Origin of the sequence: Xanthomonas cissicola (assembly GCF_008801575.1) — a bacterium.
Lineage (GTDB): Bacteria > Pseudomonadota > Gammaproteobacteria > Xanthomonadales > Xanthomonadaceae > Xanthomonas > Xanthomonas cissicola.
This window is the reverse complement of the sequence record NZ_VZPL01000034.1, coordinates 1-48892: the sequence shown is the minus strand read 5'-3', so window position 1 is coordinate 48892 and position 48892 is coordinate 1. Positions and strand designations below refer to the sequence as shown.

The following is a 48892-nucleotide window of genomic DNA, read 5'->3' as shown; positions in this document are numbered from 1 at the left end:
AACGGTTCATGCGTGTGTAGACCGTATGCCAGTTGCCAAAGCGCTTGGGTAGGCCGCGCCATTTGCAGCCATGCTCGGCAACGTAAAGGATGGCGTTGACCACTTGCAGGTTGGTCATGCTGACATTGCCGCGCTGCGCCGGCAGGCAGTGTTCGATCAGAGAAAATTGTGCTGGCGTGATCTCCATGCCCAATAGTTTAATCGCTCGGGCCATTAGTGTTAACAGGCCCTAGATAGGGCATCGCCCTGTGGTTCTCGGCAACGCACGCATTCTCGTGCCCACATCGCAACAGCATCACGGTAGAGAACACCACCTGATTGCACGCCGTTGGCGGCAGCTCAATCGAGCTCCACCATTTCGAAGTCTTCCTTGGTCACGCCGCAATCGGGGCAGGTCCAGGTGTCGGGCACGTCTTGCCAGCGGGTACCCGGGGCGATGCCTTCTTCGGGGATGCCGTCGGCCTCGTGGTAGAGAAACCCGCAGACGACGCACATCCAGGTGCGATAGGTGGTCGTGGATGTCTCGCTCATCGGATAATCGCGGCCATGCAACAGTGGGCCTGCATTGTCCCATCCCATCCACCGCTTTCGGAAGCGTTGCCATGCCCAACCGTCTTAACGTTCGCGGCGTCTACCTGATCACCCCCGACGAGCCCAACACGCAGCGCTTGCTCCTGCGCACGGCCCCGTTGCTGGGGTCGATCACCTGGCTGCAATACCGCAACAAGCAGGCGGATGCGGCGCTGCGGCTGCGCCAGGCCGGCGCCTTGCGCGAGGCATGCGCGGCCCATGGCGTGCCGTTGATCATCAACGACGATGCGCAGCTTGCGGCGCAGGTCGGTGCGCAAGGCGTGCATCTGGGCGAAGACGATGGCGACGTGGCGGCAGCGCGCGCGCTGCTGGGCGAGCAGGCCATCATCGGGGTGTCGTGCTACGACGATATCGAGCGCGCGCACGCAGCGGCGGCGTCCGGGGCGAGCTATGTCGCGTTCGGTGCGTTCTTCCCCACCACCACCAAGCAGACCACGCGGCGCGCAACGCCTGCGCTGCTACAGCAAGCGGCCGAGCTTGACGTGCCGCGCGTGGCGATCGGCGGCATCGCACCAGCGCAGGTGCCTGCGCTGGTGACTGCGGGTGCCGATCTCATTGCGGTGGTCAGTGGCGTGTACGCGGCGCCGGATCCGGTCGCAGCGGTACAGGGGTATCGCGCAGGGTTTGCGGCTCAGCGCGGCAAGCTTTGAAAGTTGTTCATCCAAGCGCTTCAATCGATTTAAAGACAGCGTGTTTTTCATTTCGCTGCATCGCTTGGGTGAACAGCCGGGTGCGTCGCGCGCGCGGTGCCGTCGCCGCTCGCGGGTCACGCCGTAAATCCGTCCTTAGGCTCGATGGCGGCATCCATGCCGCCAACGGTCCCGCAAGTGGCGAGGACACCGCACCAGAAAGTTGGCTGGCGGCCAACCGAGAGCGGGTCATTGCATGGGCGGCCACGCTGCTGCCGATTGCTTCGTTATGGCACTTGCCAGGCACGACGAGAGAATGACAAGAGAAGCTGGTGATTGACCGATGTGGAAAGCGCCTCAAGCGCTGCTCTCACATGCACACCAACCAACGCGACAGGCCCTTGCCCGCCTACCGGCGCGGGACCTTACGCGGCATGGATGCCGCGTAAGAGCTTACAGGGACGTATTTGCAGCGTGTCCCGCGATGGTAGGCGGGCAAGGGCCCTGCAGCCAAGAAGCAGATCTAAGGCTCCTAGGCTTGGTCATACAAACCGTCCAATCCACTTCAAGACCGCGACATGTATTTCACTGCATCGCGTCGCCTCGAACGTCGCGTGCGCGGTGCCTTCGCCAGACAGTTTGCTGGCAGTTTTATTGAAAGCGATGCATACAGGCGATCATGACGTACCCCTGCTAGCCGAACGCCGAGATCAAGTGCACTGCGCTCAGCAAGCCGGCTGTCTGTCTTCACTCAGCAGAGCCGCCCCAATTCGACCGCCATCCCCGAAACAAAAAACAGCGACGCGTGCCACCACGCGTCGCTGCCGGGACTGCAGTATCAAATGACGCGATTAGAAATCGTAGCTCAACGTCACCCGGCCCGAGCGCGGCGCCTGATAGGCGACGACCTGGTCCCATAGCGGGTTGGTGGTGTTGTCGGGCAGCTGCGAGAACGGGTAGATGTTGGTCGCGGTCTGCTCGTTGGTGATGTTGAACACGTCAAAGCGCACTGCAAGCTTGCCGTCGGCAAAGGCCGGCTTGTAGGTCACGCCCATATCCAGCTGCGCGATCCAGCCCAGGCGCCCCTGCGAACCGGGAGGCGATGCCACGCCGGTGCCGGTCTGCGGGTTGTAGCAGTAGTGGTAAGGGCCGCCGGTAATTGCACTGCCGCCATAGCCGGCCGGATCGCGGCCGCTGTATTCGGTTCCGTAGTAGTTGCCCAGGCAGTTGTGCGGAGCGCCGGAGATCAGGCTGAAATTGGCCGAGGCGCCCCATTGCGGGGTGAACTGGTAGAAGCCGAACAACTTGAGCTGATGGCGATGATCGTTGGATTGATCGCCGTTGAAGTGTTCCATCAACGCCGCGTGGTCCCAGCTCTGCGTGGTCGAGACCGAGGCCTGGCCCTGATAGCTACCGAGCGCGCCGCCGGTGCGCCATAGATCCGAACGCACCTGGCCTTCGGTGGTGCCGTAGCTATGCGACCAGACGTAGTTGACCTTGGCATACCACTTGCCGTCGAACGGACGCTCCAGATTGAATTCCACCGCCGAATAATTGCGCTTGAACTTCGGAAAACCTGCCGCCTCACGGCTCACCGATACTTCGTGGAACTGGCCATCGGTGCCAATCACCCCCCAGGTATTGGTCTGGCCCGGATTGATCAACGATGCGCCCGCCACCTTGGAAAAATCGATGGTCACGCCTTGCGCCGCTGCCGCATCGATCAACGCGGTATTGGAGACATCGTAGTTCTGGTCGTCGATGCCGGCATTGAGGCGGCGATGCGTGCCGCGCACGCCCAGCACCCAGCCGCTATCGAGTTGCTTGGTAAACCCGAGGATGAGTTCGTCCTGGTTTTCGCCTTCGATGTCCTTGGCCACCGCGGTGCGTACGTCGGCAATGCGACCGAAGCGCGAATTGGCCGACACCGCCGAACCCAGCTGCTGCGCCAGGATCGGCGTGCCGTCGGCATTGATGCCGCTGTAGGTGTAGTAGGTATCGGTGGTGGTGGCCGGGGTGAACAGACTCACCGCCGATAGCGGCAGACCGAGGTAGTAACGGCCAAGGTTACCGAACACCTTCAAGCTGGAATCGCCATTGACGTCCCAGCTAAAGCCCAGGCGCGGCGCCCACGCGTTGTCGATTTCGATGTAGGGATCGCCGAACGGGGTGTAGTTGGTGAACTCATCCTTGCGCAAGCCCAGGCTCAGCAGCAGATTGTCGGTGACCTGCCACTTGTCTTCGATGTAGTAGGCGCGTTGCTTGGCCTCGTACGAATACAGGCTGGTGTTGATGTTGCGCACCACGTAGTAGCCACTGGATCCGTTGACCGGATCCACCAAACCCGGGCTTGGCGCACCGATGCCGCCGGCTTCATTGGCCGATTGGCTGACCAGACCGCCGGTGGCCAGCCCGTACGGGTCGTTGGTCTGTCCGTAGGTCCAGGCAAAGCCGGGGCCAGAGAGGATCGAGCCGACATCGATACCTTCGGACTTCTGGTTATCGATACCGAAGTTGAGCGTGTGGTGGCCGATGCGCCATTCCAGATTCAGGCGCTGGTTGTCTTTTTTGTACTCGCGGTCCGGCGAGCTGACCGAAGTGACCAGCTGGTTGCCGATGCGCGGTGTGCCGCCGGTGTAGGCAGGATTCTGCAATGCGGCGCTATTGATCACCGGGCCATTGGCGGCGTTGTAGTTGAACGGCGTCAGTTCGTCCGGCGTTCTCATCTTGCCGTACAGGGCGGTCACGGTGAGGTTGTCGCCCAGATAGCCGGTGTACTTGCCGGTGAACAGCGTCGGCCCGGTTTTCCAGGTGGATTCGTCGGTGAAGTAGGCGCCACGCTCACGCGCAACATAGTCGTAGCGATAGATCGAGCCATTGGTTTCGGCGACGTCGCTGGCACCGGTCACCTCGATCAGATGGTTGTCGGTGATGTTCCAGTCCACCTTGGCGTACCAGCGTTTCTGCTTGTAGTCGTAGTCGGTGAGGCCGCCGGTGCGGCCGTTGTCGGTGTCCGATTGGTGCCTACGCGCACGCCGTCAGAATTCACCTGCTCGGCGGCCAGGAAGAAGAACAGCTTGTCCTGGATGATGGGTCCGCCGACATAGGCGCTGTAGGTGGTCTGGTTGGCTTCGGCCTCACTGGCAGGCTGATACAGGCCATTGGCCGCACGCGCATAGCGATAGGCAGCGTTGTTGATGGTGCTGCCCTGGCTGTCCGGGCGCCAATAGATGTCGCGCTGATTGGCCCTGAGGCCGTTCGGCTCCCAGATCACTGCAGCGCCGAACTTCCACTCATTGGTGCCGCGCTTGCCGATCTGGTTGATCACGCCGCCGTTGGCGCGGCCGTACTGCGCGCCGTAGCCGCCGGTAAAGATTTCCTGCTGGTCGATGGCGCCGTACGGCAGGGTGAGGCCGCCCAGGTTGTTGCTGATGGTGGTGGTGTTGAAACCGTTCAGGTAGTACGCGTTCTCGCTGGCGGCCGAGCCGCCGAAGCTGGGGAGCGAGCCGCCAAGCGGGCCGTTGTCGAAACCGCCGCTGTTGACCACCACCCCCGGTGCCAGCAGCGCAATCGCTTCGGCGGTACGGCCCAGCGGCAGTTGCTGCAACTGTTCGGCGGTGACGACGGTGCGCGTATCCACGCTGCTGACATCGATGGTGGTGAGGCTGGCGGCGCTGACGGTGACGCTGTCCAGGGTCTGCACGCCGCTCCCCGCGGCGCTGGCAGCAAACGACACGTCGGTATTGGCCCCGACGGTGATGGCGACGTTCTCGCGCGTTTCCACCACCGCGCCTTCGCGCTTGACCGTCACTTTGTAGGTGCCCAGCGGCAGATTGCCGGCGGTGTAGCGACCGCGCGCGTCCACCGGCACCTCGCGGCTGAAGCCGCTGTTGTTTTCCACCAGCACGCTCGTGCCACTGCCCTGCCCCACGCTACCGACGATGCTGCCGGTGGTGGACTGCGCGTGGACGCTGCCCATGGCCACGACCAAGGCCAATGCCAAGGCACGCTTCTGGATACTACGGTTCATGCTCTCTCCCCAGGTCTTGAACTGTCGGCAAGCGACAAATGAACGGTGCCATCGGCTACCGAAATCACACTTTCTGAACATCTACAGCCGGATGCCAATGACTGGGCGCCATCAGCTCATTCCAAACTGTCGATCCCGTCGCGTTCGATCATAGGCAGCCGAGTTCCCCCACCCGCCCACTCCGACGGGTAGGCGGGCTCCCTGCGGGTAGGCGCGCGAGGCCGCAGGCCTGACAATGGCGGACGCGATGCCAGCTGCCGGGCGTCGATGCCCCCAATCGGTACTCCTCAAGGATCTGCGCATGAACCATTCCCGCTCCCACGCCCTGTTCGCCCAGGCGCAGACCTTGCTACCCGGCGGCGTCAACTCGCCGGTACGGGCGTTCAAGTCGGTCGGCGGCGAGCCATTCTTCGTGGCGCGCGCCGATGGCCCATATCTGTTCGATGTCGACGACAACCGCTACATCGACTACGTGGGCTCGTGGGGGCCGATGATTGCCGGGCACAACCACCCCGCCGTGCGCGAAGCGGTCGAGCAGTCGATCCGCAACGGGCTCTCGTTCGGTGCACCGTGCGCAGCCGAAGTGGCGATGGCGCAGACCATCACCCGGCTGGTGCCCTCCTGCGAGATGGTGCGCATGGTCAACTCCGGCACCGAAGCGACGCTGTCGGCGGTACGCCTGGCGCGTGGCGCCACCGGGCGCAATCGCATCATCAAGTTCGAAGGCTGTTATCACGGCCATGGCGACTCGTTTCTGGTCAAGGCCGGCAGCGGCATGCTGACCCTGGGCGTACCGACCTCGCCCGGCGTACCCGCAGGGCTGAGCGAGCTGACCGCCACGCTGAGCTTCAACGACTTCGAGGGCGCCACCGCGCTGTTCGACGAGATCGGTGCGGAGGTGGCGGCGGTGATCATCGAGCCGGTGGTCGGCAACGCCAACTGCATTCCGCCGCAGGCCGGCTATCTGCAGCATCTGCGCACGCTGTGCACGCGGCACGGCGCGTTGCTGATCTTCGACGAAGTGATGACCGGCTTCCGCGTCGCGCTCGGTGGTGCGCAGGCGCATTACGGCGTCACCCCGGACCTGACCACCTTCGGCAAGATCATCGGCGGCGGCATGCCGGTGGGCGCCTACGGCGGCCGCCGCGACTTGATGGAGCAGGTTGCTCCGGCCGGGCCGATCTACCAGGCCGGCACCTTGTCGGGCAACCCGGTGGCCATGGCTGCAGGCCTGGCGATGCTGGAGCTGGTGCAGGAGCCGGGCTTCCACACGCGCTTGAGCGAGGCCACCAGCATGCTATGCGAAGGCCTGGAAGATGCTGCGCGCGCAGCCGGCATCGCCGTCACCACCAACCAGGTTGGCGGCATGTTCGGGCTGTTCTTCACCGACGACATCGTGGAGAGCTACGCACAGGCCACGGCGTGCGACATCACCACCTTCAACCGATTCTTTCACGCGATGCTGCAGCGGGGCGTGTACCTGGCGCCCTCGGCGTACGAAGCCGGCTTCATGTCCAGTGCGCACGACGAGGCGGTGATCGACGCCACGCTGGCGGCAGCGCGCGAGGCATTTGCGGAAGTGGCGCGCTGATCGGCTGGGAATCGGGAATGGGGAGTTGGGAATCGGTGAGCAGTTAGCGCGCGGCTTCGAGGGTTTGCGGTGCGCGTGATCGTGCCGCACTCGCGGTTGCTCAGAATGTTGGCGAGGTATGCTTCACCGGAGTTGCATGTAAGTCTGGCTGTGCGGTTAGCGTATTTCGTTTGCGCCAGCAGCACCTGCAAGGCGGTGCGCGTGACCGCGTGCCCCTAAGGCTGTGTGGCGGTGCCTCCGAACGCGCACCACCGGCACCAGGCGACCTCTAGCGTTCCTTCACCTCGCACAAGCAGGCGCATCTGCCGCGGTGAAGTCCTCAACTCGGCGCAGCACACTTTGCTTTTGTCCTGTCGCTGTCATATGTTTCTGAAAGGTGCTCAGGGACGGGCATGGGTGGGGACTCTCGAAGCAGCCGCTGCACCGTCGTCGCCGAATCAGGTGATTACGCTGCATTGCCGCTGTTTCACCCCGATCTGCAGCGTGCCGAGCCGGCACGCTGTCGACGCTCGATACGGCCGCTCTCGCCTCATGCTCAAGCCTGTTGCGCTGCTCACCCCGCGCCCGTCACCCTCGCGCGACCCCGCGATTCCCGATTGGCTGCTTGCCGGCAAGCTGGAGCCTGCGTTGCCGCGCCCCGCCGCGGTGGTGCGCGGCGCGCTACTGGCTGCGCTGGATCAGGCGCAGGCACGCCCGCTGACGCTATTGCTCGCCCCACCCGGATTCGGCAAGACGACGCTGCTGGCGCAGTGGCATGCGCACCTGAGTACGCGCGAGCAGGGCCCGGTGGCATGGCTGTCGCTGGACGAAGAAGATGCCGACGCTGCGCGTTTTCTCGGCCATCTTGCGCTGGCGCTGCAGAACGCAGGCGCCGACCACGCGCTGTGCGCCACCGTGCTGAACAACCGCGATCACGACCCGCGCGACGCGACGGCATTGCTGATCCGCGCGCTGCGCGCGGCGCCCCGCCGCATCAGCGTGATTCTCGACGACTACGACCGACTCGGCAGCAGCCCTGTCGATGAACTGGTGCTACGCCTGATCGAACACAGTGGTGGGCGTCTGCATCTGGTGCTTGCGACCCGCCGCGTGCCCAATCTGCCGCTGGCGCGGCTGGATCTGCACGCGCAGCTCAGCCGCATCGGCAGCACGCAGCTGGCGCTCGACAACACCGAAGCGCAGGCGTTGCTAGGCCCGCACGTGCCAACACCGGTGGTGGACGAACTACGCAACTACACAGAGGGCTGGCCAGTGGCGCTGCAACTGGCGCGGCTGTGGCTGCAAGGCGATACCCAACGTCAGCAGGAAGTCGCCGCACGTTTCTCAGGGCGCAGCGCGCATATTGCCGCGTATCTGGCCGAACAGGTGGTCAACGATCTGGACCCGGACACCCGCGAGCTCCTGCTACGCACCAGCCCGCTGGAACGCTTCAACGCCGCGCTCGCCGATGCAGTGCGCCAGCGCGAGGACAGCGGCCGCTTGCTGGCACGGCTGGAGCATTTTCATGGCCTGCTGGTGCCGCTGGATGGCGAGCGCGAATGGTTCCGCTATCACCCGCTGTTTGCCGACTTCTTGCAGCAACTGCTCGACCGCGAACATCCAGGGCAGAGCGTGCAGCTGCATCAACGCGCAGCGCGCTGGTTCGGTGATCACCAGCATCTTGCCGAAGCGGTGCGGCATGCGTGGCGCGGCAACTGCGGCGATCTTGCCGCCAGCTACATCGCACGCGCCGGCACCTGGCAGCTGCTGCTGACTCACGGCACGCATGAAGTGCGCGCACTACTGCGCCATTTCGACCACCGCACCATTCGCGACACGCCCGCGCTCAATCTCACCCAGGCGCATCTGCACATCAGGCTTGGCGAGTTCAGCCACGCACGCCTGTTGCTGGAGCGCTTCCGCGATTTTCCGGCTGCGCTACGCGAGCCGCTCCAGCGCGATTACACCGTGGTTGTGGCGCTGTTGCGCGACCGTCTGGATGAAATCTGCGGCAACCCGCATGGCCTGACCCAGATCGCCGCCCAGGCCGGCGCACTGGATGAAGACGACCATCTCGGCCGCGGCATGTTGCTCTGCATCTGCGCCACCACCGCGATTGCGCAAGGCGCGTTCGCGGTTGCCGAGCGCTACGCGCGCAACGCGCGCGACACCATGCAGCGCGGCGGTAGCGACGTCGGTGCCAGCCAGGCAATGTTGTCGCTGGGGCAGAGCCTGTTCTATCGCGGCCGGCTCAGCGATGCGGAAGCCTGCTATCAGCAGGCACTGAGCTGGTGCGCACGTACCCCGCAGCCGGATCGGGTGCTGGAAGCCGCCGCTCAGTGCCTGCTTGCGCAGTTGCACTACGAACGCGGCCATCACGACGACGCAGCCGACCTGCTGCATCCGGCGCTGGAATTGCTGGAGCAACACGATGGCGGCGTGGACGTGCTGGCCGCCGGATACGGCACTGCGCTGGGGCTGGAACGCGTGCGCGACCATAGCGGACGCAGCGCGTTGCTGTTGCTGGAGCATATCGAACAGATCGCACACGGACGCAAATTGGCGCGCTTGTCGGAACTGGCTGCAGCATGGCGGCTGATGCTGTTGCTGGAACATCCAGGCAACGCCGCCATCGATGTGCTGATCGCACGTACCGGCGGCGAATCCGGTCTGGCGCACACCTTGCGCTCGCCACACCGCTGGCACGATCGCGCGGCGATGGGCTTCGCACTGGCCCGCTGGCATCGCCTGGCCGGGCGCAGCAGCGCCGCGCTGAGCATCCTCGGGCAGATCGAGCAAGCCTGCCTGGCCAACGACAATGTCTGCCATCTGGCGCGCGCCCGTGTACGCATCGCGCTGGTACTGCAGCAACGTGGCGAACTGGTTGCCGCCCTGCCGTATCTGTACAGCGCATTGGACCATGTCGCGCTCACGCAAAGCTGGCAGGCGATCGTGGAACTGGGCTTGCCGGCCAAGGCGATGCTGCGCTCGCTACGCCAGCACGACCCGCAGACCGTGGGCGGCACCACGCGTGCCTTGACCATCCAGGCCTTGCTCGAACGCCTTAGCGGCGACGACGACCCGGCCGGTGACATCTTCAGCGAGCGTGAACTGGAAGTGCTGGCGCAACTGGCGCGTGGCTATTCCAACAAGCAGATCGCACGCTGCCTGCACCTGTCGGAAAACACGGTCAAATTCCATCTGAAAAACCTGTACCGCAAGCTCGACGCGCGCAGCCGCGAAAGCGCGCTTGCGCAAGCATTGCAGCGCGGGTTGTTGCGTGGAAGCGGCCCGCATGCAGATCAGCCGCTGCGACCTGGCTGACCCAGGTCGCATGCATCTTGCGTTCAACGCAGGTTTGCACGTGTGGCGGCCAGGCCTGACAGCATTGGCCGCCCGCACGCATCACCCGAACGTCAGCGTGCCCTTCATCATCGCCCAATGGCCGGGGAACGAGCAGAAGAACGTGTAGTCGGCGCCCTTGCTCAGTTTGCTGGTGGGAAAACTCACCGTGGTGCTGTCGCCGCCGCCAATGACCTTGGTGTGCGCAATCACGCGCGCGTCGGCCTTGGGCAGATAGCTGTCGGCGAGGGTCGAACGTACGCCGGCATTGGCCACCGCCTGGAAATCGGCAGACTTGGTCAACACCCAGTTGTGCCCCATCACGGTGGCAGCCATCTTGCCGGAATGCTTGAGCGTAAGCTCCACCTGCGTGCACTCGGGCGCTAGCTTGATCGCGCTCTGGTCGAACTTCATCTGATCGTTGCCGGTGATGGTCACCGCGCATGTCCGTGCCCATGCCGTCGGCGCCATCAGCGCCAGCGCACACACAGCAATCGTGGAAAACAGCTTCAAGAGAACACTCCTGCGTTGGGAAGGTGCAGCACATCGCACGCGGCGCACCATTGCAACAGCGACGTGGTCAGAGGTGCTGATAGTGCCAGAGTAACGCGGAGTCGCAATCAACAGGGCATCACGCGCCAGCCCACTGCATGCGCTCGCGCATCGACCAACGATGCCAGGCGCCCTGCTGATTGCAAGCAGACCTTCGGCCGCATGCGTGCTTCACGCGTAACGGAAAAACGCATCCATCGGATCTGCTGCTGCGGAGGCGATGGCCGGCACCGGCAACGGGCCGCGCTTACCGGCGATCACTTGTACGAACGCCTGCTTGAAACGCGCCATCTCCGCATCGGTGCCCACAGTGATCCGCGACCAGGTTGGCCACACCGGCCAGCTGCGGCCGATGAACACGCCATGGGTGGCCATGTCGTCCTTGAAACCGGCGGCAGGCCGCTTTACATCCACCATGAAGCAGTTGCTCTCCGAGGCAGTGCACGCATAGCCCTGCCTGGCGAGAAACTCCATCATATCCGTGCGCGTGGCGGCCGTACGTGCGCGCCGTTGCGGCACCAGTGCAGGATCACGCAGGCTGGCCAGCCCGGCAGCGGCGGCGGTGACCGGCAAGCTGTTGACGCTGTAGAACTTCAGCTTGGCCAGCAGGTCCGGACGCGCGGCCGCATAGCCCAGGCGGATGCCGGCCATGCCATAGAGTTTGGAGAAGGTGCGCAACACCACCACGTCTTCGCCTGCGGCAACCATGTCGACCATGCTGCGCGTGTTTTGCGCGAAGTGGATATACGCCTCATCCACCACCAACACGCTGCCTTTGGGCTTGTGCGCCAAAGCGTAGTCCAGATCCTTGCGTGTGGTGACCGAACCGGTGGGATTGTTGGGGTTGCAGATGTAGATCACGCCCGCGTTGGCGTCCGCCGCGCACATGGCCTGTACATCGTGCGAAAAGTCCTTGCGCAGCGGCACCTTGATCAGGCGCGCGCCATTGCGGGTTGCCGCACGCCAACCGGATTCGTAGGTGGGGTCGGCCGTGACCAACGCGGCACTGGGCGAAGTGAATGCCAGCATCGTGTAGTCGAGCGGTTCGGTGGATCCGGCATACGCCATCAGGTGATCGACCGGCAGCGCGAGCTCGGCAGCCAGGGTGGTCATCAATTCCATCTGTACCTGCCGCAAATACCGCCCGCCTTGCGGGACGATCTGCGCGATGGCCTTTACTGCGGCTGCCGACGGTCCCTCCGGAAATTCATTGGAGTCGATCATCACCGGTGCCAGCGCCGTTGCCGGTGCGGGCGCGATGGCAGTGGCGCGTTCGAAGGCGCTGGCCAGCAGCGGCAAGCTGCCGGCACCGGCGGCGCCGGCAAACAACGCGGAGTCGCGTAGAAAAGCGCGGCGCGAAAGAGCAGTGTTCATGACAACCTCCAGCAGGATGACAACGCGGATTCAGGGACGCACGGCAACCACTTCGATCTCGACCCGGTACAGCGGGTTACCCAGCGCTGCGATCTGGAATGCCGAGCGCGCCGGCAGGTTGGGTTGCTCCTTGGTGCCGAAAAACTGGCGATAGCCTTCCATGAAGCCGTTGAAATCCATCTTGCCGCCCATCGCCGGATCGCCGACCAGAAACACCTGCATCTTCACCACATCGCCCATGCCCAACCCCAGCGTGGTTAGCTGCCGCTTGATCTGGTTCAACACGCTCACCGTTTGCGCCTTGGTATCGCCATAGGCAGCAGCGGAATCCTTGGGCGCATTGGTATCGATCACCGCCGGCACCTTGCCGCTGACATACACCGTGGCCTTGCCGGCGGGAATTTCCACCGCAGCAGCAATTGGGAAATCGCTGTTGGGAATCTTGTGGCGGATCACCTCGGCGGCGTGCGCGGCACCGAGACCGGCAGCCCACACTACTGCGGCGCTAAGAACGGTCGTGATGGAACGTGGCATGGCAATTCCTTGTAGGAGAGAAGATCAGCGGCGGAGCGATTTGACGTCGTCGATGGTCACGCGCTCGGCATAGTCGTTACCGAAGTGCGTGCGCACATAACTCACCACTTCGGCCACCTGGCGGTCGTCGAGCATGTCGGCGAAACCCGGCATCCCCGCGTGGCCGTCGAGCACCATCATGGTCACGTACGGGCCGGCGGCCAGCTTGGGGTTGCCGGCAAGCGCAGGATAGTCGCCGGCACCTTGCGCGCCACGCCCGGCCGGCATATGGCAGCCCTGGCAGATCGCCCGGTAAACGTCCTGGCCGGAGGCCTTGGCGAAGCCTTGCTGCGGAAACAGCTGGGTGGCATCGGAACTCTGCGCCTGCGCATCGCGCACGTTGGGCGGCAGCAACAAGGCGAGAATGGCGAGCGCAACAGTGGCGCCGCACGCTCTTGGCAGCAGACTCATGCGCGCGCTCCCTGGGCAATGACCTTGCGATGCAGGCGGCCAACGACATCGTGCGCCGACAGAATGGCACCCTCCTGCCAGGCCGGAATGTACGACACGTGCTCGCCGGCCAGCGCCAGGCGGCCGTCGATCTGGCACAGCGGTTCGTAATGCTCGGCGCGCGCCTGCTCGCTCCACATGCCGAAGCAGCCATGCGTGAAGGGCACGCGGTGCCAGCCGACCGCAATGCCGTTTTCGAATTCGCGCGGATACTGCCGATGCAACTGGGTGCCGTACTCCACCGCTTTACGCACGCGCTGCTCCGGGGGCATCGCGGTGAACTGGTAGGCGTCCAGCCCCCAGACATAGGCACCGAGCAGCACGCCTTTGCCCGGGCTGTGGTAGTTGGTGCTGGGATAACTGATCAAGGTGATCGGCAGATCGGTGTAACTGATGCCGCCGTAGATCGCTTCGTCTTCTTCCCAGAAACGGCGCTTGAATTGCAGGCCCACTTTCACCGATGCCGCGTACGGCACCTTGCCGATCGCCGTGGTCATCGCATCGCTGGCAGTGACCGGTATGCGGCTGAGCACCGACAACGGAATGGTGCAGATGCACCAATCCGCACTGGCGAGGCGTTCTTCGCCGCCACGCGCCGCATCCTGCCAGGACACGCGCACGCCGCTGCCGTCCTGATCGATCTTGGTGACCTTGGCGTTATAGGTGATGGCATCGCCCAGTTGACGCGCGAATGCCTTGCCGATCTGGTCCATGCCTCCCACCGGCTGGAACATGGTGGTCTGCATTTCGTAGTTGTTGCCAGCCGCCAGTGTGGTCCACAGGCGTGAGCGCAGCACGTCCTGCACGCTGAAAGGATCGGAGAATTCCGGCCTGCCCGACAAGCCGCCACCGGGATAGCGCGCAAACCCGCGCCGCTCGCTGCTGTCCTTGCCTTTGACGTACCCGAACTTCTGGTCGAGCGCGCCCCAGGTGCGCAGAGATTCCAGCAGCAGCTCCTGATCCTCGCGGCTGACGGCCGCGTCCAGGGCGTGTTGCTGCGTGCACTTGGCCAGCAACTCGGACACATGGCCCTTGTAATCGGCGTCGATGGCGCGAAAGCGCTGCGGTTTGCCGCCGAAGCCTTTCTGGCTGTGCAGCAGCGCGTTGTAATTGACCTGATTGAACGCTTCCAGCGCCACGCCGAACTGCTTGCAGTAGCTCAACACCGCCTTGTGGTGATGCGGAATGCGCCATGGCCCTGGATTGAGGTACAGCCCGTCGTCGAAATGGCAATGCTGCGTGGCCCCGCCTAGCTCGGCATAGCGGTCGCCACCGCGCAGGGTCCAGTTACGGCCACCGGGGCGGTCGTTGTATTCGAGCAGTTGCACGCGGTAACCGGCCTTGCGCAACTCGAACGCCGCGCTCATCCCGGCCAGCCCGGCACCGAGGATCAAGACCGACGTCCCCTTGGGGTCGCCATCCAGTTGCAGCGGCCCTTTGAAGGTGGACTCGGCCGCCATGCCCAGGCTGCTCATCGCCTGATACATCATTGCGCCGCCGGCGGTCATGCCGATGCGCGCCAGCAATTGCCGCCGCGTCATCGCTCCCGTGTGATTGCCTTGCATCAACGCACGTCCCCTGCATGTCATGGACCAACGCACGCGGCCGGCAACCTTGCCGGCCGCGGCTGCACCTCAGAACGTGTACGCCAGACTGGCGAACAGCTGGCGCGGTGCGATCAACTGATACGAACCGGAGCTTTCGTTGGGAAACACCGCACCGATCGCATCGTCCTTGTCGAACAGGTTGTAGACCGACAGCTGCAACCGGCCACCGGCAAGAAACCCGCTGTCCCCGCCCTGATACCCGACGCTGCCGTTGACGATGAAGGTGGCATCCACCCGATCGGTATTGAGCGTGTCGCCATAGCGCTTGCCGGTGTATTTGGTATCGAGGTTGGCGAAGAAATGCGCGCCTTCCCAACCGCCGTTGACGCTGAACATGACCTTCGGCGCATCCGGCACCTCGTTGCCTTCCACCTGCACCAGGTTGCCGCTGACCGGGCCGAAATAGTTGTCCTGGAATTCGGACTTGTTCCAGGTCAGCGATGCGCCCAACCGCCAGCCCGGGGCCGGCTTCCACATGCCGGAGACTTCCGCGCCGTAGGTCTGCACGTCGCCGACGTTGGCGTAGACGGTGGGCGCGACCACCAGCGGGTCCGGGTCGGTGAGCGCGATGATGCGGTTTTCGTAATCGATCTTGTAGGCGGCGAGATAGCCGCTCCACTGCGTGGATTCGGCACGGATGCCGATATCGATGTTGGTGGATTCTTCCGGTGCGATATCCGGGTTGAATGCACCCGAGGTCAGCGCCAGCCGCGGCGCCGAGCTGAAGTTTTCCGCGTAGTTGGCGAACACCTGCACACCCTCGGCGAGCTGGAAGCTGGCGCCGACCTGCGGCTGGAACCAATCGCTGTTCTTGATGGTGACATCGCGGCGTATGCCGACATTGAAGTCGTCGAGATTGGCGATGCCGTTGTAGTCGCGTTTGACATCCAGCCCCTTGGCGCCGAATTCCATCGTGAGCCGGTCGTCGAGCAGGCGTAGCGTGTCCTTGATGTAGAGCTGCTTCACTTCGGTGGAGAAGTGGTTGTCGTAGTAGATCACGATCGGCAGCGCGCTTTTGAGCAATGCGCCGGTGGCCGGATCCAGGTTGTACAGCGGGCGCACCTGATCGAAATCGTAGTTTTCGTACCACGCACCGACTTCGAGTTTGTTGTGCTCGGTCTCCCACGACACCGACGTTGTGAGGCCATAGCGATCGCCGCCCATGATTTCCTCGCGCCGCGTCATCGCACCGACGTGGGTGACATTGCCGTTGGCATCGACGATCTGCGGATCGTTGATGGCGATATCGGTGCGCCCGGGTGTGCCGGCGATGGCATCGTTGTACAAGCCCGTCGCCGTGCTCGGCGGGGTGCCGCCGACACCATACCCATGCTTATTTTCGTAATAGCCGGTAAAGGTGAAGCCGATCGCATCGTTGAACAGAAAATCGCCGTGCAGGCTGAGCAAGGAATCGCGTCGCCCGTTCTGCCATTCGCTGTAGTGCTCGGCATCCACTTCCGGGTTGCCGGTGATGCGCTCATGCAGATCCCAGGACACCGAACCGTCGGAGTTGTACGACTGCACGTCGTAGTCTTTGCGGTTGTTGTAGATCCAGCCCAATGTCAGGCTGCCTGCATCCCAGGCCTGGCGAATCTTGGCTTCGAAGTGGTCGCTCTTTTGCGTGGCCGGCTCCATGTCCCACACCCCGCCTTGCGTGCGCGAGGCGGACAGATACGCGCTGGGGCCGCCCTCCCACCAGTCCGGGGTGTCCAGGCGCACGAAGCTGCGTACCAGATCGTCCGACCCAATGGTCTGGGTGAGATTGCCGCTCCAGCTGTCGCCGCCCTTCGGTGGCAGGCTGGTGTAACGGATCGCACCGCCCAACGCGTGATACGACGGCTGGGTGACGTCACCCGAACCAGCCGACACCGTGACATCGAGCAGATTCTCGCTGGACACGTAACGGGTGATCGGCCCGCCTTCGCGGGTGTCGAAGGTTTCGATCGGAATGCCATCCAACGTCACGCCGATCTGGTTGGCGGAAAATCCGCGGATCGTCATCGAATCACCGAACTCATACAGCCCGAACGGGTCGGTGGTCTGCTCGTTCACGCCGGGCAGGCTGGCCAACAGCTGCTGTGGCGCTACCCCGGGCACCTGCGCCTGGATCTCGTCTACCGAGATGGACGCCGTGGTGCGCGTGGAGCCGGTGCCCACCACGCTGACCGCATCCAGCGTGCGTGCGTCTTGCGCCAGCGCAGGCAAGCTCTGCGCGCCGGCCAGCAGCAAGGTCATGGACGCCAGCGCGTGGCGTGGGCGGGTGGTGGCGAGGATGTCGGCGACCGAGGCCGCCAATTGATCGGTGTTCAAGCACTTTGGCATGCAATCAACCCCTGGAGACGTGTGGCGTGCTGAGTGACCGGGCGCTCCCCCGAGACCGGCTGATACCGCGGATGCGGCGTGCAGTGACCATAACCAGCGCGAATGCTCCGCAACTTTGGTACGGCGGGTGGGGTCGGCGCAGGCGGGTAGGTCGCTGCCGAATTCAAAACTCTGAATAGGTAGCGCAACCCCCTACCTACGCGAATGTCCTGCATTGCAGGTCTTGCGCGCTTGCCATGCCGCGCCGAATCGATAACGCTGCGCAGCCACCGCACGAGCACGCACATGTCGCCCGCACCTCCATCGCTGCTGTTGCTGGATTTCGACGGCGTACTTGCTCACTACGCGCGGCCACGGCGCATGGCCGCTCTTGCAGCAGCGGCGAGTTGCTCACCGCAGCGCGTGCATGAGGTGTTGTTCGCGCAGGGTCTGGAGCGCGCCTACGATGCTGGTGCGATCGACACGCAGGCGTATCTGGCGCAGTTGAGCGAAGGGCTGGGGCAGCCGATCGATCGCGCGACCTGGGTCGATGCGCGCGTGGCGGCCTGCCGCGCCGACCCGTCGGTGGTGACACAGGTGCTGGCGGTATCGACGACTACGGCGGTGGCGGTGCTCACCAATAATGGCCCGCTGATGGCAGAAGCGATCGAGCGGATCGTGCCATCGCTATTTCCGTTGTTGCGGGGCCGCGTGCTGTGCAGCGGTGCACTGGGCGGCCGCAAACCGGATGTGCCGGTCTATCAGCGCGCGCTTGCGCAACTTGAGCAACGCGCCGAGCGCACGTTGTTTGTCGACGACCTGTTCGTCAACGTGCGTGGCGCACGCGCGGCCGGCCTGCACGCCGACACCGTGCGCGACGCCCGCGCGTTGCGGCGAGTGCTGAAGCGATACGGACTTGCATGAAACCAGGCCCCTCTCCCGTCGGGAGAGGGGTTGGGGGTGAGGGTACGGCGGAAGACAGCCATCCCATCCAGGCAATTAAAAGACCGGGCACTGCGTCAGCGCGCTACATGCCGCACACCACGCATCTCCAACCCCCTTCTAGCCAGCACAGTGCCGGCCAGAGGGCGCGCAAGCACCGCCGGACATCACGGCTGCGCGACATACTCGGCAGTGGCCAGACGCAAGCGCGCCAGACCATCGGCCAGTTCGGCATCGGTCAGATTCAGTGCCGGCACGAAGCGCAACACATCCGGGCCGGCCTGCAGCAGCAGCAGGCCATGCTTGGCCGCCAGATCCAGGATCGCCCCCGCCTGCCCGGCGTGTTCCGGGGCCAGCACCGCGCCCAGCATCAAGCCACGCCCACGAATCTGCGCAAACAGGCCGAACTCGGCGTTGAGCGCCTCCAGACCTGCGCGCAATGCCGCAGATTGCCGCACCACGTTGTCGGCAATCTGCGGCGAGGCCAGCTTGCGCAGCGCCACGCGCGCCACTGCCGCGGCCAGCGGGTTGCCGCCGAAGGTGGTGCCGTGCGCGCCGAACTGCATGGTCTGCGCCACCTTGGGCCCGGCCAGCATCGCACCGATCGGGAAACCGCCACCCAAGGCCTTGGCCAGGGTCACGATGTCCGGCGTCACCTGCTCCTGCCAATGCGCGAACAGCGTGCCGGTGCGGCCCATGCCGCATTGAATTTCGTCCAGCACCAGCAACGCATCGTGCTGGTCGCACAGCGCGCGCACGCGGCTCAGGAAACCCGGCGCGGCCGGCATCACGCCACCCTCGCCCTGGATCGGCTCGACCATCACTGCGGCCACATCGCCGCCGGCCATCGCCGCTTCCAGCGCCGCGACGTCGTTGAAATCCACATAGCGAAATCCACCCGGCAGCGGCTCGTAGCCTTCCTGGTACTTGGGCTGCGCGGTGGCGGTGACCGATGCCAGCGTGCGGCCATGGAAACTGCCGCGGAAGGTGACGATGACGCGCTTGTCGGCCGGACGGCCCTGGCTGCTGGCCCACTTGCGCACCAGCTTGATCGCCGCCTCGTTGGCCTCGGTGCCGGAATTGCACAGGAACACCTTGTGCGCGAAACGCGAGGCGCTCACCAATTCTTCGGCCAGTTTCAGCGGCGGCGCGCTGAAAAACACGTTACTGGTGTGCCACAGCTTGCCGGCCTGCTCGGTGAGCGCAGCCACCAGATCGGGATCGTTATGGCCGAGCCCGCTCACCGCGATGCCCGACGACAGATCCAGATACTCACGCCCCGCATCGTCCCACACGCGGCTGCCCTGGCCGCGCTCCAGCACCACCTGGCGCGGGCGATACACCGGCAGGTAGTAGTGCGCGAGTGACAGGGGCGAATCGGCAGCGGTGCTCATGAGGATGGGTCGCAGAAGCGGAGGGAGAAGCGGCATTCTCGCGCATTCGCCGGTCTGCGGCACAATGCGCGCATGCGCCCCTTCTCCGATCCGCAACTCACTGCCGCCACCGACGATGGCTGGCGCCGGCAGTGGTTCGACATCATCTACCGCCACGACACCCGCCCCTCGCGCATTTCGACCTGATGCTGGTGGTCGCGATCCTGGCGAGCGTGGTGGTGATCATGATCGACAGCGTGCCGCGCATCCATTCGCATGCCGCGGACTGGCTGGTGCCGCTGGAATGGGCGTTCACGGTGATCTTCACCATCGAATACGCGCTGCGTCTGTCCGTGGTGCGGCGCCCGCTGCATTACGCGCTCAGCGTGTGGGGCGTGATCGATTTGCTGTCGATCCTGCCCAGCTATCTCTCGTTCTTCGCGCCCGGCGCGCAGACGCTGTTGGTGGTGCGCGTACTGCGCATCCTGCGGCTGTTCCGCATTCTCAAGCTCACCCGCTACATCGAAGAAAGCGGGCAATTGCTGGATGCGCTGTGGCGTAGCCGTCGCAAGGTATTGGTGTTCCTGTTCACCGTGCTCACCATCACCGTGATCGCCGGCGCCACGATGTACATCATCGAAGGCCCGCAGCACGGCTTCACCAGCATCCCCACCAGCATGTACTGGGCGATCGTCACCATGGCCACGGTGGGCTTCGGGGATCTGGTGCCGCAGACCACACTTGGGCGCTTCGTCACCTCGGCACTGATCCTGATCGGCTACAGCATCATCGCCGTGCCCACCGGCATCTATACCGCCGAACTGGCCAGCTCATTGCGCGAAGGTGGCCACACCGGCAAACGCGATGCGCGCAACTGCGCGCGCTGCGGGCTGGAAGGCCACGCGGGCGACGCACGTTATTGCCGGCAATGCGCCGAGCCACTGCCGGAGCTAGGTAACGGCTGAGGCACTGGAGCAGCCAACACCACGGCGCCGCCGCCAGGCGGACGCGGCCGTTGCTCGGTAGCGCGTGTGCCACGCGTACACTGCGGTTCCAGCATGCCGTCCACGCCCACGACAACTGTTCGCCTTGTGGTTAGCCGCTCTCAGTCCAGAAACAGATCCGGCAACAGCGCGCGCGATGGATCCATCGCATAGCCGCGCAAATCGGTGACGCCGGCCTGGGCCAAGACCTCATCATCGATCAGGAACTGCCCGTAAAACCCGGCCGCGGCGCGCGTCAGCACCGCATGCGCGGCGTCGGCCATGATCTCCGGCCGACGGCAGGCCGCGGCGTCCACGCCGGCAAGCATGTTGATGGCGTCAGTGGCAATGACGGTACGCGGCCACAATGCATTGATCGCTACGCCTTGCGGGCCGAATTCCGCCGCCAGCCCCAGGGTGACCAGACTCATGCCCATCTTGGCCAGCGTGTAGCCGGTGTGCGCGCCCCACCAAGCGGGGTTCAACGACGGCGGCGGGGCCAAGGTGAGAATGTGCGGATTGGCCGCCTGCAGCAGGTGCGGCAGGCACGCCTGCGCGCACAGAAAACTGCCGCGCGCGTTGACCTGCTGCATCAGATCGAAGCGCTTCATCGGCGTGCCGAGCGCGCCGCGCAACCAGATCGCACTGGCGTTGTTGACCAGAATGTCGATCCCGCCGAACGCATCGACCGTGGCCGCCACTGCCGCACGCACCTGATCTTCTTCGCGGATGTCGCACTTGAGCGCCAGCGCCTGCCCACCGGCCGCAGTCACCGCCGTGGCCGCGCTATGGATGGTGCCAGGCAATTTGGGATTGGCCACCGCCGATTTGGCCGCAATCGCCACATTCGCCCCATCGCGCGCCGCCCGCAGCGCAATCGCCAAGCCAATCCCGCGCGAGGCACCGGTGATGAACAGGGTTTTGCCGGATAACGTCATGGGAATCGGGAATCGGGAATCGGGAATGGCAAAAGCTTAGCGCCTCAACCGTTCCGCAGGCGCCGAACGAACAGCTCGCACGGTGCGCTCTTCGATTCCCCATTCCCGATTCCCAATTCCCGGCCGTTCAGGGCTTCGGCCCCTGCCCTTCGTTGTCTTCCCAGTGCAGCACGCGGCGGGTCACGAAGCGGTAGACCGGTTTGCCGGTGGCAAACCACAGCTCGCGGACCCAGGAGGTGCGCTTGAGCACGCGGCGTTCCACCGGGGTCAGTGCGGCCGGGCAGTACATGCGCTTGTGCTTGAGCAGGTGGCGCAGATCCTCGCGGGCAAGCAGACGCATCCAGCGCGCGCGCGGGTTGCCGCGCACCGCCAGCTGGAAATCGATCACCGCCGGGCTGCCGTCCTCCTGCACCAGCCAGTTGGCTTCCTTGGCCAGATCGTTGTGCGCCACGCCGCGGCGATGCAGCTGCTGCAGCAGCCTGCGCGCGCTGCGGAAGTAGGCCAGATCACCACGCGGCGGACGCTGGTACATCGCAGCGCCGTCCAGATAGCTGCGATCCAGGTGCCGCCCGTCCCAGTGCAGCAGGCGCGGTGTGCGCGGCACGTCATCCAGTTGGCGCAAGGCCAGCGCCTCGCGCCGTGCCAGCCACCAGGCCACGCCGCGCAACAGCCACGGCGCCACGCCAACATCGCGACGCACGAACAAGCGTTCGCCATCGCGGACCAACAGAATGCGCCCGAACGTATCGGACTTCAGCGGCAGATTGGCTGCAGGGTCGTGACTCATCCCCCATTGTAGGCGGCAGGCCTGTCTCGCTGCGCGCATCTGTGGCATGCGCGCGTGCGGCAGCTGCATGGCCGCAACCTCAGGTGAAGCCAATCCCCCGATGTGAGGACGATGCAGGTCAGGCGCCGCCGCGCCCACCTATAATTCAGGTATGAACTCATGGATCGACGCCACGCTGGAGTGGATCGGACACCACCCCACCTTGGCTGGCGTGGTGATCTTTGGCATCGCATTTTGTGATGCGGTCATCGTGCTGGGCGCCATCGTGCCTGCGTTGCCGTTGCTGTTCGCCATTGGCGTGCTCATCGGGCTCGGGCAGATCAACGGCCCCTATGCGGTGGTGTGCGCCACCCTGGGCGCCTTCGTTGGCGATGCGTTGAGCTTCTGGGTCGGCCATCGCTGGGGCCATCAGCTGCACACCTACTGGCCATTCCGGCGTTACCCGCAACTGCTGGAGCGCGGCGAGCTGCTGTTCCGACGCAATGCCTTCAAAAGCATCCTGATTGCGCGCTACGTGGGTGCAGTGCGCCCGTTCGTACCGGCGATTGCCGGCATGTCGCGCATGCCGTTCAAACGGTATCTGGTCGCCAGCGGCCTGGCCTGCGTGTCGTGGGCGTTGTTGTTCCTGGTGCCCGGCTGGGTGCTGGGCACGGCCTACGACGCAGTGGCCGCGGTGGCCGGGCGGCTATTTGTGGTGGTTGCATTACTGGCGGCCGTGATCGGGCTTGCCTGGGCGGTCGTGCTGTATTCGTACCGCTGGTCGGCCGGCCATCTGGATGCCTTGCTGGCACGTCTGCTGGAGTGGTCGCACCGGCACCCGGTCCTGGGGAATTGGTCGGTCGGCGTATTCGACCCGCGCCGTCGCGAATCGGTGCCGCTGGCCATGATGGCCTTGATGCTCTTGCTGCTCGGCTGGGGCTGGTTCGTGCTGCTGATGGTGGTGCTGGCGCACGGCGAGCCATTGCGCGTGGACCTGGCCGTGCACGACCTGATGCTGGCGCTGCGTAACCCATTGGCCGACTACCCGATGGTGGCGCTGGCCTCATTGGGCGACTGGCAGGTGCTGTTGCCGGCCATCGCCGCCGCGATGGGCTATCTGGCCTGGCGTCGCCGCTGGATGGCCGTGGCCCATTGGGTGATCGCGCTGGCCTTCGGCCTGGCGCTCACCCAGCTGCTTGGCGCCACCGTGCAGGTGGTGCGCCCGCCTGCGGCCAGCAGCGGTTTCGGCTTTCCATCGGTTGCGGTCACCATGGCCACGATCGCCTTCGGCTTTTTCGCGCTGTTGATCGCGCGCGAGTTGCCTGGCCGCCGCCGCGTGTGGCCGTATCTGGTCAGCGGCGCCATCGTCTCGCTGATCGGTTTTGCACGTTTGTATCTCGGTGCGCACTGGCTCAGCGACGTCGTCGGCGGCATGTTGTTCGGCATCTTCTGGCTGCTGGTGCTGGGCATTGCCTACCGCCGCCGTGCCACCCGCGCGTTCTGGGTCAAGCCGGTGTCGTGGATCTTCTATGGGGTGTTCGTGAGCTGTGCCATTTATTTTGCGCCGCGCAACCTCGACATCAAGCTGGCCAAGTTCGAACCGCCGCCGCCGGCATTGATGGAGTTGCCCGCACACGAGTGGTGGGAAGAGCAATGGCGCCTGCTGCCAGCACGCCGTAACGAATTCGACGACGATCAGCGTTGGCCGCTGGACGTCCAGTTGGCCGGCCCGCTCGCCCCGTTGCAGCGCCAGCTTCAGGCGCGCGGCTGGCGGGTCCAGCCCCAGGCGGGCTGGGAACAGGCGCTGCACCTGCTCGATGTCAGCGGCCGCCCCGACGAAGTACCGATTCTGCCGGCCACGCTGGAGACGCAGGTCGAAGCCCTGTTGATGGTGCGCCACGCCGCGCCCGGCCACGTGCATGTGCTACGCCTGTGGCCGGCGGCTGCGCGCCTGCAGCCGGATGCACAACCGCTGTGGGTGGGCAGCACCCAGACCTTGCGCTACAGCCGCCACTTCAGCCTGATCGGCCTGTGGTACCCGCTGCGCGGCGTCGATCCTGCACTGAGCGCATTGCGCGAGGCACTTGGCCCGCTGCCCCATCGCATGGAACAGCGTCGTCGCTCGCAGGTGCCGGTGATCCTGATCGACAGCACCTCGGGCAGTGCGGTGAGTGGCGAGGACAAACACAACGCTGTGCCGCGGACGGACACCGCTGCGTTCGATCCTGCGGCATCGGGTCCGCCGCAACAACGCCGTTGATCGATCGGGCAATAGGCGATTGGCCGGCGATCGCGCGATGGGTCGAGACGGGGTGTCAGCAACAGCTGTTGAACCCTGTCTCGATGGTGACGTGCTGGCGCCGTCCAGAGGCTGCTGAATTGATAGGGTGAACGCTTCGTTGGTCGAGCGCGCGATGCCCTCGCCGCTTGCGGGACCGTTGGCGGCATGGATGCAGCCATCGAGCCCCATGGACGGGTTCACGGCGTGTCCCGCAAGCGGCGAGGGCATCGCACCAACTTTTGTCGGTGATCTACCGACGAGCAGAGAACACTGCGTCGCCTGGTTACTTGCGTCGCATGGTTTGCTATCGCTTGAACACTCTGCGCACCGACCAACTGGACTGGTCCTTGCCGCTCACCGTCGCGGGACCTTACGCGGCATGGATGCCGCGTAAGAGCTTACAAGGACGTACTTGCAGCGTGTCCCGCGATGGTGGGTGGGCAAGGGCCCTGCAGAAAACTCGCAGTTGGCCGCGCCACAACTGCTTGCACCGTTCAATCGCCTCTCAAGGCGAACGATAAGAATGCGAATCAGCGCAGTTCGGCGATGCAAAGGCCGCATTGGCCTAGCACGCGATACCTCACCACAACACGCCATCCACCGGCTGCATCGGCTCCGGCGCTTGCTCACCAATGGCCTGCAGCGCATCGATCTCCACCGTGCGGCACATCGTGTCCAGCGGCAGGTCGTGGATGGTGTTGGCGAATGGGTCCACTAGCTCATCGCCGATCTTCAACACCGCCAGAAACATCAACCCGGCCACGGTCGAACCGACCGGTGTGGCGTATTGCAGCGTCTCCACCAGACCGATCGGCAACAGCACGCAGAACAGCCGCGTAAACAGGTTCGGATAGAAGCGGTATTGGTACGGCAACGGCGTATTCTTCAGGCGTTCCATGCCGCCCTGTGCGTTGGCGATATCCACCAGGATGCGCTCCACGCTGGCCTGCTGGATGCTGTCGATCCAGCCAGCGCGCCGCGCCTGCTCCACGCTGCGGCCGGTGGTGTCGAGCAAGCCGTTGGCCACATTGGTGCGCACCACCACCGCCGCCGCTTCGTCGGCGTCCACATGCGGGGACAACGCCATCGCCACCGGCAACCGGCGCAGTTGGCAGCGCAGCGCGTTGACGTAGGCAATCTGGCGCAGCGCAATGGTGCGCCCAAGATCGCCGGCTTCCGGTGCAGCCAGGATACTGACGCTCAAGCGCACCAGATTACGCGAGGCATTGATCATCTGGCCCCACAGCACCCGCCCCTCCCACCAGCGTTGGTAGGTTGAATTGGCGCGAAAGCCCAGGAACAACGCCAGCGCAGAACCAAAGATGGTCAGCGGCAATGCCGGCGCACGGAACGGCAGCACGTAGTAAATGATGGTGATCAACACATCCCATACGAACAACACCGCCAGGGTCCGCCAGACCTGGCTGATCACATCTGCCACACGCGGCTTTACATCGACAATCAAAGGCACACCCCATCAAAAGAAACGAGTAACGCCATTGCGCGCATCCAGTGCATGGATGCGGTCGGTAGCGCACTCAAGCGTGCGCAGTGTGCCGTTGCCACGGTGCAAGCACGGTGATGGGGCCGATCGAAACCATGGCCCTACGCGACCGGAGCGATGGAAAGGCGTAGGGAGCGGCCATCAATGGGTGTGCAAGGCGTGCGGGAACACAGTGCACACGCGGCACATGAAAGTTCGGAGCGTTGCCCGCACCCGTGTAGCGGGCGCAGCCGGTTTATCTGCAGCTCTTACGGCATCCAGGCCAGCAATTGATCCAGCCGCCGATGCGGATCGTCCTGCTGCAGCAGCGACAGCCGTTGCTGCTCGGTCAGCGGCAACAGCTCGGCCAACCGCCAGCCCACCCAGGCGGCTTGATCCAGCAAACCCGGCCCCACCGAAGCGAATTCGCCCCCCACCTGTTCGAGCATCCGCTCGATCACCGTGGCCAGCAGGCTGTGTTCGGGGCGCAATTCGTCGTCCGGATCCGGTTCGCGCCAGGCGACATCTCCCACCACCAGACCGTTGTCGCGAATGCGCGAGCGCTGTACGTGGAAACGCCGCGTGCCACGCAGGCGCAGCACCAGCACGCCGTCAGCGCCCACATCGAAATCCTCGATGCGCACTTCGGTACCGAACGCGGCCGGCGTAGCCGGCACGCCGACTTCGTTGCCTTCCAGGATCAGGCACACGCCGAAGCTGGTGCCGTTACGGCCGCTCTCGCGCACCAGGTCCAGATAGCGGCGCTCGACACGCGCAAGCCCATTGCCGCACCGGGCAGCAACACGCTGTGCAACGGAAACAGCGGCAAGGTGCTGGTCTCGCCGGTAGCCATGAGCGGCACCATCAGGACAACTGCGCCAGGAAGCGACGCGGCGCACCATCGAAGCCGCCATTGGACATGAACACCACATGGTCGCCGGGCCGGGCAATCTCGCCCAGCGTGTGCAGCAAGGCATCCACGTCCTGCACCACGCGTGCCTCGCCGCGCACCTGCGCAATGATGGGTGCGGCGTCCCAGGCCAGTTCCGGCCGATGTAAAAACACCACTGCATCGGCATCGTGCAACGACGGCGCCAGTGCCTGCGCATGCGCGCCCAGCCGCATCGAATTGCTGCGCGGCTCCATTGCCACCACAACACGCGCCGCCCCGACCTTCGCACGCAAGCCCTGCAACGTGGTCGCGATGGCGGTGGGATGGTGCGCGAAGTCGTCGTACACGGTGATGTCGCGCGCGTTGCCAATGACTTCCAGCCGCCGCTTGACGCTCTGGAACTGCGCCAGTGCCGGCATCACCGTCGCCGGATCCACACCCACCGCCTGCACCGCCACCAGCGCCGCCAACCCGTTCAGGACGTTGTGCCGCCCAACCAGCGGCCACTGCACCTGGCCAATTTCCACGCCACGATGCAGCACCGCAAATGCGCTGCCATCGGCCGCGATCAAACGCGCACTCCAGTCCAGCGACGCCTCGAAGCCGAACCGCTCCACCGGCGTCCAGCATCCCATCGCCAGCACCTCGGCCAGGTGCGCGTCTTCGCCGTTGACGATCAGGCGACCGCGCTTGGGCACCGTGCGCACCAGATGGTGAAACTGGCGCTGGATGGCGGCTACGTCCGGGAAGATGTCGGCGTGGTCGTATTCCAGGTTATTGAGGATCGCCACCAATGGCCGGTAGTGCACGAACTTGCTGCGCTTGTCGAAAAACGCGGTGTCGTATTCGTCGGCTTCCACCACGAATTCGCGCCCCTGGCCCAGTCGCGCCGACACGCCGAAATCTTCGGCCACGCCACCGATCAGAAACCCCGGCGCGCGCCCGGCCGCCTCCAGCAGGTAGCTCAGGATGGTGGTGGTGGTGGTCTTGCCATGGGTGCCGGCGACCGCCAGCGTGTCGCGGCCCGGCAGCACCTGCTCGGCCAGCCACTGCGCGCCGGAGGTGTACCGGCGGCCGGCATCCAGCACCGCCTCCACCGCCGGATTGCCGCGCGACAGGGCATTACCGACAACCACCTCGGTCGCGTCCGGAGAAATATTGGACGGCGCGTATCCCTGTTCCAGCGCAATGCCCAGCGTTTCCAGTTGTGTGGACATCGGCGGATAGATGGCCTGGTCGCTGCCTTCCACCTGCCAGCCCAGCTCACGCGCCAGGGCGGCCACACCGCCCATGAAAGTTCCGGCGATGCCGAGAATGTGGAGTTTGCTCATGCCGCCTATTGTCGCCGATCGCCGCAGTTGCCGGACATTCCGATCCAACGCAAGCCCAGGTGTCGGGGATTTCCTACCGTACTGTCGGGAATTTCCCGATGTGCGAACCCGGTCACATCGCTCACTATGCTGAACGCCAGTCGCAGTATCCCTTTGGTCCTACTCCCCAAGAGGCCAAATCCCCAGGGAGCTCATGCTGTCGGGGCTCTGAGCAAGCCTACTACTGGCGTTATTCTGCCCCGGGCGTCTTGTACGTCCGGGGTTTTTCTTTTGGGTAACGTTGTCCGGGCGATCACGGCGAGAAAGCAGCGCGACCAGAGGCCGCGCATGGCCGAGACCGTGCCTTGCGCCGGGCGTCCCCCTACCGACTCAGCGCCCGAGCGCCTTGCTGATGCGCTCCAGCACTTCGTCCAGCGAACCCACGCCATCCACGCGCGCCAACTTGCCGCGCTGCTCGTAGAAGCCGATCACCGGTGCAGTGGAATCGGTGTAGACCTGCAGACGCTTGCGCACCGATTCCGGATTATCGTCTTCGCGGCCTTCGGCCTTGGCACGACCGGCGATGCGCTCGACCAGCAACTCGCTGGCCACCTCCAGCTGCACCACGGCATCCAGCGGCTGACCGATCTTGCCGAGCAATTCGTCCAGCGCATTGGCCTGGGCCACGTTGCGCGGGTAGCCATCCAGGATGAAACCCTTGGCCACATCGGCCTGGCCAAGGCGCGCCTCGAGCATGCCGAGCAGAATGTCGTCGGACACCAGGTCGCCGCGTGCCATCACTTCCTTGGCCTTCAATCCCAGCGGCGAGCCAGCGGCCACTTCGGCGCGCAACAGGTCGCCGGTGGAAATATGCGGAATATCAAACGTGTCTTTGAGACGTGTCGCCTGGGTGCCCTTGCCCGAACCGGGCGGTCCCAACAGAACCAATCGCATCAGTGGACTCCACTTTCGAATAAAAACGCGTTGCGGTGGGCGGCGTTAGACTGACGTCTTCGCCGGCGCTGACCGTATGGCCGTGCAGCTTACCGCATCCGGGGAATGTCCCGGCACTGTCCCCCTGCGCCATGTTCCCATGTGAGGAGTCTGTCCCCCTATGACCACTGGCAACCTGCTCTATGCCCAATCCGGCGGTGTCACCGCCGTCATCAATGCCACCGCCGCCGGCGTCATCGCCGAAGCGCGCGCACGCAAGATCAAGGTACTGGCGGCACGCAACGGCATCCTGGGCGCCTTGCGCGAGGAGTTGATCGACACCTCCAAGGAATCCGCTGCAGCCATTGCCGCATTGGCGCAGACCCCCGGCGGCGCTTTCGGCTCGTGCCGCTACAAGCTCAAATCGCTGGAGGAAGACAGCGCCAAGTACGAACGTCTGCTCGACGTGCTGCGCGCGCACGACGTCCGCTGGTTCCTCTACAACGGCGGCAACGACTCGGCCGACACCGCGTGGAAGGTCTCGCAACTCGCAAAGGCCTATGGTTACCCGCTGCACTGCATCGGCGTGCCAAAGACCATCGACAACGATCTGGCGGTGACCGACACCTGCCCTGGCTTCGGCTCGGCGGCCAAGTACACCGCCGTCTCGGTACGCGAGGCCGCACTGGATGTCGCCGCCATGGCCGACACCTCCACCAAGGTCTTCATCTATGAGGCGATGGGCCGCCATGCCGGTTGGCTGGCCGCAGCGGGAGGCCTGGCCGGGCAAGGCCCGGACGACGCCCCGCAGATCATCCTGCTACCCGAACGCGCCTACGACCAGGCTGCATTCCTGGCCAAGGTGAAACAGGTGGTGGAGAAGGTCGGCTGGTGCGTGGTGGTGGCCAGCGAGGGCATCCAGGACGCACACGGCAAGTTCGTCGCCGATGCCGGTGGCGCGGCCGACTCGTTCGGCCATGCACAGCTCGGCGGCGTGGCCTCGTTCCTGGCCGCACAGGTCAAACAGGAACTCGGTTACAAGGTGCACTGGACGTTGCCGGATTACCTGCAGCGCTCCGCACGCCACCTCGCATCCAAGACGGACTGGGAACAGGCGCAAGCGGTCGGCAAGGCCGCCGTGCAATACGCGATCAAAGGCATGAACGCGGTGATCCCGGTGATCGAACGCGTCAGCGACGCACCCTACCGCTGGAAGATCGTGCCCGTCCCCCTGCACAAGGTGGCCAATCACGAAAAGAAGATGCCGCCCAGCTTCCTGCGCAAGGACGGCTTCGGCATCACCGAACGCGCCCGCCGCTACTTCGCCCCGTTGATCAAGGGCGAAGCCGCGCTGGCCTACGGCAGCGATGGCTTGCCGAAGTATGTGAGTTTGAAGAATGTCGCGGTGGCGAAGAAATTGCCAGCTTGGGAGGGGTGAGATCGGTGCCGCGTGGGATGCACAGCGATGTTCAACTCTCCGCCGAGGCGGCGGCACATCGGGCGACTCATGCGCGTGGGTTGCGCCCTAACGAAAGGTGGCGCTGAGGGCGTAGGTCAGTACGACAGGTTTATGAAAGCGCGTTGTCTTGGCGACTGTCGAAGCAATTGATACACCGGTGCATGCACTGAAAGCGAACCCCGGCCTGGCCGGGCTTCGTCGTTACGGATGCAGAGCAAAGTCTCGACTTACTGACACGCCTTGCCTCCCATCGTCATCTGCGCAGCGAACATCGGTACTTGCGGAATCTTGCCGGCAGCGGCTTGCTGCTTGGCGTCTTCCAGATAGATGCGCGACTGGCCCTGGCCATCGAGTTGTGGCTTTGCGTCGGCCGGCTTGCGCCACACGCGCACGACCGCTTGCTGTGACGGGCACGCTGCGCTTGGTACACGGATCACATCGTTGAAGATCCAGCCCGAGGCGACACTGGGCGCGGCCTTGGCGAAATCCACGAAGCGTGCACGTGGCTGGCAGGTGGGGCTGCTGCGGACCACCGACAATGTATACGGCTGTGCAGCATTTCCGGTAAACACGCCTTCCAGTCGTGCGCAGGCTTCCGGGATCTGACGCAAGGTGTGCACGGCACCGACCGCTTGCGCGGTGCCGGGTGCGCGTGGCTTGAGTTCGGGCGTGGGATCGGCCGCAAACGCTTGGCTCGTCAGCAACAGCGTCGCGAGCATCGCGGCATATTTTTGCGCGGTATGGTGTGGCATTTACACTCCTGGTCGACCGAATCACGTTGGCCGCAGGCTGTCACGCCGCAACTGAACGACGCGCCAAAGCCATCACGCTGGTCGCCACGCAAGCCGCGGCGCATACTCGGTCGCGATCCGGCCACCTGAACATTCGCGACGCGCATTACGGCCCAGGCGGCCGTCGAGTCCGTATTCGTCAGTCCACTCGTTGTGTGCATCGCCCTTGGTTCGTCCCGACCGGACGACATCCATTCTCTTGGGAGGGGTCATGCTGGAACACTACGGGTTGTGGCTTGCGCTGGGTTGTGCGGTCTTGGCAATCGTCTATGGAATCGTGTCGGCGCGCTGGGTGGTCGCGCAGCCGAGCGGCAATGTACGCATGCAGGAGATCGCCGCCGCGATCCAGGAAGGCGCGCGTGCCTATCTCAACCGGCAATACCTCACCATTTCGGTTGCTGGGGCGGTGCTGTTCGTGTTGGTCGGGCTGTTCCTGAGTTGGTACACCGCGATCGGGTTTGCACTGGGTGCGGTGTTGTCCGGGTTAGCCGGCTATATCGGCATGAACGTGTCGGTGCGCGCCAATGTCCGCACCGCCGAAGCGGCGCGGCATGGCATTGGCAAGGCGATGGATGTGGCGTTCCGTGGCGGGGCGATCACCGGCATGCTGGTGGTCGGCCTGGGGCTGCTCGGCGTGGCGGGCTACTTTGCTGTGCTGCAAGGCATGGGGCTGCCACTGGAGCAGAACCTGCATGCATTGGTCGGGTTGGCCTTCGGGTCGTCGTTGATCTCGATCTTCGCGCGCCTGGGTGGCGGAATTTTCACCAAGGGCGCAGATGTGGGCGCCGATCTTGTCGGCAAGGTCGAGGCCGGCATTCCCGAGGACGATCCACGCAACCCGGCGGTGATTGCGGACAATGTCGGCGACAACGTGGGCGACTGCGCCGGCATGGCGGCCGATCTGTTCGAAACCTACGCAGTCACCGTGATCGCCACCATGCTGCTCGGCAGTCTGACGTTGGCCGACACCGGTTCGCATGCCGTGCTCTATCCATTGGTGCTCGGCGGGGTATCGATCATCGCCTCGATCGTGGGCGCGGCCTTCGTCAAGGTCAAAGACGGCGGTTCGATCATGGGTGCGCTTTACAAAGGCGTCATCGTGTCGGGCGTACTGGCGGCGTTGGCTTACTGGCCCATCACCCAATCGCTGATGCGCGACAACATCCACGGCGCCACGGCGTTGTACGCCTGCGCACTGATCGGCCTGGTGCTCACCGGCCTGATCGTGTGGATCACCGAGTACTACACCGGCACGCAGTACACCCCGGTGCAGCATGTTGCATCGGCCAGCACCACCGGGCACGGCACCAACATCATCGCAGGGCTCGGTATTTCGATGAAATCCACCGCGCTGCCGGTGATCGCGGTCTGTGCAGCAATCTGGGGGGCGTTCCATTTCGGCAGCTTGTACGGCATTGCGATTGCAGCGACGGCCATGTTGTCGATGGCCGGCATGATCGTTGCCCTGGATGCGTATGGGCCGATTACCGATAACGCCGGCGGCATCGCCGAGATGGCCGAGCTCCCCCCTGAGGTCCGCAACATCACCGACCCGCTGGACGCGGTGGGCAACACCACCAAGGCAGTGACCAAGGGCTACGCGATCGGATCGGCGGCGCTGGCTGCGTTGGTGCTGTTTGCCGACTACACGCACAACCTGCAGGCGGCCAATCCCGACCAGGTGTACGCCTTCGATCTATCCGACCACACGGTGATCATCGGGCTGCTGATTGGCGGGCTGATTCCGTATCTGTTCGGCGCGATGGCGATGGAAGCGGTCGGCCGCGCCGCGGGCGCCGTGGTGGAAGAAGTGCGCCGCCAGTTCCGCGAGCTTCCCGGCATCATGGCCGGCACCGCCAAGCCGCAGTACGACCGCGCGGTCGATATGCTGACCCGTTCGGCGATTGGCGAAATGATCGTGCCTTCGCTGCTGCCGGTGGTGGTTCCGATCATCGTCGGGTTGCTACTGGGGCCGCGTGCACTGGGTGGCTTGTTGATCGGCACGATTGTCACTGGCTTGTTCCTGGCGATTTCGATGACCACTGGCGGCGGCGCCTGGGACAACGCCAAGAAATACATCGAGGACGGCCACTTCGGCGGGAAAGGCAGCGAGGCGCACAAGGCTGCGATTACCGGCGACACAGTCGGTGACCCATACAAAGACACCGCGGGGCCGGCGATCAACCCGTTGATCAAGATCATCAACATCGTGGCCTTATTGCTCGTGCCCCTGCTGTAACGCTGCGACGACGGGAGCAGCCGACCAACCAAACCCGTCGCGGCAGGTCAAGCGGAAAGTGGCAACGCTGCGGCCCAGGGACCAGGCCAATAAGGGCGCGGTCGGACCCGGTCATTTGCGCTGACCAGCTCAGGATCGGCATCACGCCGGCGCCCGCTGGCGGCGACCATCGTCGATACGAAGATGCCGCCCCCAGGTGGAAGGGGCTGGCCCATCTTGGCAAGCCCCCCGTCCCGCCCCGACCAACGATCACAGGCAGCCGATCAAGCCGTCATAGATCGGCGGTGCGCCGCCCGGCAGTGGCTCGAACAGCGGATTGGCCACCGCAAGCGTGCGATACATCTCATCCAGGCGGGTACCGGCCTTCAACGGTGCAGTGCAGCGCCACACCCGGCTGTCCGACCGCAGGTAACCGTTGCGCGGGTCGACGCTGACCTCACTGGCGCCGAAGGTCCAGATGCAGCTCCGCACCACCCCGGTGACGCGATGCACCGAGCAGCGGAAGCGTAGCGGCTGGTAGTCGCTGAAGTCGCCACCGCAAAAGGTATCGCCGCAAATATTGTCGAAGTCGCGGTCCAGCCGCTGCTCCAGGTCGATAAACGCCTCCCAACCCTCGCCATCGGCGGGCCAGTCCACCGCATCCACGAAAGTGGGTGGAGGCGTGGCGGCGGCGATCTGGGCGGTAAGGGACAGCAGCAGGAGAACGAGCAAACGCGCAAGCCTGGACATGGGCAATTCCTATGCGGTGGATGAGTCTGCAGGGTGCGCCGCCGGACGGGCCGCAACGATCAGGCAGCCACCCGTGATGAACGCGGGCTATGCCGCACGCAGCGGTCAGGACATTGCCCATTCAGTGTCGCTGCAGCGCAACAGCCGAACGCGTAGAATCGCGCTCCACACACTGCTGACGCCTCGGAGCTACCCGCATGGGCCTTGAACTGGTCACCTCTGGCAAGAATCTGCCGGAAGAAATCAACGTCGTCATCGAGATCCCTAAGGATTCCGAGCCGGTCAAGTACGAAGTCGACAAGGCCAGCGGGGCGATCTTCGTGGACCGCATTCTGTCGACCCCGATGCGTTACCCCTGCAACTATGGCTACGTGCCCAACACCCTGTGCGGCGATGGCGACCCGGCCGACGTGCTGGTGGTGCTGCCGTTGCCATTGGTGCCGGGCTCGGTGGTGCGCTGCCGTCCGGTGGGCGTGCTGCGCATGAGCGACGAAGCCGGCAGCGACGAAAAGATCCTGGCCGTGCCGATCGAGAAGATCTTCTCCGGTTACGCGCACATCGAAGACATCAACCAGGTGTCCAGCCACTGGATGGAGCGTATCGGCCACTTCTTCGAGCACTACAAGGACTTGGAGAAGGGCAAGTGGGTCAAGCTGGATGGCTGGGGCGGCGCGGCCGAGGCCAAGCGCATCCTGACCGAGTCGGTGGAACGCTACAATTCCGACGCACCCTGATCCATCGATCGTGATGCTGCCCTGCGTGTAGGGCGGGCGACCGGGATCACGCTTCTGGCGTGATCCCGGTGACCGCAGTCGGCAGGTTGGGTACATTGCCGAAAGCGTTTGGCCGGTGTCTGTCACCGGTGACTTCTGGGGAAGTGTCTTGCGTATTCTGTTTGTTGGGGACGAAGCCAGTCTTCCGTCCGACCTTGTCGACTATGTCGCCGACCTGGGCGACCAGTGGCAGGCGCAGCAGGTGGCCGATGGCAATTCGGCGATCGAAGCTGCCGCGCTGTCGCCGTTCGACGCCGTCATCGTTGCCCCGGTGCTGCCGGACCTGACTGCCGCCACCTTGCTGGGGCAAATCCGCACGCTGCGCCCGGACACCATTCGTATTGCGTTGATCGATGCGCAAGGCGGCCAGCGCACGCCGCCGGCCCGCATCATCGGCGTGGCGCATCGCTTCTTGCCGATGCCGCTGGCACCCGAAGTGCTGCTCGAAGCGGTCACCAGCCTGGAAGAACTGCGCGAGTTGCTCAGCAATCCGCGCCTGCGCGCGGCGATCGGGCGGATCGAAAAGCTGCCCTCGCCTCCGCATTTGTACCTGAGCCTGATGCATGCGCTGGAAGAGGACGACGGCGCCGATGCGGCCGATATCGCCAAGCTGATCGCCGGCGACCCGGCGATCGCGGCGAAAGTGCTGCAATTGTGCAATTCGGCGTTCTTTTCCGGTGGCCGCAGCATTACCGATCTGCGCACGGCGGTGACCCGCCTGGGCGTGGCGACGCTGCGCGATCTGGTACTGGCCAGCGAAGTGTTTTCGGTCCAGACGCTCACACCGGCAGAGCGCAACGCGATGCAGCGCCGCGCCCTGCTCTCCTCGCGCCTGGCGGCCAAGGTGCTTCCGCCGACCAGCGCAGAACTCGGTTCCACCGCCGCATTGCTGGCCGACATCGGCCTGCTGCTGCCGGGCGTGCGCGACGAGCGCGAAGCCCCGGCCGAAGGCGGCGACGAACGCCTGGGTCACACCGAAGCCGGCGCCTACCTGCTCGGCCTGTGGGGCTTGCCGATGCCCATCATCGAAGCGGTGGCCTTCCATCGCCATCCGCTGCGTTCCAGCATGCGCAGCTTCTGGGTCACCGGCGCAGTGCATGTCGCCACGGCATTGGCCAGCGGCGAAAGCGTGGACGAAGAGTACCTGACCAAGGTCGGCGTCATCGCGCGCCTGCCAAGCTGGCGCGAACAGGCCGACACGTTGCTGGGGCTTACCGAGGCGTAGGTTAGTCGCATGCGGCGTGCCTGAAAAAAACGCGGCCAGGGCCGCGTTTTTTATGCCGCTTCTTCCACCGCCCCCCTGCATGGAGCCGTTGCGCCAGGGCCGCGCATTGCAAGCCTTGGTCTGGGTGATGACGACCCTCACCCGTAGCGCACCGCACTACGGGCAGGACAGTGCGCTCAAGCGCTGTGGAAGCTGCACGAGAATAAGGACGGCAGTTCTCTCGAGCCGCATCACTCGACGACTTCCACCTCCTGCGCGCGCTCTTCGCGGAGTGCCGCAGCGCTTGAGTAGCGCAGCGATTACCCTGCATCTAAATCACCGCGTCGCACGCGCAGCTCCCTCATCGCATCAGCAAATTGCAAATAAAAAAGACGGGCCTTGCGGCCCGTCTTTTATTTACCACGCGCGTCGATGGATCAGAAGCGCTGGGTGTACTTCATGTACACGAAACGACCGATTTCAAAGCCGCCGTAGTAGGCGAAGCTGCTGTTCGGTGCCGAGTACTGCAGCGGACCGCGGTGATCGAACACATTGTTCGCGCCAAGTGCGATCGTTGCGTCCCACGGCGCCTTCCAGTTGACCTGCAGGTCGTGGAAGGTATTGGCGCCGGTGTGACGCAGCGGGTCGGACTCGCCATTGGCGACATGGTCCGGCGCATCGCAATAGCCTTCGGCCAGCGTGATGCAGCTTTCCTTCATGCCCGAGTAGTAACGCAGGGTGTAGTTGACGCCGAAATCACCCAGCGACCAGTTCACGCCAACGTTCGAACGCACGCGGAAGATGCCCGGCTCGCCGACGCGACCAATCATGATGGCGTTGCCTGCGCTGTCCTGGCCGGCCTCGTCGTACTTGCTGACGTAGCTGGTCTGCCAGTCGAAGGTGAAGGAACCGATGGCCGTTTCCGGCAGGCGGTACTTCACACCCAGGTCGTAGCCTTCGGTTTCCATCTGACCGAGGTTGGCCACGCCGTAGCTCATCGCCGAGATATGACCATCGGCTGCGCGTGTGACATTTGCGCAACGTTCTGCATTGCCGAGCACATAGCAGTCGCGCAGGATGCGGTCGACGCTATCGGCGATGATCATGTCGTTGATCTCGTAGCGGTACCAATCCAGCGAGATGTCCAGACCCTGCACCCAACGCGGGCTCCAGACCAGACCGGCGGTCTTGCTCGTGGAGGTTTCCGGCTTCAGGTTCGGGTTGGCGCCGCTGATGAATTCATCAGGCGTCTGGCACGGATAGGTCGTGCAAGGCACGAAGCCCTGGCCGAGCTGGGTATAGCCGAGCGGAACATTGGCATTGTTGCAAGCTGCGTTGCCGTTGACGCTGTTCGGGGCGCCGACGCCGCAAGGATCGATGTAAGACTCGAAGCTGCTGCTGAGGCCACCATACAGGTCGCTGATGGTCGGCGCACGGAAACCTTCCGCATACGTCGCACGCACCAGCAGGTCTTCCAGCGGACGCCAGGTCAGGCCGAACTTCGAGTTCAGCGTGTTACCGAAGTTGCTGTAGTCCGAATAACGCGTTGCGGCGTTGAAGGTCAGTTCCTTGGCGAAAGCGACATCGCTCAGGAGCGGAACATTCAATTCGAGGTAGACCTCGTCCAGCGAGTACTGGCCCTGCGTGGTCTTGGCACCCAGGCCGGTGCTTTCGCCCGACTGCGCAAACGCATCCGGAGAGAAGCGACCTTCTTCCTTGCGGTGTTCATAGCCCACCGCAACGCCCAGATCGCCAGCCGGCAGCTCAACCACCGAACCGGACAGGTTTGCGGTGAAGCTGGTGGTCTTGGTCAGGCCGGTATCGGTGAAGGTCGGGAACAGGAATTCCTGCAGCGCCGGGTCGGCAAGCGAGCCCTGACCTGCAACGTTGTACGGCAGCAGCGGATTCCACGGACGGCAGGCCGACAACGAGATCGGGTCTGCAGCGGTCCCGCACTGCGCAACGCCCTGGCCGTTGATGAAGGACGGGCCCAGTGCCTGACGCGACGCGATGAGGCTCATGTCGCCACGGCTGCGCTTGGTGTTCTCGTTGCGGTTCCACAACGCACCCACGTCCCAGTCCCAGGTCTTGCCGCCGATGTCGAAGTAGCCACTCAAGGTCGGCGCGAAGCGCAGGGTCTTGAGCTGGTTTTCGCTGGCGCGCGGCACTTCCCACAGACGGTGACGGAAGTCGACATCCTGGCCAATCGGATTGAACGCACTGCTGCCTTCCAGCGGAGTGCCGAACGAACCGGACTGATACGGGTAGCCCGCGATCTGTCCATCGGTCGTGCGCTCGTTGTAAGCAATATCGGCGTTGAAGGTGATGGCATCGGCAACGTCGTAGTTGACGTTGGCGAACACCGACTTCCGCTCGATACCGGTCTGCACCATCATCTGCTGGTTCGAGTTGGCGTACTCGGCCGGCGTGATGCGGTGATAGTCGGCCGGGTTGTTCGGGTTGCCGCCGGCGTTGAGCGTCTGCCACACCGCGGTGTCCGGATCATCGCAGTCGACCTGCAGCGGATTGCACCACGAACCGTTCTGGCTGATCGGGCTCCAGCTGTTCGGGGTCGAGTTGGGACCACGCGAACCATCGCGGCTGAACCAACGGTTCTTGGCGAACACCGGGTCCTGCTTGGAATATTCGGCAGACAGCGTCACGCCACCGCGCTCGCCCTGCGAGCCAACAGTGAAGGAGTACTGCGTGGTGTCGCCGTCGCCCTGGCCGAACTGGCCGAACTGCACGCTGGCTTCAGCGCCGTCGAAACGCTTACGCGTGATGACGTTGACCACACCGGCGATCGCGTCGGAGCCGTAGATGGACGAGGCGCCGTCCTTCAGCACTTCAATACGCTCGATTGCCGACATCGGAATCTGGCTGAGATCTTGCAGACCGGAGGTCGACGCACCCAGACGCTTACCGTTCACCAGCACCAACGTACGCTGCGCGCCGAGATTGCGCAGATCGACGTAGTAACCGCCAACGTCTTCGCCGGACGACAGCGCGTCGGCGCGCGAGATAGCCGGGGAACCGGCGGAGGTCAGGTTCTGCAGCACGTCGGCAACAGACGTCAGGCCCTGCTTTTCCAACGCTTGACGGTCAAGCGTCAAGATCGGCTGCTGCGTCTCGACGTCCGCGCTACGGATGCGCGAGCCGGTGATCTCGATACGGTCAAGCGTGGTGGTCGACTCTTGTGCGGCGGCAAAAGCCGGCGTCAACGCGATCGCAATACCGGCGGGCAACAGGCCCAGCCGCACTGCGGAAGTGCGAAGGTTCATCAATCTCTCCAGGGTTCGTTAGTGGCGCGTTAAGCGCCCCTGTGCAAATTACGATTGCGTGAACGCCGTCGCTTTGCGCGTCACGCTACGTGGCTTTGCCGAATCTGGCGGATTTGCCGTTTGGTCGCGGTAGTGCGATGCGGAGACACCGAAGCGCGCACGAAACGCACGCGCGAAGCTGCAGCAATTGTCGAAGCCGCTTGCCGCTGCAACCTCGCCGATCATCATCGAGGTATCGCGCAACAAATCGGAGGCACGCTCCAGACGCAAGCGTGCCGACAGCGCTTGCGGGCTTTCTTCGTACAAGCTCTGAAACGTCTTGGAGACGTACCAGCTGGAAAAATTGGTCAGCTGCGCCAGTTCGCTGATGCGCACCACGCGGTCGCTGTTGCCTTCCAGGTACAGCCGCGCACGCTGCATGCGCCCGAACACCTGACGCCGACGGCTGCGCGAGCGGCCCGGGCAACGCTGTTCCTGCGCAATGAAATCGCGCTGCATCGCGGCCAGGTGCAACAGCAACGGCCGCGCGGACGCACTGCCGCTTTGTGCGGCAGCATTGCGCCACAAGCGCAAGGCGATGCGCAGATCGCCGCGCGACAACTGGGCACGGCCGGGATACAGCGTGGCGTCGGTCAGTTCAGCGAGCGACTGCAGGCTCTCGCCATCCAGACCGACGCCCACCCATAGCGCGCTGCGGTCTGCCTGCACGGTGGGATGGGAATCCTTGTCGAAGGCGATCCAGTCGCCGGCGCGCAGACGAAAGCGGCCTTCCTTGGATTCCACCCATGCGCGTCCACGCAGTTGAATCCACAACGTGAATGTCGCCGCGCTGGTGCGGATGCTGCCGAGCCGCGAGACCGCCAGACAAGTGGTCGATGTCGACTCGCTGGCGCTATCCAGCGCGAGCGCGAGCCCACGATCTGCAGTGATGACCTGTTGCATGTTGGCAGCCCCCTGTACAAAAGAGGGCGTAGTGTTTTGCCGAATGTGGCGTCGGTCAGGAAGTTTTGACGAAACTGTGCCGAAATTGCCACGAAGCCTTTCCGAAGAACTTACGAGGTGATTTTTCTCAATACCGACAATAAGTTAGCAATGACGCCAACAGGCGCCACGGAATGCTGCGGCAGCGCCATGTACGCAATAGCGCTGCCATCTTCTTCGGCCAGCGACACATAGAGCGTCCCGTCATGCTGGTTCAGGCTGAAACCGTTGATGGTGGTGAACTTGACCGCATCCAGACACTGGCCGCGACCGCTGCGCAGCTCGCTATCGTAGGCAGCGCAACTGTCGGTCGACGACAGGTAATGCAGCTGGCCATTCACGCCCGGCGCCCAACTGCGATACCGCCAGCGCGACGGCTGCTGCGGATCGACGGCATGCAAGGTATCGGCCGCCAGCGACGGAGCGACCTGCCAGACACCGCCGCCGCTGAGACGAGTCAGCAACACCTGTCCGCTGACGCGGTCCAGGCGTAGTTGCGAAACGTCCTGCAGCGTTGCCAGCGCGCGCCATGGGCTGCTGCGCCGGTCGTACAGCGTTGCGAAGGTATGCCCGTCGTCGGCAGCAGCAAGCACCAGCAACCGGTGGGGGTCGGGAAGATTGATCGCCTGCAGCGGGCGCGGCTGCGGCACAGGCAGTCGCACCACCTGGCCGCTACCGGGGGTCACTTCGAACAACGCGGCATGCCCGGCTGCATCGCTGCCGCTGACCAGCACGCGTTGCGAATCGGCTGACCAGTCGGCGGCCTGGCGAGAATCCGGGCGCAGCCCTTCGATCAAGCGCACCGAGCCGGGCTTGCTGACATCGCCCCACCACAGCCCGTACGCACCGGATCGATTGGATGCAAAGATCAGCTGGCGCCCGTCCGGCGCGATCATCGGCTGATCGTCGCGCCCGCTGGATGGAAACAGGCGGCGTCGAATGTAGCCGCCGTTCATCGTGTCGCCAATGACCTGGTAGACGCCGAATTGCGGCTTGCGTTGCACGAACACCAGATGGCCGTGCGCCACGTCCGGTGCCTGCGCATCGTCCACGCCCACATCGTGCAAGCTGTGGTCTCGCAGATCGAGACGATACAGCCGCGCCTCGCTGTCCACGCGACGCCCGAAGATCAAACCGCTGCCGTCGGGCAGCCAACTCCATCCACGGATATCGGCGTTGTCATGGGTGAGCCGTTCGGCAACGCCGCCTTCGGCCGGAATCCGCCACAGGTCCCCGAGCTGCGGATTACGCAGAAAGACAATCCAATTCCCATCGGGCGAATACCGCGGCGCGTAATCGAAATCACCCGCCTGCGCCGGGTAGTCCAGCGCCTGCCACTGCCTGGTTGCCAGATCCAGGCGACGCATGCGGGCCGCGCCGCGCGTGCCGGTCATGCTGCCAAATACCAGCGCGCGCCCATCCGGCGACCAGCTGAAACTCAGCATGTCGGCACCATCGCACCGCACGAGCTCGCGCGAGGCCGCCGGCCCGGTGGCCGCAGCGATCATGATCCGGCAGCTCCCATCGGGCCCCTGCCTGGAAAACGCGATCTGGCGGCCATCCGGCGACCACGCCGGCAAACGATCGGAAACGCCGGGTCCAGGCGTCTCCAGTACCCGCGGATAGGCGTTGTCGGTGGTCTTGACCAGGATCGAGGTGCCGGCACGATCGCCGGTCAATGAGGCGTACGCCACCATCGCGCCATCGGGCGACAGGCTTGGCGTGAGATCGAAGCCACCGCCTGCGGTAATCACCTGATACGGCCGCTTGGGGCTGCCCAAGACCGCAGGCCCTTGCGCGGCTTCAGGCGCTGGGGCACGTCGCCATGAGGTCCATACCGCAAGCCCCAGCACGACCAGCAACGCCACGCAGGCGACTGCCAGCGCCATCGAGCGCCGTTGCCGCGGCGCGGCCGGCGTCGAAGCGGCCGGTTCCGCAGCGACGGGCGCCACAGGCTGGGCACGCGCGGCGCGGATGGGTGGTGCATCGGACTGCGCGGGGACGGACGCCACGCCTGCGTGTGGCTGAGCCGGCTCGAACGCATCCGAATCAGGTGCCTCATCCGGCAGCGTTGCCGATGCAGGTGCATGCGCTTCCCACACGACCGCCGCCATCAAGCGATACCCGGTCTTGGCGATGGTCTCGATGTGCTCCGAGCGCTGCCCGCCGTGGCTGGCAAACGCCTTGCGCAGCTGCGTGACCGCCTGGGTCACCACATCGTTGGTCGGCAAGGTATCGGGCCAAACCTCGGCCAGCAGTTGCTCGCGCGTGACCACCTGGCCCGGCTGCCGCGCCAGGGTCAGCAACACCGCCAGGGATTTGGGCGCCAGCCGCAGCGGACGCTTTGCGCCAGGTGCGTGCACCTCGCGCGAGGCAACGTCGACCACGCACTGGCCGACCCGTAGCCGGCCCGATGGCATTGCAATGACGGGAGGAACACTCATCGGCAAAAAACACGCGTCGGCATGCAAGAACAACAAAGAGCGCCCCGCGCTTTTCGCGAAACGCCAAATTCGGCAAAGGACGACGACCAACTGTGTCATGCATCCATTTGGTGCAAATTTTACGCTATGCCCCGTTGCTTCCTACGACAGGCGGCAGCGTCAGGCTCTCTCTCTCTCGCCGACGAATTCGAATAATGACGACGTACCCTTCGCGCCTTCTGGCGCGATTTTTTTATCTGCGATTCAGCTAAATCAGCCTAAACCCTTATCTACTGGAATCGCTTGCAACCCGGTCGTAGCGCGGCACTTGCGAACCGCGCTGCAATCTATTCGATATAAAACTGAATTTTTCCTAAGCAGGCGCTACATACGATCTGTGAAGCGCTGCCATGTCACGCGTCAGGTGGCGCGATAGACCTGTGCACCCTGCGCGACAAATTGCGCGGACTTTTCCTGCATGCCTGTCGATAGCGCTTGCGCCTCGCTCACGCCGTGCTCGTTCGCGTAATCACGCACGTCCTGGGTAATCTTCATCGAACAGAAGTGCGGCCCGCACATCGAGCAGAAGTGCGCCAGCTTGTGCGCGTCCTTAGGCAGGGTCTCATCGTGGAACTCCTTGGCCTTTTCAGGATCCAGGCCAAGATGGAACTGGTCGTCCCAACGAAACTCGAAACGCGCCTTGCTCAAGGCGTTGTCGCGCACCTGCGCGCCCGGATGCCCCTTGGCGAGGTCGGCCGCATGCGCGGCGATCTTGTAGGCCATGATGCCGTCGCGCACGTCCTGCCGGTTGGGCAGGCCCAGGTGTTCTTTCGGAGTGACGTAGCAGAGCATGGCGGTGCCGAACCAGCCGATCATTGCCGCGCCGATCGCGCTGGTGATGTGGTCGTAGCCCGGCGCGATGTCGGTGGTCAGCGGGCCCAGGGTGTAGAACGGCGCCTCGCCGCATTCGCGCAGCTGCTTGTCCATGTTTTCCTTGATCAATTGCATCGGCACATGGCCGGGACCTTCGATCATGGTCTGCACATCGTGCTGCCAGGCGAGCTTGGTCAGCTCGCCCAGCGTTTCCAGCTCGCCGAATTGCGCCGCGTCGTTGGCATCGGCAATGCAGCCGGGGCGTAGGCCATCGCCCAACGAAAACGCCACGTCGTAGGCCTTCATGATCTGGCAAATGTCTTCGAAGTGCGTGTAGAGAAAGTTCTCTTTGTGATGCGCCAGGCACCACTTGGCCATGATCGAACCGCCACGCGACACGATGCCGGTCACGCGCTTTGCGGTCAGGGGCACGTAGCGCAGCAGCACGCCAGCGTGGATGGTGAAGTAATCCACGCCCTGTTCGGCCTGTTCGATCAAGGTGTCGCGGAAGATGTCCCAGGTGAGTTCTTCGGCGCGCCCATCGACCTTTTCCAATGCCTGATAGATCGGCACCGTGCCGATCGGCACCGGCGAGTTGCGGATGATCCACTCGCGCGTCTCATGGATGTGCTTGCCGGTGGACAGATCCATGACCGTGTCCCCGCCCCAGCGGATCGACCACACCAGCTTCTCGACTTCTTCGGCAATGCCTGAGGACACCGCGCTGTTGCCGATGTTGGCATTGATCTTGGTCAGGAAATTGCGGCCGATGATCATCGGCTCGCTTTCGGGGTGATTGATGTTGTTGGGCAAGATCGCACGGCCGCGTGCGATCTCTTCGCGCACGAACTCCGGTGTAATGCGTTGCTGGATCGAGGCGCCGAACGCCTGGCCCGGATGCTGCTTGCGCAAGCTTGCATCGGTCACCGCTTCCAGGCGCTGATTTTCGCGGATCGCCACGTACTCCATTTCCGGCGTGATGATGCCGCGGCGCGCGTAATGCATCTGGGTGACGTTGGCGCCCTGGCGCGCGACCCGCGGCAGACGCCGCGCCGGAAAGCGCACTGCATCCAGACGCGCATCGTGCTCGCGGCCACGCCCGAAGCTGGAGCTCAGCCCGTCCAGGGCGAGCGTGTCGCCACGCTCGGCAATCCACTGCGCACGCAGCGGTGCCAGACCGGCTGCCAGATCGATCGCCACCCGCGGATCGGTGTAAGGCCCGGACGTGTCGTAGACGCTGAGCGGCGGATTCTCTTCGCCACCGAACAAGGTGGGCGTACGCGTCAACGCGATCTCGCGCATCGGCACTTGCAGATCCGCGCGCGAGCCTCGCACGAAGATCTTGCGTGAACCGGGAATCGGCTGGGTGACAGCCTCCGACAACGACTGGGCTTGTTGCTGCAAAACGGTGGGCGCGGCATTCATGGCATTCGTCCTGTGTGCTGGCCCTGCGAAGGAGTCGCAGTGCGGACGAAGCGGCGGCGCTCGATACCGATCGCCCGTGCACACACGGACCATCGCATCTGACGAAGCTTCCCTACGCCGGTATCAGCCGGATCAGGTTCGAAGGGACTATCTCAACCGCAGCACGCTGCGGTACCCCCACTTCGGCGGCGATTAAACCACATCGCACCCAGCGCAGCTAAACAAACGTCGCGAGATACCGCAGCGCGCACGGCGTCGAGCTAAACCCCCTGGGCATACCGCACTGATGCAGCGACCGCACTGGCCCGATGTTGCGTGCAGCAAGGTGGTCGCGCTCGGCGGCGACATATGTCCGCGCAGGTCATCTCACGTCGCTGCAGCACACGTCCAGCGCTGCCCAGGCATTGCATGGCGCGCCGATGCATTGCGCGCGTCGCGATGCAACAAGGCGCGGATTGGCGAAAAACGGCGGCGAAACCCGCTCGTTAAATTCCCGCTAAGCCTGCGTGGCGTGCCGAAGACACCGCACGCATGCAGGTGTCATTCACGGGGATCGCGCTGTCGCTCCTCCTCTACCGGGAACCGCCGTACATATGACTATGACAACGCTCCACCCGACGATGCGTCGGGGTTCGCTCGCGATCGCCATCAGCCTGTGCGTCAGCACGAGCGCCATCGCCCAGGAACAGACCGAGAAGAATCCGACCAACCTGGACAAGATCGAAGTCACCGGTTCGCGCATCCGCTCGGTCGATGTTGAAAATTCGCAACCGGTGCTGGTACTCACGCGCCAGGACATCGAAAAGCAGGGCCTGACCTCGGTTGCCGATGTCCTCAAGCGCATCCCCTCCAACGGTGCGACGATGAACACCACCGTCAACAACGGCGGCGACGGCTCGGCCACGGTGAGCCTGCGCAACCTGGGCGCCTCACGCACGCTGGTGCTGGTCAATGGCCGGCGGTGGGTCTCGGGCCTGTCCGGCTCGGTGGACCTGAACACCATTCCCTCGGCCATCGTGGAGCGCGTGGAAGTCCTCAAGGATGGCGCCTCGTCGATCTATGGCTCCGATGCCATCGCGGGCGTGGTCAACATCATTACCCGCACCAATTTCGATGGGGCCGAAGTCAACGCCTACGTTGGCCAGTACGGCCAGGGCGACGGTCAGCGCACCTCCTTCGACGCCACCGTGGGCGCCACCAGCGAGCGCGGCAATCTGGTCATCGGCTTGTCCAGCGTCAAGGAAGATGCGGTGATGGCGGGCGACCGGGAGATCTCGGCCGAGCCAGTGTACGGCGCGGGCTCGTCGGCCTACAGCAGCTACTCGGCAAGCGGCCGCCTCCGTGCAAATGGCACCAGCGGCGCCTGGACGGTGTTGCCCGACAGCGCTACCGCGAGCGGCGACAGCAGGTATCCGCGCTACGCCCTGGACCAGTACACCGCCTTCAACACATCCGAATATGGCTACAACTACGCTAAGGACAATTACCTGGTCACGCCACAGAAGCGCGACGCGTTGTACGTGCAGGGCAATTACGCACTCACCGACAACGTGCGCTTCAAGTTCGATGGACTGTATAACCGCCGCCAGTCGTCGCAGCAACTGGCCGGCTTTCCGCTGGCTTCCGTCAACACCGGCATCCTGTTGAGCGGCGACAGCTACTACAACCCGTACAACACCGCCTACGGCGGCGACGGGCGCGATGTGGGCTGGTCGCACCGCCTGACCGAATTCGCACGCACCTACCAGCAGGACGTCAAGACCTCGCACGTGTACACCGGGCTGGAAGGCGACTTCCAGTTCGCCGACCGGCAGTTCAGTTGGGATGTGGGCTTTGCGCACAACCAGACCGACCAGACCGAAACCCAGTATGGCGATGTCAATCTGCTCAACCTGAGCAATGCACTCGGTGCATCCGGCATCGTCAATGGCACCCTGGCGTGCCTGGACAGCGGCGGCGCCGTCATTGCCGGCTGCGTACCGTTTAACCCCTTGTCGCCGGCCGGTGGCGTGACCCAGGAAATGCTGGACTACATCCTGTTCACTGCGCACAACACATATCAATACAAAAACAGCAGCTTCACCGCCAACCTCACCGGCGATCTGTTCGAGCTGCCCGCCGGCTGGATGAGTTTTGCTGCCGGTGTCGAACACCGCGAGGAAAGCGGATTCTCCTCGCCGGACGCCTTGATCTCGGCCGGCTATACCTCGGGCAATTCGTTCACGCCCACCTCTGGCTCGTACACGCTCAACGACTACTACACCGAAGTGGCCATCCCACTGCTGAAGGATGTGCCCGGTGCGCAGTTGCTGGAATTGAGCGCAGCAGTGCGTTATTCGGACTACAACACCTTCGGCAGCACCACCAATAGCAAGTTCGGCTTCAAGTGGAAGCCGGTCGCCGACCTATTGATTCGCGGCAATTACGCGACCGGTTTCCGCGCGCCATCGATCGAAGATCTGTATCTGGGCGCATCGGACAGCTTCGATACCCATTCCGATCCCTGCTCGACCAATAGCACCTCCTACACCAGCGCGATCGCGGCCACATGCGCAGCCCGCGGCGTGCCTGCCAATTACGTTGCCGAATACAACAGCGCCAGCGGCAACTCCGGCCAGACCATCTATCCGTTCACCTACACCAGCAACGCCAATCTGCAACCGGAAAAATCCAAGAACACCACGCTTGGTTTTGTCTACAGCCCGGCCTCGGTGCAAGGCCTGGACGTGTCGCTGGACTGGTGGAAGATCGAAATCACCGACGCCATCACCGAATTCAGCGCCAATCAGATCCTGTCGCAGTGTTACCAGTTCAACGTCTCGGCGTTCTGCGATCTGGTGACCCGCGATGCGACGGGCGCCATCACCGGCCTGGTGATCCAGCCGGTGAATGTCGGCGAGCAACGCATGCAAGGCTACGATTTCACTGCGCGTTACAAACTGCCGCAGACCGCAATCGGCCAGTTCATGCTCACGCTGGATTCGACCTACGTGGCGGTCAACGAGCAGAAGCAGGACGACAATTCCGCGTGGGAAAGCTACAACGGCATCTACCACACCAATAACCCGAACTGGCGCACCCGCGGCACGCTGACCCTGGACTGGAGCTACGGCAATCTGGCCGCCAACTGGGCCGTGCGTTACTACTCGGGCATGAAGGACTACGATTCGGAACTGGACGACAACGGAAACTATCGCCACGTTGCGGCGACCGCGTTCAACGACATGCAGGTGTCTTACCAACTTCCATGGAATGCGACCGTGCGGTTGGGTCTGAACAACGTCTTCGACCGCGACCCGCCGGTCGCGCTCAGCGCCTCGGCCAACTCGTTCGATTCGGCCTATGCCATCCCGGGACGCTACAGCTACCTGCAATACACGCAGCGCTTCTGAGCGCGCTGTCCTAGGGCCTGTTAACACATCCGAAGCCCATCAACGACTAGGACGAAGCTGAGGAATCCAAGGAACATGACATCCAGCTTCTCGAAGCGCGAGAAAATCCGGCGGTAGCCTTTCAAGCGACGGAACAGTCTCTCCACTTCGTTGCGCCGCTTGTACATCTCCCGGTTGTATTCCCAAGGCTCGACCCGATTGGATTTCGGCGGGACCACCGGCACGAAGCCAAGATCGAGCGCCAACTGGCGGGTTTCGTTGCCTTCGTAAGCACGCTTAGACTCAACTTCCAAGCGCAACACCCTCTCAGCAAGTAGGGTGTATGCATGTCAAAGAGCTACGTTCACCTCAGCGCAGAAGAACGCGCAGTTCTCCAGATTGAAACGCGACGAGGCCAGAGCT

At 64.1% G+C, this 48892-nt stretch carries 30 protein-coding genes, 1 other RNA gene, 4 pseudogenes and 1 riboswitch; of the genes and pseudogenes, 12 read left to right on the top strand and 23 right to left on the bottom strand.

Translation table 11 applies throughout. The features are described from left to right. Together F7R02_RS14900 and F7R02_RS14895 are read right to left on the bottom strand one after the other, a co-directional pair. A partial coding sequence (locus tag F7R02_RS14900) for a transposase (RefSeq protein ID WP_151210039.1) occupies positions 1–187 on the bottom strand: 187 nt, incomplete at its 3' end. 152 nt (positions 188–339) lie between these two features. Continuing rightward, positions 340–579 (bottom strand): rubredoxin, encoded by a 240-nt coding sequence (locus F7R02_RS14895; protein WP_016851074.1) that lies wholly within the window; start codon positions 577–579, stop codon positions 340–342. Between the two features lie 23 nt (positions 580–602). On the opposite strand from F7R02_RS14895, the gene thiE reads away from it, so the two are divergent. Continuing rightward, on the top strand, positions 603–1241 hold the full coding sequence (gene thiE / locus F7R02_RS14890) for a thiamine phosphate synthase (RefSeq protein WP_033485666.1): 639 nt from the start codon (positions 603–605) through the stop codon (positions 1239–1241). Between the two features lie 830 nt (positions 1242–2071). Here thiE and F7R02_RS26390 read toward each other — a convergent pair. After that, positions 2072–5250 (bottom strand): annotated as a pseudogene (locus F7R02_RS26390) (outer membrane beta-barrel protein). Positions 5251–5551: 301 nt separating this feature from the next. Here F7R02_RS26390 and hemL point away from each other — a divergent pair. Continuing rightward, positions 5552–6841 (top strand): glutamate-1-semialdehyde 2,1-aminomutase, encoded by a 1290-nt coding sequence (gene hemL, locus F7R02_RS14875; RefSeq protein ID WP_005911957.1) that lies wholly within the window; start codon positions 5552–5554, stop codon positions 6839–6841. A 531-nt stretch (positions 6842–7372) separates the two neighbouring features. Then, on the top strand, positions 7373–10144 hold the full coding sequence (locus F7R02_RS14870; RefSeq protein WP_078589673.1) for a winged helix-turn-helix domain-containing protein: 2772 nt from the start codon (positions 7373–7375) through the stop codon (positions 10142–10144). Between the two features lie 81 nt (positions 10145–10225). On the opposite strand, the gene azu is transcribed toward F7R02_RS14870, so the two are convergent. From azu to F7R02_RS14840, 6 genes are all read right to left on the bottom strand, one after another. Next, positions 10226–10675: an azurin gene (gene azu / locus F7R02_RS14865; protein ID WP_078589672.1), complete on the bottom strand. Its 450-nt coding sequence runs from the start codon at positions 10673–10675 to the stop codon at positions 10226–10228. A 210-nt stretch (positions 10676–10885) separates the two neighbouring features. Next, entirely contained in the window at positions 10886–12088 is a 1203-nt protein-coding gene (locus F7R02_RS14860; RefSeq protein WP_078589671.1) for a pyridoxal phosphate-dependent aminotransferase, read from the bottom strand. A 30-nt stretch (positions 12089–12118) separates the two neighbouring features. Next, complete coding sequence (locus F7R02_RS14855; RefSeq protein WP_033485671.1) at positions 12119–12622, bottom strand: RidA family protein; 504 nt, start codon at positions 12620–12622, stop codon at positions 12119–12121. A 24-nt stretch (positions 12623–12646) separates the two neighbouring features. Then, the gene (locus tag F7R02_RS14850; protein WP_078589670.1) at positions 12647–13072 is read right to left on the bottom strand and encodes a c-type cytochrome; all 426 of its coding nucleotides are present in this window, start codon (positions 13070–13072) and stop codon (positions 12647–12649) included. Then, positions 13069–14676 carry a flavin monoamine oxidase family protein gene (locus F7R02_RS14845; RefSeq protein WP_167521040.1) on the bottom strand — a complete coding sequence of 536 codons (1608 nt, stop codon included), beginning with the start codon at positions 14674–14676 and terminating at the stop codon, positions 13069–13071. The genes F7R02_RS14850 and F7R02_RS14845 overlap by 4 nt, the downstream gene beginning before the upstream one ends. A gap of 69 nt (positions 14677–14745) precedes the next feature. Further along, the gene (locus F7R02_RS14840) at positions 14746–17028 is read right to left on the bottom strand and encodes a TonB-dependent receptor (RefSeq protein ID WP_172397217.1); all 2283 of its coding nucleotides are present in this window, start codon (positions 17026–17028) and stop codon (positions 14746–14748) included. Positions 17029–17325: 297 nt separating this feature from the next. Between F7R02_RS14840 and F7R02_RS14835 the strand changes: the two genes are divergently transcribed. After that, entirely contained in the window at positions 17326–17943 is a 618-nt protein-coding gene (locus F7R02_RS14835) for an HAD-IA family hydrolase (RefSeq protein ID WP_016851066.1), read from the top strand. Between the two features lie 185 nt (positions 17944–18128). Here the strand turns inward: F7R02_RS14835 and F7R02_RS14830 are convergent, their stop codons facing one another. Next, positions 18129–19355, bottom strand: a complete 1227-nt coding sequence (locus F7R02_RS14830; protein WP_011052271.1) for an acetylornithine transaminase — start codon at positions 19353–19355, stop codon at positions 18129–18131. Positions 19356–19427: 72 nt separating this feature from the next. On the opposite strand from F7R02_RS14830, the pseudogene F7R02_RS14825 reads away from it, so the two are divergent. Further along, positions 19428–20299, top strand: a pseudogene (locus F7R02_RS14825) (ion transporter). 64 nt (positions 20300–20363) lie between these two features. Further along, a non-coding RNA gene (locus F7R02_RS14820) (sX9 sRNA) lies at positions 20364–20435 on the top strand. 4 nt (positions 20436–20439) lie between these two features. Here F7R02_RS14820 and F7R02_RS14815 read toward each other — a convergent pair. Further along, entirely contained in the window at positions 20440–21255 is an 816-nt protein-coding gene (locus F7R02_RS14815; protein WP_005911974.1) for an SDR family oxidoreductase, read from the bottom strand. Positions 21256–21382: 127 nt separating this feature from the next. Then, positions 21383–22042 (bottom strand): serine/threonine-protein kinase, encoded by a 660-nt coding sequence (locus F7R02_RS14810; protein WP_003486076.1) that lies wholly within the window; start codon positions 22040–22042, stop codon positions 21383–21385. A gap of 151 nt (positions 22043–22193) precedes the next feature. Here F7R02_RS14810 and F7R02_RS14805 point away from each other — a divergent pair, with 151 nt between their 5' ends. Then, positions 22194–24281 (top strand): bifunctional DedA family/phosphatase PAP2 family protein, encoded by a 2088-nt coding sequence (locus F7R02_RS14805; RefSeq protein WP_078589667.1) that lies wholly within the window; start codon positions 22194–22196, stop codon positions 24279–24281. Positions 24282–24882: 601 nt separating this feature from the next. Here F7R02_RS14805 and F7R02_RS14800 read toward each other — a convergent pair. From F7R02_RS14800 to F7R02_RS14785, 4 genes and pseudogenes are all read right to left on the bottom strand, one after another. After that, the gene (locus F7R02_RS14800) at positions 24883–25767 is read right to left on the bottom strand and encodes a bestrophin family protein (protein ID WP_078589674.1); all 885 of its coding nucleotides are present in this window, start codon (positions 25765–25767) and stop codon (positions 24883–24885) included. 287 nt (positions 25768–26054) lie between these two features. Next, positions 26055–26650, bottom strand: a pseudogene (locus F7R02_RS14795) (LON peptidase substrate-binding domain-containing protein). After that, complete coding sequence (gene mpl / locus F7R02_RS14790; RefSeq protein ID WP_172397216.1) at positions 26650–28017, bottom strand: UDP-N-acetylmuramate:L-alanyl-gamma-D-glutamyl-meso-diaminopimelate ligase; 1368 nt, start codon at positions 28015–28017, stop codon at positions 26650–26652. Before mpl ends, F7R02_RS14795 begins: the two are co-directional and overlap by 1 nt. Before the next feature lie 360 nt (positions 28018–28377). After that, on the bottom strand, positions 28378–28941 hold the full coding sequence (locus F7R02_RS14785; protein WP_078589665.1) for an adenylate kinase: 564 nt from the start codon (positions 28939–28941) through the stop codon (positions 28378–28380). Between the two features lie 160 nt (positions 28942–29101). On the opposite strand from F7R02_RS14785, the gene F7R02_RS14780 reads away from it, so the two are divergent. After that, the gene (locus F7R02_RS14780; RefSeq protein WP_078589664.1) at positions 29102–30358 is read left to right on the top strand and encodes a 6-phosphofructokinase; all 1257 of its coding nucleotides are present in this window, start codon (positions 29102–29104) and stop codon (positions 30356–30358) included. 248 nt (positions 30359–30606) lie between these two features. Here F7R02_RS14780 and F7R02_RS14775 read toward each other — a convergent pair whose 3' ends face one another. Continuing rightward, a complete protein-coding gene (locus tag F7R02_RS14775) occupies positions 30607–31131 on the bottom strand; it encodes a hypothetical protein (protein ID WP_005934059.1) in 525 nt (174 codons plus the stop codon). Between the two features lie 250 nt (positions 31132–31381). Between F7R02_RS14775 and F7R02_RS14770 the strand changes: the two genes are divergently transcribed. Further along, a complete protein-coding gene (locus F7R02_RS14770) occupies positions 31382–33409 on the top strand; it encodes a sodium-translocating pyrophosphatase (protein ID WP_078589663.1) in 2028 nt (675 codons plus the stop codon). Between the two features lie 249 nt (positions 33410–33658). Here the strand turns inward: F7R02_RS14770 and F7R02_RS14765 are convergent, their stop codons facing one another. Beyond that, positions 33659–34138, bottom strand: a complete 480-nt coding sequence (locus tag F7R02_RS14765; RefSeq protein WP_078589662.1) for a hypothetical protein — start codon at positions 34136–34138, stop codon at positions 33659–33661. A 197-nt stretch (positions 34139–34335) separates the two neighbouring features. Between F7R02_RS14765 and ppa the strand changes: the two genes are divergently transcribed. Then, on the top strand, positions 34336–34872 hold the full coding sequence (ppa, locus tag F7R02_RS14760; RefSeq protein ID WP_005911986.1) for an inorganic diphosphatase: 537 nt from the start codon (positions 34336–34338) through the stop codon (positions 34870–34872). 115 nt (positions 34873–34987) lie between these two features. After that, positions 34988–36136 (top strand): HDOD domain-containing protein, encoded by a 1149-nt coding sequence (locus F7R02_RS14755; RefSeq protein WP_033485049.1) that lies wholly within the window; start codon positions 34988–34990, stop codon positions 36134–36136. 416 nt (positions 36137–36552) lie between these two features. Here F7R02_RS14755 and F7R02_RS14750 read toward each other — a convergent pair whose 3' ends face one another. The 4 genes from F7R02_RS14750 to thiC all read right to left on the bottom strand — a co-directional run bounded on the left by F7R02_RS14750 (position 36553) and on the right by thiC (position 45098). Continuing rightward, complete coding sequence (locus F7R02_RS14750; RefSeq protein ID WP_078589661.1) at positions 36553–39396, bottom strand: TonB-dependent receptor plug domain-containing protein; 2844 nt, start codon at positions 39394–39396, stop codon at positions 36553–36555. Between the two features lie 48 nt (positions 39397–39444). After that, complete coding sequence (locus tag F7R02_RS14745; protein ID WP_078589660.1) at positions 39445–40338, bottom strand: helix-turn-helix domain-containing protein; 894 nt, start codon at positions 40336–40338, stop codon at positions 39445–39447. Between the two features lie 110 nt (positions 40339–40448). Then, positions 40449–42797: a winged helix-turn-helix transcriptional regulator gene (locus tag F7R02_RS14740; protein WP_078589659.1), complete on the bottom strand. Its 2349-nt coding sequence runs from the start codon at positions 42795–42797 to the stop codon at positions 40449–40451. Positions 42798–43220: 423 nt separating this feature from the next. Further along, positions 43221–45098, bottom strand: coding sequence for a phosphomethylpyrimidine synthase ThiC (gene thiC / locus F7R02_RS14735; RefSeq protein WP_011052285.1), 1878 nt, complete (start codon positions 45096–45098; stop codon positions 43221–43223). Between the two features lie 91 nt (positions 45099–45189). Beyond that, positions 45190–45287, bottom strand: a riboswitch (TPP riboswitch). Positions 45288–45718: 431 nt separating this feature from the next. On the opposite strand from thiC, the gene F7R02_RS14725 reads away from it, so the two are divergent. Next, positions 45719–48490, top strand: coding sequence for a TonB-dependent receptor (locus F7R02_RS14725; RefSeq protein ID WP_078589658.1), 2772 nt, complete (start codon positions 45719–45721; stop codon positions 48488–48490). Positions 48491–48510: 20 nt separating this feature from the next. Here F7R02_RS14725 and F7R02_RS14720 read toward each other — a convergent pair. Beyond that, positions 48511–48765: pseudogene (locus F7R02_RS14720) on the bottom strand (IS5-like element ISCARN85 family transposase); the annotation flags it as partial. Positions 48766–48892 lie beyond the last annotated feature (127 nt).

Excerpts from the sequence above, each read along its gene's own strand:
- F7R02_RS14895 (WP_016851074.1), bottom strand. The coding sequence starts at position 579 with ATGGGATGGGACAATGCAGGCCCACTGTTGCATGGCCGCGATTATCCG.
- thiE (WP_033485666.1), top strand. The coding sequence starts at position 603 with ATGCCCAACCGTCTTAACGTTCGCGGCGTCTACCTGATCACCCCCGAC.
- hemL (WP_005911957.1), top strand. The coding sequence starts at position 5,552 with ATGAACCATTCCCGCTCCCACGCCCTGTTCGCCCAGGCGCAGACCTTG.
- F7R02_RS14870 (WP_078589673.1), top strand. The coding sequence starts at position 7,373 with ATGCTCAAGCCTGTTGCGCTGCTCACCCCGCGCCCGTCACCCTCGCGC.
- F7R02_RS14860 (WP_078589671.1), bottom strand. The coding sequence starts at position 12,088 with ATGAACACTGCTCTTTCGCGCCGCGCTTTTCTACGCGACTCCGCGTTG.
- F7R02_RS14855 (WP_033485671.1), bottom strand. The coding sequence starts at position 12,622 with ATGCCACGTTCCATCACGACCGTTCTTAGCGCCGCAGTAGTGTGGGCT.
- F7R02_RS14850 (WP_078589670.1), bottom strand. The coding sequence starts at position 13,072 with ATGAGTCTGCTGCCAAGAGCGTGCGGCGCCACTGTTGCGCTCGCCATT.
- F7R02_RS14845 (WP_167521040.1), bottom strand. The coding sequence starts at position 14,676 with ATGCAAGGCAATCACACGGGAGCGATGACGCGGCGGCAATTGCTGGCG.
- F7R02_RS14835 (WP_016851066.1), top strand. The coding sequence starts at position 17,326 with ATGTCGCCCGCACCTCCATCGCTGCTGTTGCTGGATTTCGACGGCGTA.
- F7R02_RS14830 (WP_011052271.1), bottom strand. The coding sequence starts at position 19,355 with ATGAGCACCGCTGCCGATTCGCCCCTGTCACTCGCGCACTACTACCTG.
- F7R02_RS14815 (WP_005911974.1), bottom strand. The coding sequence starts at position 21,255 with ATGACGTTATCCGGCAAAACCCTGTTCATCACCGGTGCCTCGCGCGGG.
- F7R02_RS14810 (WP_003486076.1), bottom strand. The coding sequence starts at position 22,042 with ATGAGTCACGACCCTGCAGCCAATCTGCCGCTGAAGTCCGATACGTTC.
- F7R02_RS14805 (WP_078589667.1), top strand. The coding sequence starts at position 22,194 with ATGAACTCATGGATCGACGCCACGCTGGAGTGGATCGGACACCACCCC.
- F7R02_RS14785 (WP_078589665.1), bottom strand. The coding sequence starts at position 28,941 with ATGCGATTGGTTCTGTTGGGACCGCCCGGTTCGGGCAAGGGCACCCAG.
- F7R02_RS14780 (WP_078589664.1), top strand. The coding sequence starts at position 29,102 with ATGACCACTGGCAACCTGCTCTATGCCCAATCCGGCGGTGTCACCGCC.
- F7R02_RS14775 (WP_005934059.1), bottom strand. The coding sequence starts at position 31,131 with ATGCCACACCATACCGCGCAAAAATATGCCGCGATGCTCGCGACGCTG.
- F7R02_RS14770 (WP_078589663.1), top strand. The coding sequence starts at position 31,382 with ATGCTGGAACACTACGGGTTGTGGCTTGCGCTGGGTTGTGCGGTCTTG.
- F7R02_RS14765 (WP_078589662.1), bottom strand. The coding sequence starts at position 34,138 with ATGTCCAGGCTTGCGCGTTTGCTCGTTCTCCTGCTGCTGTCCCTTACC.
- ppa (WP_005911986.1), top strand. The coding sequence starts at position 34,336 with ATGGGCCTTGAACTGGTCACCTCTGGCAAGAATCTGCCGGAAGAAATC.
- F7R02_RS14750 (WP_078589661.1), bottom strand. The coding sequence starts at position 39,396 with ATGAACCTTCGCACTTCCGCAGTGCGGCTGGGCCTGTTGCCCGCCGGT.
- F7R02_RS14745 (WP_078589660.1), bottom strand. The coding sequence starts at position 40,338 with ATGCAACAGGTCATCACTGCAGATCGTGGGCTCGCGCTCGCGCTGGAT.
- F7R02_RS14740 (WP_078589659.1), bottom strand. The coding sequence starts at position 42,797 with ATGCCATCGGGCCGGCTACGGGTCGGCCAGTGCGTGGTCGACGTTGCC.
- thiC (WP_011052285.1), bottom strand. The coding sequence starts at position 45,098 with ATGAATGCCGCGCCCACCGTTTTGCAGCAACAAGCCCAGTCGTTGTCG.
- F7R02_RS14725 (WP_078589658.1), top strand. The coding sequence starts at position 45,719 with ATGCGTCGGGGTTCGCTCGCGATCGCCATCAGCCTGTGCGTCAGCACG.